Raw genomic sequence first — 43,339 nt, 5'->3', positions numbered from 1 at the left:
GGCATGCAGACCTCCAAGACCATCATCGCCATCAACAAGGACCCCGAAGCCCCCATCTTCGAACTCGTCGACTACGGCGTCGTCGGAGACCTCTTCACCGTCCTCCCCCAACTCACCACCGAGGTCAACACCCGCAAGGGCTGACCACAAAACGGACAACAGCGGAGCCCCGTCGGAAAACTCCGGCGGGGCTCCGCCGTGTCCGGCTATGCTGCCGTCCGTGTACCTCTCCGATCCACACTGACGGACCGTCAGCCCGCCCGCACCGCGTCCCCTGCTGAGCAGGGGCGGACGGTAGGGCCGGCCACGCCCCGTCGTGCCCGCGCGCGCCCGACTGAGCTTCGGCGCGCCAGTTCATCGGAGATCACCCCATGTCACGCCCCTCCCGGGGCAGCGCCTCCTATCGCGCTGTCCTCATGCTTCCGCACGCCCCGAGGCTCTTCACCGCCGCGATGCTCGCCCGGCTCAGCTACGGCGTGATCGGGCTGCCGCTGCTGCTCGCGCTGTACGAGGGCACCGGCTCGTACGCCGTGGCGGGCACCGTCACCGGCCTGTTCGGACTGGTCTCCGCCCTGCTCGGGCCCGCCCGGGCCCGGCTGGTGGAGCGTCGGCCCGCCGCGCTGACCTGTCTGTCCGTCAGTTACACCCTCCTGCTCGCCGCGTTGGCCACCGCCTGTGCCGTGCACGCACCCGCCCCGCTGATCGCCGTGCTCGCGGTGCTGACCGGTGTCTTCCCGCCGCCCGTCGGTCCGCTGATGCGCACCCTGTGGGGCAGGCTGGCCGCCGACGAGGCGCAGCGGCAGTCCGCGCTGAGCCTGGACACGGCCGCCGAGTCCACCGTCTTCGCGCTCGGACCGCTGGTCGGGGGCTTCCTGGTCGCGGTCCTGGGCGCCCCCGCCGCCGTCGGAGCCTGCACGGTGTTGGTGCTGGTCGGTTTCGGTCTGCTGGCGGCGGCCCTGCGAGGGGCGTCGATGAGCGTGAGCCCTGGGGTGAAGCGCTCCGGAAGTCCCTTGCGGGTGAAGGGATTCGCGCCGCTGCTGCTGCCCGTGCTGGGGATGGCCGCCGCGCTGACCGTGTTCGAGATCGCGATCGTGGCCGCGCGGGGCACCCTGACGGCCGGGGTGCTGACCACGCTGTTCGCGGTCGGCGGCGTGCTGGGCGGTCTGTTGTACGGCGGGTACCGGTGGCGCGGCGAGCTGCGGCGGCGGCCGGTGCTGCTCGTCGCGGCGGCCGCCTGCTGCTACGCCGTACCCGCCCTCGACGTGCTGCCCGCGACGGCGCTGGCGCTGCTGCTCGCGGGTGCCTGCGCGGACGTGCTGCTGATCACCGCCTACCAACTCGTCGAGGAGCTCGTCCCCGAGGGTTCCCGGACCGAGGCGGGCGCGTGGGTGAACACCGCCTACAACCTGGGGGCCGCGCTCGGTGCGGCGGCCGGGGGCGTGTTGGTCGACCGGGCCGGTCCGACCACGGCGTTCGGCGGTACGGCGGGGGCGCTGGCGTGCTGTGCGGCGTTCGGTGCGGTGGCGACCCTCGGCGTGGTCCGGCGGCGGCCGTCCCCGGCAGGCGTCTGACCCTCCGCTAGAGTCCCGCCCATGGGACTGCTGACGGCACTTGAGGGCGGCTTCGGCGACGCCGCCGACGCGCTGCGGATCGACGGACGGCCGCTCTCCAGGGAGCAACTGCTGGGCGCGGCAACGGCGGTGGCCGACCGGGTGGCGGGGGCACCGGCGCTCGCGGTGCTGGCCGGGCCGACCGTCGAGACCGTGGTGGCCACCGTCGGTGGGCTGCTGGCGGGCGTACCGGTGGTGCCGCTGCCGCCGGACTCCGGGCCCAAGGAGCGCGCCCACATCCTGCGCGACTCGGGCGCCACCCTGCTGGCTCTGCCGGTCGGAACGCCGGCGCCGGACGGGATCGAGGCGCTCCCGGTGGAGCTGACGGCCCGTTCGAGCGGTACGTACGCCGAGCCGGAGGTGGAGCGCACGGCCTTCGTGCTCTACACCTCCGGTACCACGGGGGCGCCGAAGGGTGCGGTGATCCGGCGCAGCGCGGTCGCGGCCGACCTGGACGCGCTGGCTGCCGCCTGGCAGTGGACGGCCGAGGACACCCTGGTGCACGGGCTGCCGCTGTTCCATGTGCACGGTCTGGTGCTGGGCGTGCTGGGTGCACTGCGTACCGGCAGCCGGTTGGTGCACACCGGCCGCCCCACGCCCGAGGCGTACGCCAAGGCGGGCGGCAGTCTGTACTTCGGAGTGCCGACGGTCTGGTCCCGGGTCGCGGCTGACGAACCGTCGGCGCGGGCGCTGGCCACCGCCCGGCKGCTGGTCTCCGGCAGCGCCCCGCTGCCGACGCCGGTCTTCGACCGGATCGCCGCGCTCACCGGGCGGGCGCCGATCGAGCGGTACGGCATGACCGAGTCGCTGATCACCGTCTCCACCCGGGCCGACGGCGAGCGCCGCCCCGGCAGCGTCGGGCTGCCACTGGACGGTGTCCGCACCCGGCTGGTGGCCGAGGACGGCTCCCCGGTGCCGCCGGACGGCGAGACGGTCGGCGAACTCCAGGTGGCCGGGCCGACGTTGTTCACCGGCTACCTCAACCGGCCGGACGCCGACGCCGAGGCGTGGACCGCCGACGGCTGGTTCCGTACCGGGGACGTGGCGACCATCGGTCCGGACGGCTTCCACCGGATCGTCGGCCGGGCCTCGGTGGATCTGATCAAGAGCGGCGGTTACCGGATCGGTGCGGGCGAGGTGGAGGCCGCGCTGCGAGACCACCCGGCGGTGGCCGACGCGGCGGTGATCGGCGCGCCTGACCACGACCTGGGCCAGGCCGTGGTGGCGTACGTGATCGCCGACGGGGTGGTGACGGGGGATCAGCTGACCGCCTTCGTGGCCGAGCGGCTCTCGGTGCACAAGCGGCCCCGGCGGGTGGTGCTGGTGGACGAGCTGCCCAGGAACGCGATGGGCAAGGTGCTCAAGAAGCAGCTGCTGGACCTGGGCTGACCGGGCGGGCGACTGCGGGCGACCAGTTGACCTGAGCAGGTCAGGCGATGCGAGAGTGCGGCTGACACATGCCGTACGGCCGGGAACCGACACCCGCACGGGCGGACAGGCATGGTCCTGGCCGTGGCGGGGGACCACCTCGATGGCGCCGGAGTGGGCTGGGCCATCGGGGCGGCGGAAGGCAGGGGCACTGTGATCGTCTGGGTCAACGGCACGTTCGGAGCGGGCAAGACGAGTGCCTGCCGGGAGTTGGTCGAGCTGCTGCCGGGCAGCGTGCTGTACGACCCCGAGCTGGTCGGCTACGGGCTGCGGCACATCCTGCCGGCCGACCGGATGGCCACCGTCTCCGACTTCCAGGACCTGGCCGCCTGGCGGCGGCTGGTGCCCGAGGTGGCGGCCGCCGTGCTGGCCGAGGTGCCGGGGCCGCTGGTGGTGCCGATGACGCTGCTCCGGGAGGACTACCGGGACGAGATCTTCGGCGGGCTGGCGGCCCGGGGGCTGGCGGTGCACCACTTCGTGCTGGACCCTGCGGAAACGATCCTGCAAGAGCGGATCGAGAACCGGGACGAGTGCCCCGGCGACCCCGAGGCCAGTGCCCGGGTCCGCACCTGGTGCCGGGAGCACCTGACCCCGTACCGGCGGGCTCGACGCTGGCTCAGCAGAGACGCCCAGCTGGTCGACACGGCGGGACTGACCCCGCGTCAGACCGCCGAACACCTCGCCGCCCTGGTCAAGGACGGTGTCGCGGTCTGCCCCATCGTGCAGAGCGCCGACACCACCGGGGACACCGTGGCGGCGGCCGTGCTGCTCTTCGACGACCAGGACCGGGTGCTGCTGGTGGACCCCGTCTACAAACCCGACTGGGAGTTCCCTGGCGGCGTGGTCGAACGCGGCGAGGCACCCACCGACGCCGCCCTGCGGGAGACCACCGAGGAGCTCGGCCTCCGGCTGGAGCCGGCCGCGCTGCGCCTGCTCGCGGTGGACTGGGAGCCGCGCACCGGCCCGCGCCGGGGCGGGCTGCGGCTGATGTACGACGGCGGACGGCTCGACGCGCGGGCCCGGAGCGCGCTCCGGCTTCCGGCCGAGGAACTGCGCGGCTGGCGTTTCGTCACCCTGGACGAGGCCGCCACCCTGCTCCCGCCGAACCGGCTGCGGCGCCTGGCCGCCGCCCTGGACGCCCGGGTCAGCGGCGAGCTGCGCTACCTGGAAGCCGGGCTCCCGGCCGCGGTCGGTGCCCCAACCCTTGGGTAGCGTCGCGGTCATGACGGAGAACGCGGGGGCGCACTGGCGCCAGGACCGGATCGGATCGGCGCTGCGCGGCGAGAACCCCACCGTGCTGCGGCGGCTCACCGCCGGATTCGCGGTGATCGGCGACGTGCAGTTCCTGCCGGGCTATGCGGTGCTGCTCACCGATCGGCCCGAGGTGCAGCGGCTCTCGGAGCTGACCCGTCCTCAGCGCACCGCCTTCCTGGCCGACATGGACCGCCTCGGCGAGGCCGTCGAACGCGCCTGCCGCCGGCTCGACCCGGCCTTCCGCCGGGTCAACCTGGAGATCCTCGGCAACACCGACGGCTTCCTGCACGCCCACATCTGGCCGCGCTACGGGTGGGAACCGGCCGAACTGGTCGGCGGCCCGGTCTGGCTCTACCCCCGGACGCACTGGACGGCGCCCGCGCCGGAGCACACGCTCGGCGCGCGCCACGACGGGCTCCGGCGCGCAATCGGCGATGAGCTGGACCTGCTCTGACAGGATGGCCGGGTGCCCTTCACGCTCAGTCACCCGGCCGCCGTGCTCCCGCTGTTGGAGGGCACCAGGGGGCGCGGCCCGCTGGTCGCCGCCGGGCTGGTGGCCGGGTCGATGGCGCCGGACGTCCCGTTCTTCGCCGACTCGCTGCTGCGCGGCTGCTACGACTTCGGCTCCGTCACCCACCGCTGGTGGGCCGTCCCGACCGTGGACGTGCTGATCGCGGGCGGGCTGACCTGGTGGTGGTACGGGCTGGTCCGCCCGTCGGCGGCCCGGCCGGTCGCGCGCGGGGAGTACGGCTGGTTCGCCGTCTCGGCCGCGATCGGCGCAGCCACCCACGTCTGCTGGGACTCCTTCACCCACGAGGGCCGAGCCGGGGTGCGGGCCTTCCCGGTCCTGAACACCGAGTCGGCCGGGATCCCGCTCTACACCGTGCTCCAGTACGGCAGTTCGGCCGTCGGCCTGGCCCTGATCGCCCGCCACCGGCAGCCGACCCCGACCCCGGTGGGGCACGCACATCGACACCGCTCCTTCACCCACCCCCTAATTACCGGTCGGTCCTAATGGCGGCGTAGTTGCGCAGGAAGAGGGCCTCGGTCAGGGCCATCCGCTCCAGCTCCGTCGGGTCGACGCTCTCGTTCACGGCGTGGATCTGGGTGGTGGGGTCCTCGACGCCGATCAGGATGATCTCGGCGGTGGGGTAGAGGGTGTGCAGGGTGTTGCAGAGCGGGATCGAGCCGCCCTCGCCGGAGGCGACCATGGGGGTGCCGAAGGCGTCCTGCATGGCGGCGCCCATCGCCTCGTAGGCCGGCCCGGTGGTGTCGGCGCTGAACGGGCTGCCGCCGCCGAGGCGTTCGACCTCGGCGTGGGCGCCGAGCGGGACGGCGGCCAGCAGATGGGCCTCCAGCGCCTCCTGGGCGGCCTTGAGCTCCATGCCCGGCGGGATGCGCAGGCTGACCCGGGCCCGGGCGGTGGAGTGGACCGAGGAGGTGGCGCCGACCACGGGCGGGGCGTCGATGCCGAGGACGGTCACGGCGGGGCGGGCCCAGAGCCGGTCGGCGACCGTACCGGTGCCGGTGAGGGCGGTCCCGTCGAGCACCTTGGCGTCGGCCCTGAACTGCTCCTCGGGGTACGCGACCCCGGGCCAGGTCTGGTCGGCCCGCAGGCCGTCCACGGCGACGTCGCCGTGTTCGTCGTGGAGCGAGGCGAGCACCTTGATCAGCGACTGCAGGGCGTCGGGGGCGGCGCCGCCGAACGCTCCGGAGTGCAGGTTGCCCGCCAGGGTGGAGACGGTGATCGCGGCCTCGGTGATGCCCCGCAGGGTGGCGGTGACGGTCGGCAGGCCGGGGGCGAAGTTGCCGGTGTCGCCGATCACCACGACGTCGGCGGTGAGCAGTTCGGGGTGGGCGTGGGCGTACTGCTCCAGGCCGCCGGTGCCCTGCTCCTCCGAACCCTCCACGATCACCTTGAGCCCGACCGGGTAGCCGCCGTCCACCTGGCGCAGTGCCCGAAGGGCCGTCAGGTGCATCAGGATGTTGCCCTTGCAGTCGGCGGCACCGCGCCCGTACCAGCGGCCGTCCCGCTCGGTCAGCTCGAAGGCGGGGGAGTGCCAGCCGGCCTCGTCCAGCGGCGGCTGCACGTCGTAGTGCGAGTACAGCAGCACGGTCGGCGCGCCGTCCGGGCCCGGCAGTTCGGCGTAGACCGACTGGGTGCCGTCCGGCGTGTCCAGCAGCCGAACGCCCGTCAGACCCTCGGCGGCGAAGGCGTCGGCGACCCAGCGGGCCGCCTTCTCGCACTCCTCGACCGGGAACTGCCGGGGGTCGGCGACGGACTGGAAGGACACCAGTTCGGCGAGCTCGGCCCTGGCCTGCGGCATCAGGGATCGGACGGCCTCGGCCAGGGGCTGCTGGGTCATCGGTGAACTCCGGTGGTGTGCGGATGAAGTGGCACTGCTGGGGATGGATCGATCATAGGCCCGCCACTTTGCCCGGGGCTGGCTTCGCACCTGCTCATCGGCACTAGGATTGCTGTCCGTGACTGACTCCGGTAGCTCCCACGGCCAGGACCGCATCGACCCGCCCGCCGCGCCCGGGCCGGACGCTGACGAAGTGTCGGACCAGCCAGACCCGTTGGCGGGCGTCTGGGACGTCGTGGTGGTCGGCGCCGGTCCGGCCGGATCCTCCGCCGCGTACGGCGCAGCCCTGCAGGGGCGTCGGGTACTGCTGCTCGACAAGGCCGAGCACCCCCGCTACAAGACCTGCGGCGGCGGCATCATCGGCCCGTCCCGGGACAGCCTGCCGGAGGACTTCAAGCTCCCGCTACAGGACCGGGTGTACGCCGTCACCTTCGCGCTCGGCGGCCGTTTCACCCGCACCCGGCGCTCCAAGCGGATGCTGTTCGGGCTGGTGAACCGGGACGAGTTCGACCTGCGCCTGGTGCAGTCGGCCGAGCAGGCCGGGGCGGTGCTGGTGACCGGTGTCACGGTGGCCGGGGTCGAGCAGCCGGCCGGCGCCGGACGCACCGTCACCGTCACCACCTCGGACGGCCGCCGGATCGAGGCCCGCGCGGTGGTCGGTGCGGACGGCAGCGCCGGCCGGATCGGTCGGCACGTCGGGGTGACCTTCGACCAGATCGACCTCGGCCTGGAGGCGGAGATCCCGGTGCCCGAGTCGGTGCTCCGCTACTGGCAGGGCCGGATCCACCTGGACTGGGGTCCGCTGCCCGGCTCGTACGGCTGGGTGTTCCCGAAGACCGAGTCCGGTTCGCTGACCGTCGGGGTGATCTCCGCGCGCGGCGACGGTGAGGCGACCAAGGGCTACCTCGCCGACTACATCCGGCAGTTGGGCCTGTCCGGCTTCACCCCGAGCATCGAGTCGGGCCACCTGACCCGGTGCCGGGCCGAGGACTCGCCGCTCTCCCGGGGCCGGGTGCTGGTCGCGGGCGACGCGGCCGGGCTGCTGGAGCCGTGGACCAGGGAGGGCATCTCGTACGCGCTGCGCTCCGGCCGGCTGGCGGGCGAGTGGGCGGTCAAGATCGCCGAGGCGGACGGTTCGGCGGACGTCCGGCGGCAGGCACTGAACTACGCCTTCGCGATCAAGGCGGGCCTCGGCGTGGAGATGCGCGCGGGCAAGGTCATGCTGGGCGCCTTCGAGCGCCGCCCGCACCTGTTCCACGCCGCCGTCTGCCTGGTCGGCCCGGCCTGGCGCGCGTTCGCCCGCACCACCCAGGGGCACACCACCTTCGCCCAGATCATGCGTGACTACCCTCCCGKMCGGGAGGAGGCCACCTTCGTCAGCGGTCGGGTTCAGTACCCGATCGCCTCGTACAGGCCGGTCTCGCGGTCGCGGAACAGCCTGCCCGCCTTGCGCAGCTGTTCGAGGTCGCGGCGGACCGTGCGCGGGTCCGGCTGCTCGTAGTACGTCTCGCGTGCGCGGGTCCAGTCCCAGTTGCCGCCACCCTTGCGCATGGCCTGGAACAGCTGCTCCCTGCGTTCGTTCGCGGACTTCGGTGCTTCGATGTGCTCGTCGGTCATGACGTCATTCTCTCGTGCCGGACGGGGTGCCCGCGCCCGCGGGGTCAGGCCAGCCGCAGATCGACGTACGGCACCGTGTCACCGGGCAGCAGATACCGCTCGATCTCGACGAACCCCTGCCCCTCGGCGAACCGCAACCCGTCCGGGTTGGACGCCAGGACGACAGTCTCGATCACCGTCGCGCCGAGCGACCGCGCGTACGCCAGGGAGTGCGCGTAGAGCTGCGCGCCGATCCCCTGCCGCCGGTACGCCGGGAGCACCCGGGCGATCACGGTGGCGGTCCCGTCCACCGGCGGCCGCACGGTCGAGCAGCCGACCAGCGTCTCGCCGAGGTGGGCCACCTCCAGCCGGTTGCGCCCGGCCCGCTCGCGGATCTCGTCCAGTGACAGCGGGTCGGTCGGGATGATCAGGTTGTGGACGAGCTGCCAGTCCCGGAGGCCGAGGTCACCACTCACCGGCTCGATGCGAAGATCGGTCATCGCAGTAGGAGACCGCGCCCGCCCCGAGGCGTCAACTGCCTTTCGAGAACGCGCAGAACCCGCACGCCGCACCGTGGTCAAGTCCGGTACGGCGTGCGGGTTCGGCCGGGGCCGGACCGATGGTCGCAGGGGGAGGGTCCGGCTACGGGCGGGTCGGGGCAGCGGGTCGGCCTCCCGGCCGGTCGGTGCGGCGGCGGGTCTCGGTGAGGGCGGCGCGGTCGTACGTGCGGTCCTCGTCCGGCTCCGCCACGGTGACGCTGTACAGGTCGAGCTCGCGGAACGGGTTGGGCTGGACCGTCCGCAGCCGCGTCGACCAGGCCGACAGCGTGCTCTGGTACCAGATCGGAACGGTCGGCATGTCCTCCAGGATCGCCCGCTCCGCCTGCTGGTAGAGGTCCCAGGCCTGCTCGCTGGTCGGTGCGGTGTCGGCGGCGGAGAGCAGGGCGTCGACGGCGGGGTTGCTGTACCTGCCGACGTTGTCGGAGGCGCCGGTCCGGAACATCGGGCTGAGGAAGTTCTCGATCGACGGGTAGTCGGCGATCCAGCCGGAGCGGAACACCGCGGTGATCTCCTGGGCGTTCAGCTTGCGCCGGAACTCCCCGAGGGTCGGGATCGACACGAAGCGGCAGGGCACGCCGAGCGTCTCGGTGACCGAGGCGCAGACCTCCTCCATCCAGGGCTGGTTCGGCGAGTCGATGTTGGACGTCAGCTCGATGTCGCCCTGGAACCCGGACGCTTCGAACAACTCCCTGGCCCGCACCGGGGAGTAGCTGCACAGCTCGCCGCCCTGGTTCTCGGCCCGGCCCGAGACGGCCGGCGGGACCAGGCCGTCGGAGGGCGCCTGGTGGCCCTGGAAGATCTTGTCGATCAGCTTGACCCGGTCGATCGCCATCGAGATCGCCTGCCGCACCCGCCGGTCGGCGTAGCGCGGGTCGTAGAGCGGGAAGGTGATGGTCTGGATGCCGAGATAGGTCCGGTCGTACGTGCGGTTCGGCAGGTCCCTCTGGTACCGGTTGCCTTCCAGCGCCCAGAACGGGGTGACGTCCAGGTAGTCGAGCCGGTCCGCCATCACGTCGTGGTAGGCGTCGCCCAGGTCTGCGTAGATCCGGAAGTCGACGCCGCCGATCTGCGGCTTGTCGTCCCCGGCGTAGTGGTCGTAGCGCTCGAGCAGGATGTTCTTCTCGGGCTCCCGGGAGACGAACCTGAACGCGCCGTTGCCGATCGGGTGGGCCTCGAACGCCGCCCGGTCCTCGAAGAAGGCCTTCGGCAGCGGAAAGAACGCGCTGCAGCCGAGGGTGACGAGGAATTCGGAGAACGGCGCCGACAGGGTCACCACGAACGTGTGGTCGTCGACCACCTTCAGACCGGACAGCTCCGTGACCGTCGAGTCGGCGGCGTTCACCTCGCCGAAGCCTTCGATGTGCGCCAGGAAGCTGGCCGCCTGCATCTTGTTCGGGCCGTGTGCGGTGTAGTTCCAGGCGTCGACGAAGCTGCTCGCGGTGACCGGCGTGCCGTCGTGGAAGGTCCAGCCGCGCTTCAGCTCGACGGTGAAGACCGTGGAGTCGGTGGTCCTGATGGATTCCGCGACCGCGTTCCGCGGGTGGGCGTCGATGGGGTCGTAGGAGATCAGCCCCCGGAACAGGGCCGCGATCACCTTGACCCCACCGGACTCCGTCGTATGACCGGGTATCAGCGCGTTCTCCGGCTCGGTGCCGTGGTAGCTGATGATCGTGGCCTTGCGGGCTTCGGTGGCCGCACCGTTCGCGGTCGCACCCGAAACACTCGTTCCGGGCAGAACCGCGGTCCGGGTCATAAAGGTTGATCGCATGATTCCTCCGGGAGATCTCGTCTGGTGGGTGAAGCCGGATTCGCGTACAGACCGCCGGGCATCCGCGCTGACTAGATTCCAACAGTCAGCCGAATTGGTCGCCAGCTTCGGGAATCGAAACAATCAACCGGGCCGGAGCTCAGCTGCGGAGCTGGTCGCCGAGGGGGCTGCGGGCGTAGAGGACCAGGCGGCCGCTGCGGGTGCGGGTGACCAGGCGGGTGGCGTGCAGGACGGCGAGGTGCTGGCTGACGGCGCCGGGGGTGACGCCGAGGCGGGCGGCGAGTTCGGTGGTGGAGGTGGGTTCGTCGAGGAGGGCGAGCAGGCGGGCCTTGGGGGCGCCGAGGAGGAGTTCGAGGGCTTCGCGGGCGGGCGGGGGCTGCGGCGACGGGGTCATGGTGGCCTGGCCGCGGGTGGGGTAGACGATCGACGGCGGGTACTCGTCGCTGATCGAGGTGACGGCACCGCGGACGAAGCAGCTGGGGGAGAAGACCAGGCCGCGCCGGGCCACCAGCACCTCGGCGTCGCCGGACGCCCAGTCCCGATGGATGGTCAGCACGCCGTCGGCCCACTGCAGTCGGCCGTCCAGGTCGGCGAAGAGCGCGGCCGCGCCGCGTTCGGCGAGCATCCGGGAGCGGTGCACGATGTCGGCCTGCAGGGCGGAGCGGGCCCGGGGCCACCAGGCGGGGGCGAGGCAGCGGTCCCAGTACGCGGCGAGGCCGTCGGCGATCTCGGCGAGCAGCCCGGCCGGGTCGGCTGCCAGCCCGGCCGCGAGCGGGGCGGGCAGCCGGCGGTCGTGCGGTAGGTGGGTGCGTTCCAGCTCGGTCGCGAGACGCTCCGGCGGCAGCGCCCTGACCAGGGCGAGTTCACTGCGGAAGTCCGGGAACGGGGTGGCCGGACGGGGCGTCAGGAAGTCCGGGACGTACCGGTTGGAGGCGACCAGCGAGCGGAGCAGTGCGGCCTGCGGGAGGCGCTCGAACTCCGGCCTGATCAGCTCGAACCAGGCGGTCTGGGCCGGGTGGTAGATGCCGGGGTGGGTCCACACCCGCAGGCTGAGCACGGCCTCCTGGAGCGGGGAGCAGGCGAAGGCGGCCGAGGCCAGGTCGTCCAGTTCGAGCTGGAACCGGTGCATTCGTCCTCCCCGGGGCCTGAGCACTCGTCAGGCATAGCCTAAATGAGTACCGGTGCCGGGCCGTCGGCGGTGGGATCTCCCCATGACCCCCACCACCGAGGCCACCGCGACCGCCCCTGCCCGGAACCGGCTGCTGCACCCCGACCCGACGGTGCGCCGGCTGGCCCGGATCACCCTGCTGAACTGCCTGGGCAACGGGCTGACCATGACCCTCGGCGTGCTGTTCTTCACCCGGGTGCTCGGCTTCGGCGCCGTCCAGGTCGGCACCGCGCTGACCGCCGCGGGCCTGTGCGGAGTGCTGGCGGGGGTGCCCGCCGGGCGGGCCGCCGACCGTTGGGGCAGCAAGCGGGTACTGGTGGTGCTGGTGACCGGCGAGGCGCTCGGCGTCGCCGCGTACACGCTGGTGCACTCCTTCGCGCTGTTCGTCCCGCTGGCCTGCCTGGTGGCCGCCCTCGACCGGGGCTCGGCCGCCGTCCGCAACGCGCTGTACGCCGAGGTGCTGCCCGCCGACAAGCGGGTGGCCGGCCGGGCCTACCTGCGGGTGGTCACCAACGTCGGGATCGGCGCGGGGACGGCCGTCGCTGCGCTCGCGCTGCACGTGGACACCCGGAACGCGTACGTGACGGCGCTGCTGGCCGACGCGGTCAGCTTCGCGGTGGTCGCGCTGATGTACGGCGCGCTCACGGTGCCGCCGCGCACCGTCGCCCCGAAGCTGCCGGGCGAGCGGACCGGGAACCCCGCGCTGCGCAACCGGCCGTTCCTGGCGGTGACCGTGCTGAACGGGCTGCTCTGCCTGCAGTTCCCGATGCTGGAGGTGGGCATCCCGCTCTGGGTGGTGGAGCACACCGAGGCGCCCCGGGTGCTGGTCGCGGTCTCACTGATCGTCAACACCGTGCTGGTGGTGCTGCTCCAGGTCCGTGCCACCCGGGGCACCGAGGAGCCGACCGCCGCCGCCCGGATCTTCCGCCGGGGCGGGCTGCTGATCGCCGCCTCCTGCCTGCTGATCGGCCTGGCCCACGGCCTGCCGGGCTGGCTGGCCGCCGTGCTGCTGATCGCCGGGGTGGCCTGCCAGACGTTCAGCGAGATCTTCTGCCAGGCGGCCGGCTGGGCGCTCAGCTACGACCTGGCGGGTGACGGCAATCACGGCTCGTACCAGGGGGTCTTCAACTCCGGCTCGGCCGCCGCGCTGATGCTCGGCCCGGTGCTGGTCACCACGGTGGTGATCACCAACGGCCTGTTCGGCTGGATCCTGCTCGGCGCCCTGATGCTGGCCGCCGCCGTCGCGATGCCGCCGACCGTCCGCTGGGCCCAGCGCACCAGGCCGCCGGCGCCCGTCACCCCGTGACGACCGGCAGCTCCCGGCAGTACGGCCGGTCCGCCGCGCGGAGCTCGCTCAGCGGACCGGCCGCCCGGAGCACCACGTCGAGCACCCCGTCCGGATCACAGGCGTAACCCCCGCTGGCCCAGGCCGGGTTGGCCTCCACCACGGCCCACCCACCGTCCGCCAGCAGGCCGACGTCGACCACCACCGCACTGGGCAGCCCGGCCGTACCCGCCGCCAGCAGTTCGGCGGCGAACGCGGCCACCTCCCGGTGCAACGGATCCTCGGCCAACGGCGCCACGTCCAGCTCACCGTCGACCGCGTACCGGCTACCGGTCCGCACCGCGCCGTCCAGCACGAACAGCCGGTACTCCCGACGGAACGTCACCACCTCGCTGACCAGCACCGGCTGGTCGTCCGGCAGGGCGTCGGGCCCCGGCAGGCCGGAGCCGTCCTGGTAGACCTGGGCCGCGAACAGCTTGTCGGACGGCGGCTTGCAGAACGCCCGTCGGCGCAGCGCCCTGGCCTCGACGAGGGGCAGCAGCTCGACCGAACGGCGGGTCAGTTCCCGGGGCAACTCCGCCAGCCAGCCCGGCAGTTCCTCCAGCGCGGCCACCCCCAGCTCCCGCCCGACCGCGTCGGCGTACAGCGGGCCGCCGTACAGGTGCACCAGCGGCGGTACGTCCTGCGGTGCCCGCCAGCCGGTCGCGGTGCGGGCGGGCAGGCCGCGGGCGTGGGCGGCGGTGAGCAGTTGCAGGCCGGTCTCGTTGATCCGGGGCGCGAGCAGCAGCAGTCGGTCGGTGAACATGGGCCCGATGCTGCCGCAGTCGCCCCGGCCGGACCAGCGGGTTTCTCCCGGTGGACCTGGTGGGGCCTCTGGCCCGGAGGCGGGTGGGCATGTCAGAGTCCTGTCCGGGCGGGCCCACCGGTCCGTTCCGCGCCACCCTCAGCCGGAAAGCAGGAGTTTCGCGATGACCCGCGAGGTACCTTTCGTCCGCGTCAGCACCGCCGATGCCGTGACCACCCTGGAGCTGGACTCCCCGCACAACCGCAACGCCCTGTCGAGCAGGCTGATGGCCGAGCTGACGCAGGGACTGGCCGAGGCGGCGGCGGATCCCGCCGTGCGGGCGGTGGTGCTCGGGCACACCGGGAAGGTGTTCTGCGCCGGGGCCGACCTGACCGAGGCGACCGGGGCGGACCCGACGGTCGGTCCGCGCGGACTGGTGGACCTGCAGCGGGCGATCGTGGACTGCCCGAAGCCGGTGGTCGCGCTGGTGAACGGGCACGTCCGGGCGGGCGGGCTCGGCCTGCTCGGCGCCGCCGACCTGGTGGTGGCCGGACCGCTGGCCACCTTCGCGTTCACCGAGGTCAGGCTCGGCCTGGCGCCCGCCGTGATCTCGCTCCCGCTGCGCCCCAAGCTGGACCCGCGCGCCGCCTCCCGCTACTACCTGACCGGTGAGACCTTCGATGCCGCCGAGGCGGCCCGGATCGGTCTGATCACCGAGGCGGCCGACGACCCGTCAGCGGCCGCGAAGGTGCTGCTGGACGCGTTCCGGCTGTGCTCCCCGCAGGGGCTGGCCGAGAGCAAGCGACTGGCCAACGCCGAGGTGGTGGCCTCGTTCGAGCGGGATGCGGACGAGCGGGTGACCCAGTCGGCCAGGCTGTTCGGCTCGGCCGAGGCGCAGCAGGGCATGCGGGCGTTCCTGGAGCGCCGCCCGGCCCCCTGGGCGGAGTAGTACCGTACGGAGCATGATCGACAAGGGGCTGGACGACCAGGGCTTCATCGCGCGCGAGGGCTCGCTCGACCGCGTGCAGCCGGAGTTCGGCCCCTTGGTCGAGGCAGCCCGGCGCGGCATCGCCGACGCCTTCGGTCCGGACCGGCTGCACAGTGGCTACCTGTACGGCAGCATCCCGCGCGGCACCGCCCGCCCGGGCCGGTCCGACCTGGACCTGCTGCTCGCCCTGCACCGGCCGCCGACCGAGGCGGACCGCGCCGACGCGGCGGCCCTGGGAGCCGCGCTGGACGCCGGGCACGGTGTGGTCGACGGCGTCGGCATCCTGCTCTTCGACACCGCCACCCTGCTCAGCGAGCTCGAACGGTACGACCTCGGCTGGTTCCTGGCCTGCCTGTGCACTCCGCTGCTCGGCCCGGACCTGGCCGCCGAGCTGCCGAGGTACCGGCCGACCTCGCTGCTGGCCAGGGAGACCAACGGTGACCTGGCGCTCGCGCTGCCGCGCTGGCGCGACAGCCGTACCGACCCGCGCACCCTGAACCGGGCCGTGGCCCGACGGCTCGTCAGGACCGCGTTCACCCTGGTGATGCCCCGATGGGAAGGGTGGACCAGCGATCTCACCCACTCCGCCGAGATCGCCGGCGGCTACTACCCGGAGCGGGCCGAGCAGTTGCGCACCGCCGCCGAGGTGGCGCTCGCGCCGACCGGGGACCGGGAGGTGCTGCGGATGTTCACCGAGGAGCTCGGCCCGTGGCTGGTGGCCGAGTACGCCGCCGTGCACGGGGTGAAGGCGGCCAGGCCCGACCCGGTGTGAGCTTGCTCCCTCCCGGTGTTACCGACCGGTCAGGACCGATAGCGTGGGAGTCATGCCGAACTCCAGTTCCCTGCTCGCCGCAGTCCGCGCCCGAGGCCGCCGGGCCGCCGGGCGGCTGGTGCACCGGGGGTGGGCCTGGGTCCAGGGGGTCGGCGCGGTCTCCAACCAGAGCCCCGGTCCGTACCGGTTCCGCGAGCTGGGGGACGGCACCAAGCTGGCCTTCCCGCTCGGGACGGTGTTCAACGAGCAGTGGATCACCATCGGCCCGTTCTCGATCATCGGCGAACGCGTCACCATCTCGGCCGGGTTCGTGCCCGGGCTCGACCTGGGGGACGAGCCGATCGTGCGGATCGGCGGCGGCTGCGTGATCGGCCGGGGCAGCCATCTGGTCGGCCACCAGTCGATCACCCTCGGGGACGATGTCTGGACGGGGCCTTTCGTCTACATCACCGACACCGCGCACTCGTACCACGACACCGAGCTGCCGATCGGCAAGCAGTGGCCGCGCAACGAGCCGGTGGAGATCGGCTCCGGCAGCTGGATCGGCACCGGTGCGGTGATCCTGCCCGGCGCGAAGCTGGGGCGGAACGTGGTGGTGGCGGCCGGTTCGGTGGTACGCGGCGAGGTGCCCGACTTCGCCGTGGTCGCGGGCGCCCCGGCGAAGGTGGTGCGCAGCTGGTCCGAGGCCGAGGGCTGGCAGCCGCCGTTCCGGCACGAGCCGCCGACCGCCCTGCCGGGGGACCTGACCGCAGATCAGCTCCGCGAACTGATCGGCTGGGACCTGCGGCTGCCCGGCGAGGGCTCCTGACGGTACGCCCGGTCAGCGGGGTCGGCGGGCCTCGACCAGGAAGCGGGCCGAGTGCGCCACGAACGGCCCCTCGGCCCGGATCTGCTCGTGCAGCTCGCGCAGCCGGTCGCGGTACTGCTCGACGGTGAAGCCGGGGACCATCCAGATGACCTTGCGCAGGAAGTAGACCACCGCGCCGATGTCGAGGAACTCCGTCCGCAGCCGTTCGGACCGGAGGTCGACGATCTCCAGCCCCGCCGCCTCCGCCTGCGCGCGCTCGTCATCGGGGTGCCGGCCCCGGTACGCCTCGGCGGGCAGCGGCCCGAGGAAGTACTCGACCAGCTCGAACACGCTGGCCGGGCCGACGTGTTGGGCCAGGTACGTGCCGCCGGGCCGGAGCACCCGGTGGATCTCCGACCAGTACGGCCGCACTGGGTGACGGCTGGTCACCAGGTCGAAGGCACCGTCCGCGAACGGCAGCGGCGGCTCGTCCGGGGCGGCCACCACCACTGCGCCGAGCGGGTGCAGCAGCGCGGTCGCCTTCGCCACGTTCGGCGGCCAGGACTCGGTGGCGGCCATCACCGGCGGGAACTTCCCGGCCCCGGCCAGGACTTCGCCGCCACCGGTCTGGATGTCCAGCGCGGCGGAGACCCCGGCCAGCCGGGCACCGACGGTGCGCTGGTAGCCCCAGGAGGGGCGCTGCTCGGTGGCCCGGCCGTCCAGCCAGGAGAAGTCCCAGCCGTCCACGGAGACGGATTCGGCCTCGGCGACGAGGTCCTCGAAGGTACGTGACATAACGTCATCATCACGGCATTGCGGGCGGCGGGCAACCAGTTTGCCCCGAGGGTCGGGTGGGCGCCCGGCTGGACGCCCGCCCGACCCGGTTCACTAGAGCCGGCGCCAGAGCGCGGGGACGTTCGGCGGCTCCCAGCCGGTCATCGAGGTGTGGGCCTGGAGGCACTGGTACGACGCGCCGCCGTAGGTGACCCGGTCGCCGGCCCGGTAGGCGGTGCCGGGGGCCCAACTGCCGCCGGTGGGCGTGGGGGTGGGGGTAGGAGTGGCGGTGGGTGTGGCGGTCGGGCTTCCGGTCGGGGAGGGGCTGGGGCTCGGGGTCTGCGGGACGTTCAGCACGAAGTCGAAGGTGCCCTCCTTGCCGGAGCCGATCTGCCGGACGGTCATCAGCAGCCGGGCGTCGAAGATGGAGTCGGTGCTGTTGCGGGGCTCGTCGGGAAAGTACAGCTGGGTGGTGAGCACCGGCCGGTTCGGGGCCTGGACCTTGACGTGGATGTGCCGGGTGCGGCCCGGGTAGAGGCCGGGCACGATCGTGCTCAGGCTGAACGCGCCCTGGGCGTCGGTGAACTGGTGGCCCCGGAAGGTGAACCCGGTGTTGTCGTAGGCGCCGTTGTTGTCGGCCTGCCAGAAGTCCAGCAGCACATTGGCGATCGGCAGGCAGGCGGAGCCGAAGACGTACCCGCTGACGGTGAGCCGGGTGCCCGGGGTGCTCGCCGTCACCAGCGAGGTGCGCAGCGGGGAGTTGGGCTTGAAGTACGGCCCCTCGGTCTGCGGGACGGTCGGGTCGTCACCGTCGTCGCAGTCGGGGGTGAGCTCGGGGGCCACGCCGGTGCCGCGCTGGTCGCGGGCGAGCGCCGTGCCCACCCCGAGCAGCAGCGGGGCGGCGCCGGCCATGGCGACCGCCTTCAGCAGCGTCTTGCGGCTCAACAGCCGCTCGGGCACCTGGGGTTCCTGCACCTGAGGTGCGTCCTGGTCGGACATGGGGGTCTCCTGGGGACGGGGAGGCATGGCCACCGTGGGGGTGTGGCCATGAGGGGCTCATGACAGCCGACGGTGCCGGGAACGGCGCGGCGGCCAGCTGTGAACCTACGGTCCTTCCAGGGGTGCGGCGATGGACTCCAGCCGGGGATCGTGGTGATTTCCTCCGGCGTTGCCCCGGAACTCCCCGGGCGTCATCCCGGTCTCCCGCCGGAAGAACCGGCAGAAGTACGCCGGGTCGCCGAAGCCGCACTCCTTCGCAATCTGGCGAACCGTCAGATCTGTTCGGGTCAGCAGGAGTTTGGCCGTCATGGTCTGCTGCTGGCGAATCAGCCGGCCCGGTGTCCGGCCGGTGGCCTGCTTGACCAGCGCGTGCAGATGGCCGGTCGAGACCCCCAGCTGTCGGGCACAGTCCGCCACCGACCGTCCCGGCTCGGCGATCAACTGGCGGAAAGCCGCGACCAGTTCGTCCGTACGGCCGGGTGTCACCGGCTCCGCGCCCGGCGCCGAGGCGCGCAGGGCCCGGACGATCAGGATGTGCAGGTACGAGCGGAGCACCCCGGGGTAGCCGTCCGCCAGGGTCCGGTACTCCCGCTCCAACTCGTGTATCAGGGCGGGGAGTTCGTGGTCGGATCCGGTCAGCCGTAGCCACGGGCGGGCGGCCAGCGTGCGGAGCGCCGCGATGTCCTCCGGGTGCGAGAGCAGGAAGTCCTCGTTGAAGATCAGCACCTGGCCGGTGAGGCCGTCCACCTCGTCCCAGTAGTGCACCTGCCCCGGCGCGATCACGCACAGGTGCGGCGGGTCGAGCGGCCAGTGCGCCAGGTCGACCACGTGGGTGCCGCGCCCGCCCGTGACGTGCACGATCTCGTAGAACGAGTGCCGGTGCGGGAACCCGGCCCGGGACAGCTCCCCGATGGTGTCGAACGACCCGATGGCGAACGGCAGCACATGCGGCTCGGGCACCATCAGCCCGTGGACGGGGAAGTCGATGCTCATCGCAGCAGTCTGCGGCCGCCACCCTCGACAGGTCCAGACCACATGCGTCAGGGCTCAGGCGGTCCGGCGGATCGTCACCACCGCCGTACGGCCGTCGACCCGGAGCTGCTGCTCGCCGGGGCCGTCGATCAGAGCGGCGTCGTAGCGGCCCAAGTGGACGTCCGCAGCGCCGAGTTCGGCCGTGCCGGAGAGGCAGACCAGCAGGACCGTCGCGTCCGGCGGGACGGTGACGGTGCGCTGCCCGTCCGCCACCTCGACCTCGGCGGCGGCCTGGCCCCGACGGGTCATCACGTTGAAGTCCACCACCGGGCCGCCGAGCAGCTCGCAGCCGGTCTCGGCGTCACCGGGGAAGGCGAACGGGCGGAACGGTTCGGCGAGCCGGTGCTCGGAGCCCGCCACGGTGAGGGCCATGCCCGTGCCCTCCACCACGGTGATCACCCGGTCGACGTCCTCGAAGCGGGAGAACGGGCCGCCCTGCGCGACGTCCGCCAGGCTGACCCGCCAGTGGAAGTCGGCCAGCCCGGCCCCGGCCGGGTGCCCCGCCACCTCGCGGGTGATGCCGCCGCCGTTCAGCCACGGGGTGGCCGGGCGCTGGTCGGCGCGGAGTACCTGAACCGTCGTCATCTGCACTGCCTCGCTGCTCACGCCGGGCCGGTCGGCCCGGGACCGGGTCTCCCAGGGTAAGCGCTGCTGCCCCGGCGAGGATCTGGCGCTGCCCGGACGAGGCGGAATTCCCGCGCACCGGCGCGGACCGATCCGGCAGCATGACGGTCAGTTGCCCAGGACTGGAGGACACCGTGTTCGAGACCGACCGGCTGAGCGTACGGCTGTGGGACGAGGCCGACCAGGAGCGTGCGTTCGACATCTACTCCCGCTGGGAGGTGGCGAAGTGGCTGGGCAGTGCGCCCCGCGCGCTCGAGACACCGGACGAGGCGGCGGCGCTGGTGGAGCGCTGCCGGGCGCGCTCGGCCGATCCCCGCTACGGGGTGTGGGCGGTGCAGCGGCGGGACATCGGGACGGTGGTGGGGTCCGTCCTGCTGCTGCCCCTGCCGGACGGGGACGGTGAGGTGGAGGTCGGCTGGCACCTGCACCCGGACAGTTGGGGCCACGGCTTCGCCACCGAGGCGGCCCGGGGTGCGCTGGCCAAGGGTTTCGCGGACGGCCTGGCGGAGATCCACGCGGTGGTCCGGCCCGGCAACGAGCCGTCGATGGCGGTGTGCCGGCGGCTGGGGATGATGGCCACGGGCCTCACCGACCGCTGGTACGGCCTCGAGATGGCGTCGTTCCGGATCGGGCGGGACGGCTGAGGAAGGGCCGGAGGCTGCAAGGGTCAGTGGGCGGCGGGCTTCGGCCGGACGAGCAGCGAGAGGGCGGCGGCCAGCGTGGCCGTGGCGGCGACGGTGGTGAGGGCGATCGGCAGGGTGGTGGCGTCCGCGAGGAAGCCGATCACCGGCGGTCCGACCAGCATGCCCGCGTAGCCGAGGGTGGAGGCGGTGGCGACGCCCTGCGGTCCGCCCGCCGCGCCGGCCGCGGCGATGGCGAGCGGGAAGATGTTGGCCAGGCCGAGGCCGACCAGGACGAAGCCGACCAGCACCAGCGGCACGGCGGGGGAGAGCGCGGCGACGAGCATGCCGGTGGCGGCGGTCAGTCCGCCGACCACCATCACCCGGGTCTGCCCGGCCCGGACGGAGAGCCAGGTGCCGCCGAGCCGCCCGGCGGTCATCGCGAAGGCGAACGCGCCGTAGCCGGTGGCGGCCAGACCGGCGCTCGCGTGCACGTCGTCGGTCAGGTGCAGGGTGGCCCAGTCGGCGAGCGCGCCCTCGCCGTAGGCGTCGCAGAGTGCCACCAGACCGAGCAGGACCACCAACAGGCGGGCGTTCCGGGCGGGTTGGCGTACGGGGGGCTTGGCGGTGGCGACGGGGGCGGGCTTGGTTACGGTGGCGGTCCTGAGCAGGGCGGTGCCGGCCACCGTGGTGACCAGCAGGCCGAGCCCGCCGCTGAGCGCGAGGGCCCAGGCGGTGCTGAGGGTGCCTGCGAGCAGTCCGCCGACGGCTGCGCCGAGCAGGCCGCCGAGGCTGTACCCGGCGTGGAAGCTGGGCATGACGGGGCGTCGGAGTTCGACCACCAGGTCGACGGCGGCGCTGTTCATGCTGACGTTGGCGGCGCCGTAGGCCGCACCGAAGAGCAGCAGGGCGGCGCCCAGGGTGAGCACCGAACCGGTGTGCGCGGGAAGCAGGACGGCGAGGCTGAGGGCGGCCAGCGAGGCGACGGTGACTGGGCGGCTGCCGTACCTGACGCAGAGTCGGCCGATCAGGGGCATGGTGGCCACGGCACCGGCCGAGAGGCAGAGCAGGGCCAGGCCGAGTGCGCTGTGCGAGGCGTCGACCTGGGCGCGGATGTCGGGGATCCGGACCACCCATGCGGCGAACAGGAAGCCGTCGACGGCGAAGAAGGCGGTCAGGGCGATCCGGGCGGTGGTCCAGACTGGGGCAGGCGCTGGGCCGACCGGGTGGTTGTGGGCTGCTGAACGGACGCGGGTTTTGTTTAGTAGCGGCACAAAAGCAGAATAGGGGAGTGCCGCACACACCTTCAAGTCCGCCGCCGTCCGGTGATGCCCGCCGCCGCGGGGAATCTGCCGAACCGTCAGCTCGCGCTCAGGGTCGGACCGCCGAGGAGCGCCCAGGGGCGCGGACGGGCGGCTCCGCGCTCTCGGCCGCTCTCCCGCGCCTGACCGCAGCCGAGGGCACCGGCGCCCACGCCCGGCGTGCCGCGCCCGACCGGGGGCGCACCCTGCTCGGCCCCGCGCTCGCGCTGGTGCACACCGGGCAGGCCCCGACCCGCTCCGCGCTGACCAACGCGCTCGAGGTGACCAGAGCCACCGCCGGGGCGGTCAGCGCCGAACTGGAGGCCCTCGGCCTGATCACCGTCGACTCCAGCCCGGCCGGTGGCGGGCGCGGGCGCCCCTCGCACCGACTGGCCGTCGACCCCGCCGGTCCGGTGGTGATCGCGGCCCAGATCCACGCGGACGGACTGAGCCTCGCGCTGGTCGGCCTCGGCGGTCAGCTCGAACCGCCCGTCCACCTGCCGCTGCCCCCGGCCACCGGTCCGGTCCGGATGCTGCGCGCCGTCGCCGAGGCCGGGGCCGAACTGGCCCGGGCGAGCAGCCGACGTTGCCTCGGCACCGCTCTCGCCCTGCCCAACCCCGTCACCGAACCGGACGGCACCGCGTTGGTGGCCCTGCACTTCGCCTGGCCGAGCGGTACGCCGGTGGCCGACCTGTTCGCCGAGCAGGTGCGCAAGGCCGACCAGGGCCCCCGGGCGCAGTACCCGTTCCCGAGCGCGGTCGCCAACGACGCCAACCTGGCCGCGCTGGCGGAACACCGGCACGGCGCCGGGCGGGGTGCCCAGCAGTTGCTGCTGGTGACCTCCGGCCACCGGGGCGTCGGCGGCGCGCTGGTGATCGACGGCCGGCTGCACACCGGCAGCGCCGGACTCGCCCTGGAGGTCGGCCACCTGACGGTCGATCCGCAGGGGCGGCCGTGCCTGTGCGGCAACCGGGGCTGCCTCAACTCGGAGACCGACCCCGACGCCCTGTTCGCCGCCGCAGGCCGTACCCCCGACCCGGACCGGCCGCTGCTCGCCCAGGCCCGCGAGCTGGCCCGCGCCGCCGCCGACGACCCGGCCGCCCGGGCCGCCGTCGACCACGTGGTGGACCGCCTCGGCCTCGGCCTGGCCGGGCTGGTCAACATCCTCAATCCCGACCGGATCGTGCTCAGCGGACTGCACCTCGACCTGCTGGCCGCCGCTCCCGACCGGCTGGCCTCGGTGGTCGCCGAGCGCTGTCTCTGGGGCCGCAGCGGCCGGGTGCCGATAGTGTCCGCCGAGGTCACCCACGCGGGCCTGGTCGGCGCGGCCGAACTCGCCTGGGCGCCGTACCTGAACGACCCTCAGTCGGTGCTGCCGCTGCCGGGCTGACGGGCGTCCGCCGGGTACCAGCGCAGCTCGATCACGTTGCCGTCCGGGTCCTGGACGTAGACCGACCGGGCGCTGCCGCGCGCGCCGTATCGGTCGACCGGGCCCTCCAGCACGGTGAGGGCGCCGGAGTCGAGCACCTCCTGCCAGTCCAGCGGCTCGACCACCAGACAGAAGTGGTCGACGTTGGACTCGCCGCGCTCATGGGCGACCAGGTCGATGATGGTGGTCGGGCTGACCCGGACCGATGGGAACGGCGCCTTTCCGGCCCGCCACTCCTCGACCCGGACCGGTGCCAGGCCGAGCGGCCCGCAGTAGAACTCCAGGGCCCGCTCGACGTCCTGGACGTTCAGCACCAGGTGATCGAAGTCCTTGACGCGCATGAGGTGTTCTCTCCCCGCTGTTGACGATCTTCGGTCAACGGGAGCCTAATGCGACGTCAGGAGTTCGGGAACGGTGAAGTCCCTGCACGGAACGTGCGGCCGGAATCCCCGTCCTTCAGGGCAGGGAGGAAGCCAAGTTGGGGTAGCCCTGGCCCACCAGGATCGAGGCGGACGCCTCGGCGGCGATCAGTTGGCCGGCGGAGGAGTGGGGCGGGCAGAACGAATCGGTGAACTGGCGCGGGACACCGGGGTGAGCGAGCGGTCGCTCCGCTACTACGAGACCCAGGGCCTGCTCCGGTCCGAACGCACCCCCGGCGGCCAACGCACCTACGGTGACTGGGCGGTGGACCGGGTGATCCGGTTCCAGGCGCTCTACGCGGCCGGGCTGAACAGCCGGAAGATCGCCCAACTGCTGCCCTGCATGCGGGACACGGACGGCGGCCCGAGCGAGCGCGCCACCCCGCAACTGGTCGACGAACTCGGCGTCGAACGCGACCGGATCAACCGTCTGATCACCGACCTGATCGGCTCCCGCGACGTGCTGGACGAAGTCATCGAGAGCGCCTCGGAGCTGCTCGATGTGGGTCTCGGCGTGGGGTGAGTCAGGCCTGCCGACGCGCGGTGAGGCGAGGGCGACGGGCGGCCCGGGGCGGGCGGTGTTCGTGGCGGGGGAGGGTGGCCAGGCGGTCGGCCTCGTGGCCGGACACGCGCTGCGGGGCGCCGGAGCCGTCGTCCGTCTCGGCGTAGAGACCGGCGAGGGTGCTGGCAAGGAAGGCGAAGTCGCTCATGGTGTGTCCTTCCGGGACGTTGTGGTGTGCTCAGCCTGACCGACCGTCATGACGCGGGATTTGCCGCCGGGTCTCATCCGGATGCCGAGCAGGGCTGGCGGGTTAAACCCCGGTGACCGAGGTGGGTTGAGTGTTACCGGGAATGGGCGGCCGGGCGGCGGTGTTGCCGACGGGCATGACCGACAACGCCCCTGAGGTGCTCCGATACGCCGCGTTCACCGCCGACCCGGCGGGTGGCAACCCCGCCGGCGTGGTACTCGACGCCACCGGGCTCGACGACGCCGCCCAGCTCGCGATCGCGGCCGAGCTCGGCTACTCCGAGACCGCCTTCCTCACCCCGGGTGCGTCCGAACGCAGCTTCGCGGTGCGCTACTTCAGCCCGCTGGCGGAGGTCCCGTTCTGCGGTCACGCCACCGTGGCCACCGCCGTCGCGCTGGCCGAGCGGATCGGGGCCGGCGAGCTGCTGTTCGAGACCGGAGCCGGGCCCGTCCCGGTCGCGGTCACGGCCGGTCCCGACGCGCTGGAGGCGACGCTGACCAGCGTCGAGCCGCATGTCCTGGAGGTTTCGGCGGCTGACGTCGCCGAGGCGCTCGCGCTGCTCGGCTGGTCCGCCACCGAGCTGGACGCCGCCCTGCCGCCCCGGATCGCGTACGCCGGTGCCCGGCACCTCGTTCTCGTCGCCGCCACCCGCGAGCGGCTGGCCGACCTCGCGTACGACTTCGACGGCCTGGCCCGCTTCATGACGGACCGTGACCTGACGACCCTTCAACTGGTCTGGCGCGAGTCGGACACGGTCTTCCACGTCCGCGACCCCTTCCCGGTCGGCGGCGTGGTCGAGGACCCGGCCACCGGCGCAGCAGCCGCCGCCCTCGGTGCCTACCTCCGCGACCTCGGCGCCACCACCCCGGACGCCGTCCTGGCCCTCCACCAGGGCCACGACCTCGGCCGCCCGGGTCGCCTCCGCGTCGAGCTCCGCTCCGGCGACCCGCGCATCCGCGTCAGCGGCAACGCCGTCCGGATCCCCGCCGCCGGGTAGCGACAGCTGGGGGGCGCGTTTGGATACCAGTGCCCAACTGAGGATCGCCCGCTTGGAAAGCGTGTTGAGGGCAACCCTCACGAGTCCGAATCGCGTATCGTCCGCCTGCTTGAAGGTCCGGACCGCTCATGGTCCGGGCGTTCGTTCCTCGATGCCCGCGATGCCGGGGCGGAGCAGTCGGCCTCGCGGCCATGCCGGATTCGGACGGTACAGGAGAGTAGCCTGGGCGTCACCGAAGGCACTTCGCATGCCGGACCCCTGATACTGGCGTCGTCTCCGGTGAACGGCTATCCCGGGCTCGGCCCTGGTCGGCGGGTTCGGAGACAGGTCTCTGATCATGGCTCAGATCCTCGATCGTGCGACGATGCCGACCACCCCCGAACCCACCCTGCGGCTGTCCCTTGCGCCCGACGGCGTACGGGCCGGCCGGTTGGACGGGGCCTGGTGGCCCCGGTCGCGTGATCTTCTTCTCGAACTCCCCTCCCTGGCCGCCGAACTCGACCGGCGGTGGGGCAGGGTCACCCGGATCACCGTGAACCCCGCACAGTGGCCGGTCATCCCTTCGCGGATCCCGGTTGCGGGCCACACCGTCCACGCGGGCTGGTTCACCACCGAGCAGGATGAGCACATGATCATGGTGTGCTCGTACGCCCCGCACCGGCTGAGCCTGCTGGTCGTCCCGCCGCAGACGGATGCCGTCGACGCCGCCGGGCTGATGTCCGCGGCGGCAGACCCCGCGAACACCAGGACCGCGAGCGCCCTGCTCGCTGCGAAGGCGGTCGGTGGTGCGGCTGAACCGGAGTGTTCCGACTCCGACTTCCTGCCGTCGGCCGTCCTGCCCTCCGACAGCCCTGGCGGGGCCGGTAGGCGCGCGGATCTCGCTCGGAGCCGAGCCGACTCCTGGCCGACGCCCGCGTAGCCGGCGGACGGGAGCCGCCCTGTTCGGTCGGGGCCGGGTGTGTCACTCGCGTGACCACTCCGTCTCGGCCTGGGGCTCGCCGACAGTGTCGGCCCCTTCCCAGAGGCGGATCCTGACCGCCCGGGGGCCGGGAGCGGGGATGGAGAGCGTGCGCACGAACACCTCCCGCAGGTGGTTGGCCGCTTGCTGGGGCGGCCCGTCGTAATCCACGGGATTCTGCATGGGGGCACCGTCCTGTCGGGACCAGTGGCCGTCGTCGTCCTGGGTCTCCAGAACCCATCGGTACTGCTGCATCCTGGCCTCCTGTGCCGACGATCCCACCCCGGAACACGACCGTATGGGCCGGACCGACCGACGGCGACCGTTGAGTGAGTGCGGGGTGATGGCAGATAAGCGGAAGCTGGGGGCATCAATAAAGTTACTTATCGTAATTACTTGTTACACTCGGTACTGCCCACGGGAGTTGACCGCAATACCGAGGAGACCAGCGCGATGGCCAGCGAGAGCACGGACGTGGACCGTACCGACCCGGTGTACCGGGCCTGGCTCAAGGAGGCGGTCCGGAAGGTCCAGGCCGACTCGAACCGGTCGGCCGACACGCACCTGCTGCGCTTCCCGCTGCCGGAGGAGTGGGGGATCGACCTCTATCTGAAGGACGAGTCGACGCATCCGACCGGGAGCCTGAAGCACCGGCTGGCCCGGTCGCTGTTCCTGTACGCGCTGTGCAACGGGTGGATCAGGCCGGGGAAGCCGGTGATCGAGGCGTCCAGTGGGTCGACGGCGGTGTCGGAGGCGTACTTCGCCAAGCTGATCGGGGTGCCGTTCGTTGCGGTGATGGCGAAGACGACCAGCCAGGCCAAGATCGACCTGATCGAGTTCCACGGCGGCGAGTGTCACCTTGTCGACAGTGCCTGTGAGGTCTACGAGGTCTCGGCGCAGCTGGCCGAGCAGACCGGCGGGCACTACATGGACCAGTTCACCTACGCGGAGCGGGCCACCGACTGGCGGGGGAACAACAACATCGCCGAGTCGATCTTCGCTCAGCTGAGCCTGGAGCCGCACCCGGAGCCGGCCTGGATCGTCGCCACCGCCGGGACGGGCGGTACCTCGGCCACCATCGCGCGGTACGTGCACTACCAGCAGCACGACACCCGGATCTGCGTCGCCGACCCGGAGAACTCCTGCTTCTTCGAGGGCTGGGTCGACCACAACCCGGACGCCACCTGTGACCGGGGGTCCCGGATCGAGGGGATCGGGCGTCCTCGGATGGAGCCGAGCTTCGTGCCCGGGGCGATCGACCGGATGATGAAGGTGCCGGACGCCGCGTCGATCGCCGCGATGCGGGTGCTGGAGCGGGTGCTCGGGAAGACGGCCGGGGCGTCGACCGGGACGGGGCTGTGGAGCGCGCTGCGGATCGTCGCCGAGATGCGGGCGGCCGGGCAGCGCGGCAGCGTGGTGACGCTGATCTGCGACCCGGGCGACCGCTACCTGGACAAGTACTACTCCGACGACTGGCTGGCCGGCCAGGGCATCGACATCGCCCCGCACGTGGACGAGTTGGAGCGGTTCCTCAAGGGTGAGGGCGGGCTGGGCTGAATAACCGCTGGCGTGCGGAAGCGGCCGGATGATAGTCAGTGCGCCATGGATGATCTTCTGACTGAACGCCTGACCCTGCACCCCTTCACCCCCGAGGAGGCAGGGCGGGTGGTGGCCGGCGAACCCGGGCCCACCGACCTCTGGGCGCCCGGCTACCCGGCCGAAGGGGAGAAGACGGGGGCCCGGATGTTCCTGAAGGGCTGTCAGGACGGCAACGACCCGCACCCGTTCGGCAACTTCGAGATCCGCCGCCGCGAGGACGGCGCCGCGATCGGCGGCATCGGCTTCCACGGCGGCCCGGACGAGAACGGCGGGGTCGAGGTCGGCTACGGCCTGGCCGAGGCCACCCGCGGCCAGGGGTACGCGACCGAGGCGGTGCTCGCGGTGCTGGCGCACGCCAGGTCGGCGGGCGCGCTGGTGTTCCGGGCGGAGACCACGACCGACAACCCGGCCTCCCAGGGCGTGCTCCGCAAGGCGGGCCTGGCGCTGGTCCGTACGGACGGCGACTCGCTGCACTACGAACTCCCGCTGGTGGACAGCGAGTAGCAGGCGGGCAGCAGCAGGCTCAGTCCGCGAGCAGCAGCTCGCGCAGCTGCGCGCGGGCCTCGGCGGCGGCCGGCGCCGGGAGGCCCGGGTCGGTGACCCAGCTGTCCACGGCGGTGAGCGGGGCGATGGTGGAGAGCGCGACCACGCCCCACTTGGTGTGGTCGGCGACCACCACGGTGCGGCGGGCGGAGTCGATCAGGGCGCGGTTGGTCTCGGCCTCGGCCAGGTTGGGGGTGCTCAGGCCGGCCTCGGTGGAGAGGCCGTGGGCGCCGAGGAAGAGCAGGTCGAAGCGGAGCGAGCGGATCGCCCGGTCGGCGACCGGGCCGACCAGGGCGTCGGAGGGGGTGCGGACGCCGCCGGTGAGGATCACGGTGGTGGCCGCGCCGACGCCCTTGCGGCGGGCCCGTTCGAAGACCTCGGAGACCGGCACCGAGTTGGTCACCACGGTCAGCCGGTCGATCTCCAGCAGCTGCTGGGCCAGTGCGTAGGTGGTGGTACCGCCGGAGAGGGCGATCGCGCTGCCGGGGGTGACCAGGGCGGCGGCGGCCTTGGCGATCTGCTCCTTGGCGGAGGGCTCCAGCGAGGACTTGGCCTCGAAGCCGGGCTCGTGGGCGAGCGGTGCGCCGGGTGCGACCGCGCCGCCGTGCACCTTCTCGACCGCGCCGGTCCTGGCCAGCGCGTCCAGGTCCCGACGGATCGTCATGTCGGACACGTTCAGGCGCTGGGTCAGTTCGTTGACCCGGACCCCGCCACGCCGCCGGACCTCGTCGAGGATCAGCGCCCTGCGCTGTTCGGCGAGCAGGTTGCTGGTGTCGGACATCTGATCGGCCTTTCGGTGGATTCCTCCGCCATCCTGTCAGATCGTCGCACCGGTACGGGGCGAGGGGACCGGCAGGTCGGCGGGCACCAGCAGCTGGAGCTCCTCGGTGGACGGGTCGGCCAGCTGGGCCACCCGCATCGCGTGCCGCTCCACCATGGTCTCGAAGACCTGCCGGGCGGTCCGGCCGTTGCCGAAGCCGGGGCCGCGCTCCAGCCCGGCGAAGTGCTCCAGCAGGGCGCCCTCGGTCGGCCCGGCGAGGGCGTACTCGTGCTCGGCGCACTGCGAGCGGGCGATCTCCAGCAGCTCGGCGGCGGAGTAGTCCGGGAAGGTGACGGTGCGGGAGAACCGCGAGGACACCCCGGGGTTGGCGCTCAGGAAGCGCTCCATCTCGACGGTGTACCCGGCGACGATCACCACCACCTCGTCCCGGTGATCCTCCATCAGCTTGACCAGGGTGTCGATCGCCTCCCGGCCGAAGTCCCTGGCACCGTCCTCGGGCGCCAGCGCGTACGCCTCGTCGATGAACAGCACGCCGCCCCTGGCCTTGTCGAAGGCGGCCTGAGTCCGGATCGCGGTGGAACCGATGTGCTCGCCGACCAGGTCCACCCGGGCCACCTCGACCAGGTGGCCCTGCTGGAGCACGCCGAGCGAGGCCAGGATCTCGCCGTAGAGCCGGGCCACCGTGGTCTTGCCGGTGCCGGGGGAGCCGGTGAAGACCAGGTGGCGGCGGAGCGAGGGTGCCTTGAGGCCGGCCTCCCGGCGGCGGCGGCCGACCGAGATCAGGTCGATCAGGGTGCGCACCTCCTGCTTCACGGTGGCCAGGCCGATCAGCGACTCCAGCTCGGCCAGCGCCTCGTCGGCCGGCCGATAGTCCGGGATCGGGGCGATCGCGGCGGCCACCGGGACGGCGGCGGTGGTGAGTTGGGCGGTCCGGGGGGCGGGCAGCTCCGGCGCGACCGGGGCCACGTCGTCGGAGATGCAGCCCTCGGTGACCGGCCCGGGCTCGGAGAACTCGAAGCCGGCCTGCTCGTTCTGCTCGGCCCGGCAGCGGGTCAGCGCGGTGCGGCAGCCGTCCAGCACGTAGAAGCCGAAGCCCTTGCCGTGCGAGACCCGGCAGTCGGTGAAGCTGCCCCGGCCCTGGGCGAAGACGTAGACGGCGGCCTCGGCCGCGCCGCGCACCGTGCAGTCGGAGAGCTCGGGGTCGGCGCCCTTGGTGACGATCACCCCGGTGCTCACCTCGGAGATCTCACAGCCCGTCAGCCGCCCGCCGCTGCCGTGGTCGCGGAACCAGAGCCCGGTGCCGGCCTCCTGGATCCGGCAGTCCGCCAGCGCGACCGTGGCGCCGCCGCTGACCGAGACCGCCGAGCTGCCGATCCGGCTGAACGAGCAGTCCTTGGCGGTCACCCGGGAGCCCTGGTCGAGCACCGAGAGGGCGTCCCGCAGGTCGTGCAGCGAGCAGTCGGTGAGGGTGAGTTCGGCTCCGGCGCAGACCCAGACGGCGGGGAAGTCGCTGCTGCTGGAGTGGATCTCGCTGGCCACCGCCTCGGCCCGGGTGCCGGGCTCCCAGACCGAGAGCGCGCCCCGGCCGAAGTCCTGCAGGATGGTCTGCTCCAGCCTGAGCCGGGAGCCCCGGCGCAGGTCGGCGGCGTTCTCCGGCAGGTCGTGCACCCGGCAGCCGGTCAGGGTCAGCTCGGCGCCGGTGTCCAGGGTGAGGCCGTTGCCGGTGACCCGGTGGATCTCGCAGTCGGTCAGCCGCCCGGTCGCCTGCGACTCGGCCTGGACGCCGCTGCCGCGGATCTCGTAGATCTCACACCCGGTCAGCTCGGCGGTGCTGCCCTGCTCGGCGAGCAGCACCCCGGCGCCGCCCGCGTGGTGCACCCGGCAGTTGGTCAGCCGGGCGCTCGCGCCGTCCAGCACGGCGAGCCCGGCCTGGGCGGAGGAGGCCAGTTCGGTGTCCTCGGCCAGCAGGACGGCGCCGGAGCGCAGCCGTACGCCGAGGCCGGTCGGGTTGAGCACAGTGCAGCCGCGGAGCACCGCCTCGGCGCGGTCGGTGAGTTCGATGCCGACGGCGGCCGCGGTCTCCACCCGGCAGCCGGTGAGCTCGGCGGTGGCCTCGGGGCCGGTGATCAGGACCGCAGGAGCGCTGGTCTCGCCGCCCTCGATCACCAGGCCGTGCACCTGGGCGGCGGCGGTGACGGTCAGCGGGATGCCGCCGGAGGGGCTGATCCGGACGCTGCCGGGGCCGTCGGCGGGGCGCAGCACGACGGCCTTGTCCAGCAGCACGTTCTCCCGGAAGGTTCCCGCCCGCAGGGTCAGGGTGTCGCCGGGCTCGGCGGCGGCGACCGCCTCGGCCAGGGTCTCGTACTCGCCCGCGCGGCGTCGCCAGCGCGAGGCGCTGTCCTGCGTGACCCGGACCCTGTGCTCAGCCATGACGACCTGCCATCCCACCTCAGTCAACGGTCTGCCCGGTTGCCACGCCAACTACAACGAGCGAGCAGGTTTTCGGTTCCGACGCGCCCGTTCCGAAGGGTCACTCCAGCACGGTCAGCTCGTCGCCCAGGTGCAGGGTGCCGATCAGGCCGGTGTGGCCCTCGGGCCGTTCGGGGATCAGGTTCTGACCGAAGACCAGCTTCTGGCCGATCTTGTGGTGGCGCCCGAGGGCGCGCAGCGGTTCGGGGCCGCGGCGGATGCCGGTCTCCTGGTCGGTGGTGGTGACCAGGCAGCGGCCGCAGGGCTTGGCCACCCGGAAGGTCAGCTCGCCGATCCGGACCCGGCGCCAGCCGTCCTCGGCCCAGGCGGCGGTGCCGTCGACCACCAGGTTGGGGCGGAACCGCTCCATCGGCAGGGCGGCCGCCTTGCGCTCGTCGTCGGGGTGGTCCTCGGCAATCCGGGCGTTCAGCTCCACGAGCGAGCCGGTGGTGGTGAGCAGCAGCGGGTAGCCGTCGGCCATCGTCACGGTGTCGCCGGGGCCCGCGTGCCCGGGGTCGACCGGCCGGCTCAGCGGGTCGTCCAGGTGCACCAGCCGGACGCCGGGGAAGTAGCCGGCGAACCAGTCGTTGACGTCGGGGGCGGCCAGCGCGGTGGTGAAGACGGTGCCGAACACCTCGGCCTTGACCTCGGGGTCGCCGTTCGCGGTGGCCGGTGCGGCCACCTCCAGCCGGTCGCCGTCGGGCGCGGTGACGGTCAGTGAGCCGTCCGGGGAGGGCAGCACCCGGAACTGGCCGAGGGCGGGCTCGTCCCGCTGGGTGACCGCCCGGCCGCTCTCGTCCACCAGCATCCAGCGCCGGTCGCCCAGCAGACCCCAGGGTTCGACCTGAGCGCTCTCCGGGCTCAGCCGGTAGGTCGACTTGATGGGGTAGATGTGCAGTCCCGTGAGCTGTGGCATGTGCCCATCCTGCCAGTTGTCGCGACTGCTCCGTACGAGGGCCACCGGCTCGCCCGGACCGTGGTGCTGAGTGGTCCGGGCGGCCCTCGGGACGACCGTGGTGCCCTGCTCCGTCCGGCTCCCCCCTGGGGCCGGGCAGGTGGTGCGGTGGCTGGGGTCAGTAGGCGTTCCCCTGGTGGCCGGGCTGCGGGTACTGGCCCTGCTCGGCGTACTGCGGGCGCTGCTGCTGGACCGGGCGGACCGGGGCCACCGGGGCGGCCGGGCGGAGCTGGTTACCGCCGAAGCTCTGGTCCTGGTAGCCCTGCGCGGCCTGGCCGTTGAAGCCCTGCGGCGCGCCCTGGTAGCCGGCCTGGGTGGCGAAGTTGGGCGCCGTGGCGTAGCCCTGCGCACCGAAGGCCTGGCCGGCCTGCTGGTACTGCTGGAAGCCGGGGCCGGGTGCGGCGGGGCGCTGCGGCGGAAGGTACGGCTGCTGCTGGCCGCCGTAGCCGGGGACCGGCGGCTGCGGGGCGGCGGCGTACTGCTGGGTGGGGATGTACTGGGTGGCCGGGGCGGCGCTGCTCGGTCCCGGGCCCAGGGCGAGCCGGGCCGGCGGCAGCGCGGGCAGGTTGCTCATGGGGCTGTCGAAGCCCGGAGTCCCGTACCCGGAACCGTAGTTGGTGCCGTAGCCGTATCCGGTGGAGGCCGGCGGGAGGGCGGCGGGCACATTGATGGGGGCGATCTGCGGGACACCGCGCTCTGCGACGAGGCTGTCGTAGATGGGCGTGCCGGAGCTGAAGGACGGAGAGGGGTAGCCGACTCCGTCGTAGGAGCGGGGCGAGGTCATGGGGCATACCGTAAGCCCACAATGTGCCTGCTGAGGAGAGTGGGAGGCGTAGGAGTTCCAGTGTTTACGTACTCTTCGCTAGAACAACTCACTCGAAAGTATGACGATCGGACATTTCGCCGACGTTTTCCGGCCACTCAGGGGTTGCGGCGGCGGGTGACGGGCGGTCGAACAGTCGGCGAACGGGCCGTGTCCGCGCGCACCCGTGAATCCGGTGACGAGCCGAGGGCGCGTGTCGGAACCGCGTGAGCCCCCGGGCCGGTCGGCGGACATGCCGCGGCCCGGCAGTACGGGACTGCCGGGCCGGGCGGGGCGCGGTGGGGCCTAGCGGGAGGCGAGCGCCTGGGCCGGGAAGCCGGGGCGGCCGGCCAGCTCCGAGGTGCAGTGCGAGCAGCGCACGGCGGCGGCCGGAATCGAGCTGAGGCAGTCCGGGCAGTCGGTCTTGGCCACCGGGACGTCCTTCACCGGCTCGAACCGGGCCTGCAGCCGGCCGACCGGGAGCACCACGGCGAAGTAGATCACCGCGCTGATCAGGACGAAGCTGATCAGGGCGTTCAGGAACGCGCCGTACGGGAAGCTGGTGCCGCCGATGTCGAAGGCGCGCTTGCTGTAGTCACCCACGGCGCCGGTCGCGACACCGAGCAGCGGGGTGAGGAAGGCCGTGACGAAGCCGGTGACGACGGCGGTGAAGGCCGCGCCGATCACGATACCGACCGCGAGGTCCACGACGTTTCCGCGCAGCAGGAAGCTGCGGAATCCCTTGAACACCGGGAACTCCAAACCATGAGTAGGCCGGGGGACCGGCCGGGGAGGGTGGGGCCAACGGGCCCGGCGGGTCATTCTGCCCACCCAACCCCCTTGTGGTCCAAGTGAGTTGTTCGGCCCCGCCCCGCCCCGCCAAGCCGCGGTCTCAGAGCCCTGCAGCGCGCAGGCGCTCCGCATACGGCTGGATCCGGGCCGCCGCCTCGGCGGTCCTGCGGACGGTCGCGGCGTCCATCTGGGTCCACAGCGGCACGGTCAGCACCGAGGCGGCCAGCCGGTCGGTGACCGGCAGCGCCTCGGCCTGGCCGAGGTGGGCGTACGCCTGCTGGCGCTGGACCGGCGGGTGGAAGTAGCGCCGGGTGTCGATGCCCTCGGCCTTCAGCGCCCGGCCCAGCTCGTCCGCGGTGAGGCCGAAGGCCTCGGCGTCCAGGATCAGGGTGAGGTCCTTGAAGGTCGACACGTCGCCCTCCTCCGGCAGCGCCAGCCGCAGTCCCGGCAGTCCGGCCGTGGCGCGGGCGAACTCGGCCACCAGCGCGCCCCGGTGGGCCACCCGCTCGGGCAGCTCGGCCAGCCAGCTCAGGCCGACCGCCGCGTGCAGCTCGCTCATCCGGGCGTTCAGGCCGGGGAAGAGCGTGTTGTAGTCACCGGGGTTGCCGTAGTCCCGGCCGTGCCGCAGGGTCTGCGCGAGCGCCGCGTCCCGGGTGGCGACCAGGCCGCCCTCGCCCGCCACCGCCACCTTGGTCGGGCTCATGCTGAACACCTCGGCCAGGCCGAAGTTGCCCACCGGCACGCCCTTGCGGCTGGAGCCGAAACCGTGCGCGGAGTCGTACACCAGCGGCAGCCCGGCCGCGTCGGCGATCCGCTGCAGCTCCTCGGTCTGGCAGGGGGTGCCGTAGACGTGCGTGGCCATCAGCGCGGCCGGCCGGTCGGCGGCCTTCAGCCTGGCCTCGGCGTCGGCCGGGTCCAGCGTGATGTCCACCTCCCTGGCCTCGGCGAACAGCGGGGTGCCGCCCGCCCAGTGCGCGGCGTGCGCGGTGGCCGAGAAGGTGAAGCCCGGCATCAGCACCGGCCGGCCCTCGCCCACCCCGGCGGCCTGCAGCACCAGCATCAGCCCGGCGGTGCAGTTGGAGACCGCCACCACGTGCGGTACGTCGAGGAGTTCGGCGGCCCGCTGCTCCAGCTCGGCCACCGTCCGGCCGTTGGTCAGCATGCCGCTGTCCAGCACGGCGCCGAGCCGCTCCAGCAGTCCGGCGCGGTCCGGCACCTGCACCCGGGTCAGCGGCAGTCCTTCGGGGAAGGCGGGTGCACCGCCGAGAAAGGCGGGTGAGGCGGTGTCAGCGAACGAAGCGTCAGTGGAAGTCATGGTCGGGTCGATCCCCCCTGGGACGAGGTGGTGGCTGGGACTGGCCGCCCAGGCCGCCCACGCGGGCCGGGCGGAGCACGGTGGTCGGCGGACGGGAACCCCACTGCCCGGGCTGCACCCGCCAGACCGGTGGCCGGGAGCGCCGACGGCCGGTCGGCCGGTCGTCCTCTCCCTCCGGGCGGGGCACCGCCAGCAGGACGAGGACCAGCGGCAGCACCTGGACCCGCTCGCGGGACAGGATGCCGAGGTTGTTGATGGTCGAGAAGGCCCAGCAGAACAGCAGCGTGTACACCAGCGCGAAGGCGATGTACGAGCGGCGTAGGAACAGTCGGGGCAGCTGACGCATCCTCGGCCAGCCCCGGATGAACATCACCAGCAGGGCGAAGCACTCCACCGACTGGAACAGGCTCTGGATGTTGGACGCCTCGAACGGGAACGGCCGGAACAGCACGCTGACCACGGCCATCGGCAGCCCGGCCGGGTTCAGGCTGAAGGCCGGCGCCGCGTCCTCGGCGGGTGCCTGGTTGATCACCGAATTGCCCTGCGAGGTACGGCGGGAGGTCTCCGAGAGCACGTGGTTGACCGAGTCGCCACCGCCGCCGGTGGTGCCGAAGAAGGTGTTGACCTGTTGCAGCATCAGCATCACCATCGCGCCCAGCACCACCACGGTCACCACCATCCGCAGCGGCCCCAGCGCACTGACCTGCTTGGGCCGCTTGCGCAGCACGTACGCCACGGTGAGCCCGGCCCCGGCCAGCACGGTGACGTGCGGGCGGACCATCGCGGTGCCCAGCGAGCCGAGCGCGATGAACAGGAAGGCGCCGAACCTGCGGTCCAGCAGCCGGGCCACCCCGTAGGTGGTGAGGCCCAGACAGAACATCATCCAGGCGTCCTTGCCGATGCTGGACGGCCAGAACAGCAGCGAGGGCAGGAAGAAGACCAGCTTGGCGTAGCGCCGGGTGTCCGCCTCCGGGAAGGCGATCTGCAGCGCCCGCCAGAACAGCAGCAGTCCCCAGAAGCCGAGCCAGGAGAACACCAGGAAGCCGCCGACCAGGGACGGTCCGGTGATCGCGTAGACCACCCCGGTGACGATGATGATGAAGCCGGTGCCCGCGACCTTCATCCCGAGGTCGTAGTGGATCCCCGAGGAGAAGTCCGCCTGGTCCAGGAAGAGCGCCAGCTCGCCGCCCTTCTGGTGGTACATCTTGGCGTCCGCCGCGCCGCCGTAGAGCACGAAGGCCATCAGGTAGCGGGGGAAGGCGCAGAGCAGTTTGAGCGCCATCGCCAGCATCAGCAGCTTGAAGATGTCCCGCTCGGGGTTGGCGGCGGCCACCCGGGCCAGGATCGGGGTGCCGATCGCCATCAGCACGGGCAGCACCAGCAGGGCGCCCCAGGTGTCGTAGCTGGTGTGCACCATGGCCAGCACGAACACGGTGACGTAACCGAGCACCAGCGCCCCGGCCACCACGGTCGGCCAGGGGACCGCCCGCAGCAGCGGGTGTCGGCCCATCAGAAGACCTCCAGGTCACCGAGGGTGAACCGGAACTCCGGTCGGCCGGGCGGCGGTTGGCCGCCCGGAGTCCTGGCCGCCAGCCGCATGCCGGTGCGCGGCGCGCGCAGGTAGCCGACCCGGAGCGCCGCTCGGGCGGCCTCGGTGCCCGGTGCCAGGTGGGTGGCCACGTGGTCGCCGCCGGCCCCGGCCGCCGTCCGGAGCAGCCGGGTGGCGGCCTCGCCGTCGCCGGGCCGGACGATCAGGTCGGCGAGGGTGAACTCGACCAGCGGCCCGCGCCGCCGGGGCCGCCCGAACGCCACCCCGGCCAGCTCGCCGCCCCGGTGACAGGTGATCACCCGGTAGTCCAGGCCGGGCGCGTCGCCGTACCGCCAGCGCAGGAACTCCTCGGTCCGCAGCACCGCGAGCCGGGCGTCCGGGGCGTCGGCGGTGGCCCGCTCGCGGAGCAGCTCGGTGACCGGCTCGGTGCCGAACCACTCGGCGGCGGTGGGCAGTTCGCACGCCACCGGGCCGACCGCCGCCCGGCGCCTGGTGAGCGCCGCGCGGGCGCCCCGGGCGAACGAGAGCGGCCGGGCCACCCGCAGTGTGACCGGGACCTGGCCGAGGTCGTGCCAGCCCATCCGCAGGTAGCCGGGCAGGCTGTTGCCGTTCGGCGTGTTGAAGACCAACTCCGCCTCGGGGGCGACCTGTTCGAGCAGTTGGGTGGTGAGGCGGCGGAAGATGCCGCGGCCCTGGAAGTCCGGGTGGGTGGCGGTGTCCACCGGGCGGACGGCCCGGACCGGCCGGCCGTCGCCCTGCCACTCCCAGCGCAGGAACAGCCGGACGCCGACGATCCGGCCCGCCGGGGTGACCGCGACCAGGCCGGGGCTGGCGCCGAACGGGTTGCGGCGGTGCTTCCAGTCGAAGAAGTCGGCGCTGCGGGTGCCGGTCGGGCCGCCCGCCAGTGAGGCGGTCAGCAGGTCCAGTACCGCGGGGGTGTCGGCCGGGCCGAGCGGACGGCAGGTCAGCTCGGCGGCGTCGTCCCGGACTTGGTCGGGGCTCGCGCTCACGGTGGTGGTCTTCCTCTCGGAGGGGCAGGGCGGGCGAGGGTCAGGCCCGCAGCACCTGCTCGTACACCTGCTCTACGGCCCGCTGGGCCCCGGCCACGTCGAAGCGCTCGGCGCGCAGCCGGGCGGCCGCCCCGAGCCGCTCGCGCAGCCCGGCGTCCCCGGCCAGTCGCCTGAAGGCGGCGGCCAGACCGGCCGGATCGCCCGGCTCGACCAGGAAGCCCTGGCCGCCGTCGTCCAGCACCTCGGGCATCCCGCCGACCCTGGTCACCACCGAGGGCAGGCCGCTGGTCATCGCCTCCATCAGGGCGACCGGCAGCCCCTCCTGACGGGAGCTCAGCGTGAACACGTCGAAGCCGGGCAGCAGTTCGGGCACGTCCGCCCGGGATCCGGCGAAGACCACGCCCTCGCCGGCCGCCGCCCGCAGCTCCGCCTCCAGCGGACCCGAGCCGACCAGCACCAGCCGGGCCCCGGGGTGCTGCTCGCGGAGCAGGCCGAACGCGGTCAGCAGGGTGGCCTGATCCTTCTTCGGGGTGAAGTTGGCGACCGTGCCGATCACCAACGCGTCCGGCGGCAGCGCGAGTTCGGCCCTGGCATGGGCCCGGGCGGCCGGGCCGCCGACCGCGCCGCCCAGGTCGGGGCCGTGGTGCACCACGTGCACGAAGTCACCGGCCCGGCGACGGGCCGCCGGGATCGCCGCGGCCACCGCGTGCGAGACCGCGATCACGGCCCGATTGCGCCGGTAGGTCAGCGAGTTGGCCCACCGGGTGGCGGTCCGGTAGCGCTCCCAGACGTTGTGCTCGGTGTGCACCAGTACCGGCTTCCGGCGGCCCAGGGTGAGCAGCCGGACCGCGGCGGCCGGGATCGGCATGTGCGAGTGCACCAGGTGGTAGCGCCGGCCGGCCAGCAGCCGGGCCAGCCGCCACGGCCAGAGCCGCCCGGGTGCCGCGCCCAGACAGTGCACCTTGACACCCGCCGCCTCCAGCGCGGGCACCAGCGCATCCTTCCAGGGCAGCACGTACGCGACCTCGATCTCGTACCGCTCGCGGTCCGCGTGCCGGGCGCAGTTGACCAGTAACTGCTCGGCCCCGCCCCGGCCCAGCCCCTTGGTCAGCCAGAGCACCCGGATCCGGCCGGCGGTCACCGGGTCTCGCCCTCGTGGCCGCCGGTGGCCGACTCGACGGCCGGGGACGGGTGTTGGGCGCGCCGGGCCCAGGTCGGCGAGGCGCGGTGCCTGGGTTCCTCGCGGTGTGCCGGGGACGGGGGCTGGGTGGGCACCCCGGGCTGGCCGCCATGCAGAGTGTCGCGCTTGCGCCGGCCGGACGGGCCGAGCGTACCGAGCAGCGCCACTCCGGCCACCGGGACACCGGTCCTGGACAGCAACTCGCTGACCCGGTCGGCCTGTTCGGGTGTGACGTTGCCGGCCCGGACGGTGACCAGCACCGCGTCGGCGTGCCGGACCAGGTCGTACGCGTCGTTGGCGTGCAGCAGCGGGGAGCTGTCGATCAGCACCACGTCCGCGTGCCGCCGGGCCCGGCGGAGCACCTCGCCCGCGCGCAGCACCAGGGCGGCCGGGTAGGCGGTGGTGTTGCCGCCGGTGATCAGGTGGACGCCGTCCACGTTGGTCCGCCGGATCAGGTCGTCCAGCTCGGGCAGCTGCTCACCGCTGAGCAGCTCGGCCATCCCCGGGCCCTCGCCCACCCCGAACTGCTCATGTGCCTGGGGGTGGCGGAAGTCGCAGTCCAGCACCAGGACTTCGCGGCCGGTCTCGGCCAGCGCGGCGGCCAGGTTGGCCACCGTGGTGGTCCGCCCGTCGCCGCTGCAGCCGGACATCACCAGGATCACCGGCGCGGGCTGGGCCAGCCGCCGGGAGACCAGCTCGGCCGGGTTGAGATTGCCCTCGCCCAGCTGCGCGGCGAGCGCGGGCGGGCCGGTCAGCAGCAGGGTGGAGCGCAGCGAGCGGAACGCCTCGGCACCCGGGTCGGACGGCCGGGCCACCACCAGCGGGTCGCGCAACCGCCGGAGCCGCCGGGAGAGTTGCGGGATCTCACCGATCACCGGGAGGTTGAACGCCTCCTCCGCGCCGTTGCGGGTGCGCAGCCGGGTGTCCATCCGACTGAGCATCAGCGCGGCCACCACCCCCAGCGCCAGCCCGAGCCCCACCGCGAGGCCCAGCCTGACCCCACGGTTCGGCGAGCTGAGCAGATTGCCGCCCGCCTCCTTGGCGTCGATCGAGCCCCACTGCTGGATGGCGTCGGTCTGACTCACGTTCTGCAGGTCGCTGATCGCGGTCAGGGTCTTGGTCAGCGAGGCCAGCGCGGCGGTCAACTGCGGCTGCAGTTTGGGCTGGTCGACCGGCTTGGCGGAGCTGAACTGCTGCTGGAACTTGTTGACCTGCTCCTGCTGGGTGGCCGCCTGGGTCTCCAGCCGCTTGATCGACTCGCTCGCGCTCTTCGCCGACTCCTGGCTGTAGCCGTTGATGATCGCCTCGGCGAAGGCGGCGGCGGTGTCCGCGCAGCTGTGCTGGGTCGGACCGATGGCGGTGACGGCCAGCATCTGGGTGCTCGCGGCGGACACCGTGCGCCGGGCCGCCAGCGCCGCCACGTCCGTGACACCGAGCTTCTTGGCGGCCGCGGTGGTGACGTCCGAGCCGGCGGCGTAGGAGAGCACCTGGTCGGCCCGGACCGCCTCGCCCGCGCCCGCCACCGGGGTGATCGCCACCTTGCACTGCCACTTGCCGTTGTCGACGGTGTCGCCGGTCGGGGTGAGCAGCAGACCGATGATCAGGGCTGCCACCGTGCAGCCCGCCAGCAGACGCCAGTAGCGGCGCAAAACCAAGCCGTGATCATTGAAAAGAAGCCGGTTAGCCGGTTCCACCGGTTGGTTCCCCTCGCGTTCGTGGTGCATACGCCGTACGGACCGGCCAGGCCGGTTGCAGGGTCTGTTCGGTACGGTCCGGTGACGGCCGGCAGCCGCGCGACACCCCCCGACGTCGCCGACTCTCCCCTGGACCCCCGGGCCTGATGCTTGCGGCACCTGACGTGCGGCGCAAGCACTTTGGCCAATCTCATCCCCGCCGCAGTGATCTTTCGTAGAAGTCGACCATCTGACCGGAGACATGGTGCAGGGTGAAACGGGTCAGGAACCTGGCCCGGGCCGCCTTCACCCGCAGCGCGGCCGCCGAGGGATCACCGAGCGTCTCGAGCAGCGCGGCCGCCAGCTCGCCCGGCCGCTCCGGCGGTACCAGCCGGGCGTAGTCCTCCGAGCCGACCGTCTCGCGCAGCGCCGCCACGTCGGCACAGACCAGTGGGACACCGACCCCCATCGCCTCCATCGCCGCGCTGCCCAGGCCCTCCCACCGGGACGGCACGGCGAACGCGTCGGAGGCCGCCATCAGGTCGAACACGTCCGAACGCGGCCCCAGGAAGCGGACGTTGCCCGCCAGCTCGGCCAGCTTCCGCAGCCCGGGGGTCTCCGTACCGGGGCTGCCCGCCAGCAGCAGCACCGCGTCCGGCAGCTCCGCCCGTACCTTGGGCCAGGCCTCCAGCAGGACGTCGAGACCCTTCTGGTACTGCTGCCGGGCGGCCGCCAGCACCACGGGCGTGTCAGCGGCCAGCTCCAGGCTGGCCCGGACGGCGGCCCGCCGCTCGGGGGTCACCGAGCCGAGCAGCTCGGGGTCGCGGCCGCGCGGCACGACGTCGATCCGGTCCGGCGAGATGTGCAGCCGACGGGCCATCACCTGGGCCACGTGCCTGGTCAGAGCGTGGAACCGCCGGGTGCCCTGCGCGGTCGCCGCGTCCACCGCCTGGGCGGCCCGGACCTTCCACGGGTTCAGGCCACGGGCGTGCAGATGCTCCGGCCCGTACGCGGAGTTGACCAGGCTGGAGACCACCGGCACCCCGCTGGCCAGCGCGGCCGAGCGGCCGAGCACGTCCGACTCGTAGAGCGTGGTGTGCACCAGATCGGGGCGGCGGCGGCGGACCAGCCGACGGAGCGCCGCCAACTCGCCGACCCGGCTTGCCGCGTGCACGCCGAAGACGGTGGCACCGGCCTGGGTCAGCTCGGCCTGGAAGCCGTCCGGCGAGTGCCGCAGGTACGCCACGTCCAGCTGGACACCCGAGCGGACCAGCTGCGGCGCCATCGACACCAAACCCTGCTCGGCGCCGCCGATTCTGCTCACGCTGTCGATCACATAGAGCACGTGCACAGCGGCTACCCCCAGCGAGACCCCCGGCGCCGACCCCCCGGCCCAGCGCGCTCTGACAGACGATCAGCATCCCAGGCCGGACAGGGGCACCGCCAGCGAATGGTCATACTGTGGCCTGCCGCTGCGCCGCGGGGATTCCCGATCCCGTCGGAAGCGCCTGCGCGGAGGCTGCCGGGTGTGGAAGGTTGGCCGCATGGCTGACGGACCTCGCGTGCTGCACCTGATCACCGATCCCCGGGGCCGGGGCGCGCAGAATCTCGCCCGCGACCTGCACGCCGAGTTGCTGCGCCGGGGCGCGCCGTCCGTGCCCGCCCGGCAGGCTGACGTGGTGGTGGCGCACGGCTCCAGCACCCTGCAGGCCTGCGCCGTCGGACTGTTGGGCACCGGGGTGCCCTTCGTGTACGTCAACATCGGCGACCCCAGGCACTGGACGGCGAGCCTGTCCCGGCGGCTCCGGGTGGGCGCGTTCCTGCACCGGGCGGCCGCCGTCTCGGCGATCTCGGACGGAGCCAGGACGGTGCTGCTGGAGCGCTTCCGGCTGCCTGCCAGGAAGGTCCGCACGATCCCGAACGGCCGGTCCGCCGACCGCTACCGGCCCGCCGTCGACCCGGCCGAACGCCGGGCCGCCCGCGCGGAGTTGGGCCTGCCCCCGCAGGGCCCGGTGGTCGCCTGGATCGGTGCGCTGGCACCCGAGAAGCGGCTCGACCTGGCCCTGGCCGCGCTCGACCGGCTGCCCGGAGTGCACCTCGCGGTCGCGGGCGACGGCCCGCTCGGCGGCAGCTTCCCGCTCACCGACCGGGTCCACTTCCTCGGCCGGCTGGCCGACCCCGGCGTGCTCTACCGGGCCGCCGACGCCCTGCTGCTGACCAGCGACAGCGAGGGCGTACCCGGCGTGCTGATCGAGGCCGCGCTGGCCGAACTCCCCGCCGTCGCCACCGATGTGGGCTGGGTCGGCGACGTCGTACTGGACGGCCGGACCGGCGCGCTGGYCCGCCCCGGCGACCCGGCCGCGCTGGCCGAGGCGCTCGGCCGGGTGCTGGCCGGGGACGAC

Annotated in this window: 43 protein-coding genes and 1 pseudogene; 19 read left to right on the top strand and 25 right to left on the bottom strand. The window is 73.1% G+C overall.

Going from position 1 to position 43,339, the window contains the following annotated elements; genetic code table 11:
* The 6 genes and pseudogenes from ACXJMZ_RS28785 to ACXJMZ_RS28760 all read left to right on the top strand — a co-directional run.
* Window positions 1–144, top strand: a pseudogene (locus ACXJMZ_RS28785) (electron transfer flavoprotein subunit alpha/FixB family protein); the annotation flags it as partial.
* A 227-nt stretch (window positions 145–371) separates the two neighbouring features.
* The gene (locus ACXJMZ_RS28780) at window positions 372–1,571 is read left to right on the top strand and encodes an MFS transporter (RefSeq protein WP_457032964.1); all 1,200 of its coding nucleotides are present in this window, start codon (window positions 372–374) and stop codon (window positions 1,569–1,571) included.
* A 21-nt stretch (window positions 1,572–1,592) separates the two neighbouring features.
* On the top strand, window positions 1,593–2,999 hold the full coding sequence (locus ACXJMZ_RS28775) for an acyl-CoA synthetase (RefSeq protein WP_457032963.1): 1,407 nt from the start codon (window positions 1,593–1,595) through the stop codon (window positions 2,997–2,999).
* 192 nt (window positions 3,000–3,191) lie between these two features.
* Window positions 3,192–4,250 carry an NUDIX hydrolase gene (locus tag ACXJMZ_RS28770; protein WP_457032962.1) on the top strand — a complete coding sequence of 353 codons (1,059 nt, stop codon included), beginning with the start codon at window positions 3,192–3,194 and terminating at the stop codon, window positions 4,248–4,250.
* A 10-nt stretch (window positions 4,251–4,260) separates the two neighbouring features.
* Window positions 4,261–4,746: an HIT family protein gene (locus ACXJMZ_RS28765; RefSeq protein ID WP_457032961.1), complete on the top strand. Its 486-nt coding sequence runs from the start codon at window positions 4,261–4,263 to the stop codon at window positions 4,744–4,746.
* A 12-nt stretch (window positions 4,747–4,758) separates the two neighbouring features.
* A complete protein-coding gene (locus ACXJMZ_RS28760; RefSeq protein WP_457032960.1) occupies window positions 4,759–5,307 on the top strand; it encodes a DUF4184 family protein in 549 nt (182 codons plus the stop codon).
* Here the strand turns inward: ACXJMZ_RS28760 and ACXJMZ_RS28755 are convergent.
* Window positions 5,291–6,658 carry a M20/M25/M40 family metallo-hydrolase gene (locus ACXJMZ_RS28755; protein ID WP_457032959.1) on the bottom strand — a complete coding sequence of 456 codons (1,368 nt, stop codon included), beginning with the start codon at window positions 6,656–6,658 and terminating at the stop codon, window positions 5,291–5,293. The two genes, ACXJMZ_RS28760 and ACXJMZ_RS28755, sit on opposite strands and share 17 nt — an antisense overlap.
* Before the next feature lie 154 nt (window positions 6,659–6,812).
* Between ACXJMZ_RS28755 and ACXJMZ_RS28750 the strand changes: the two genes are divergently transcribed.
* Window positions 6,813–8,159 carry a geranylgeranyl reductase family protein gene (locus ACXJMZ_RS28750; RefSeq protein WP_457032966.1) on the top strand — a complete coding sequence of 449 codons (1,347 nt, stop codon included), beginning with the start codon at window positions 6,813–6,815 and terminating at the stop codon, window positions 8,157–8,159.
* Here ACXJMZ_RS28750 and ACXJMZ_RS28745 read toward each other — a convergent pair.
* From ACXJMZ_RS28745 to ACXJMZ_RS28730, 4 genes are all read right to left on the bottom strand, one after another.
* Window positions 8,048–8,275 carry a hypothetical protein gene (locus tag ACXJMZ_RS28745; RefSeq protein ID WP_057233150.1) on the bottom strand — a complete coding sequence of 76 codons (228 nt, stop codon included), beginning with the start codon at window positions 8,273–8,275 and terminating at the stop codon, window positions 8,048–8,050. The two genes, ACXJMZ_RS28750 and ACXJMZ_RS28745, sit on opposite strands and share 112 nt — an antisense overlap.
* Window positions 8,276–8,319: 44 nt before the next feature.
* A complete protein-coding gene (locus tag ACXJMZ_RS28740) occupies window positions 8,320–8,754 on the bottom strand; it encodes an N-acetyltransferase family protein (RefSeq protein WP_457032958.1) in 435 nt (144 codons plus the stop codon).
* Between the two features lie 142 nt (window positions 8,755–8,896).
* On the bottom strand, window positions 8,897–10,582 hold the full coding sequence (locus ACXJMZ_RS28735) for a peptide ABC transporter substrate-binding protein (RefSeq protein ID WP_457032957.1): 1,686 nt from the start codon (window positions 10,580–10,582) through the stop codon (window positions 8,897–8,899).
* A gap of 139 nt (window positions 10,583–10,721) precedes the next feature.
* A complete protein-coding gene (locus tag ACXJMZ_RS28730) occupies window positions 10,722–11,711 on the bottom strand; it encodes an ArsR/SmtB family transcription factor (RefSeq protein ID WP_457032956.1) in 990 nt (329 codons plus the stop codon).
* An 82-nt stretch (window positions 11,712–11,793) separates the two neighbouring features.
* Here ACXJMZ_RS28730 and ACXJMZ_RS28725 point away from each other — a divergent pair, with 82 nt between their 5' ends.
* Window positions 11,794–13,056: an MFS transporter gene (locus ACXJMZ_RS28725; RefSeq protein WP_457032955.1), complete on the top strand. Its 1,263-nt coding sequence runs from the start codon at window positions 11,794–11,796 to the stop codon at window positions 13,054–13,056.
* Here the strand turns inward: ACXJMZ_RS28725 and ACXJMZ_RS28720 are convergent.
* Window positions 13,046–13,840, bottom strand: coding sequence for an ATP-grasp domain-containing protein (locus ACXJMZ_RS28720; RefSeq protein WP_457032954.1), 795 nt, complete (start codon window positions 13,838–13,840; stop codon window positions 13,046–13,048). The genes ACXJMZ_RS28725 and ACXJMZ_RS28720 overlap by 11 nt on opposite strands.
* 163 nt (window positions 13,841–14,003) lie before the next feature.
* Between ACXJMZ_RS28720 and ACXJMZ_RS28715 the strand changes: the two genes are divergently transcribed.
* Genes ACXJMZ_RS28715 through ACXJMZ_RS28705 form a run of 3 tightly spaced genes read left to right on the top strand, consistent with a single transcriptional unit; the run spans window position 14,004 to window position 16,387 of the window.
* Complete coding sequence (locus tag ACXJMZ_RS28715; RefSeq protein WP_457032953.1) at window positions 14,004–14,768, top strand: enoyl-CoA hydratase family protein; 765 nt, start codon at window positions 14,004–14,006, stop codon at window positions 14,766–14,768.
* Window positions 14,769–14,781: 13 nt separating this feature from the next.
* Window positions 14,782–15,579, top strand: coding sequence for a nucleotidyltransferase (locus ACXJMZ_RS28710; protein ID WP_457032952.1), 798 nt, complete (start codon window positions 14,782–14,784; stop codon window positions 15,577–15,579).
* A 52-nt stretch (window positions 15,580–15,631) separates the two neighbouring features.
* A complete protein-coding gene (locus ACXJMZ_RS28705) occupies window positions 15,632–16,387 on the top strand; it encodes an acyltransferase (protein ID WP_457032951.1) in 756 nt (251 codons plus the stop codon).
* A gap of 12 nt (window positions 16,388–16,399) precedes the next feature.
* Here ACXJMZ_RS28705 and ACXJMZ_RS28700 read toward each other — a convergent pair whose 3' ends face one another.
* The 4 genes from ACXJMZ_RS28700 to ACXJMZ_RS28685 all read right to left on the bottom strand — a co-directional run bounded on the left by ACXJMZ_RS28700 (window position 16,400) and on the right by ACXJMZ_RS28685 (window position 19,756).
* Window positions 16,400–17,161 (bottom strand): class I SAM-dependent methyltransferase, encoded by a 762-nt coding sequence (locus ACXJMZ_RS28700; protein ID WP_457032950.1) that lies wholly within the window; start codon window positions 17,159–17,161, stop codon window positions 16,400–16,402.
* A gap of 93 nt (window positions 17,162–17,254) precedes the next feature.
* Window positions 17,255–18,139, bottom strand: a complete 885-nt coding sequence (locus ACXJMZ_RS28695) for a dioxygenase family protein (protein WP_457032949.1) — start codon at window positions 18,137–18,139, stop codon at window positions 17,255–17,257.
* A gap of 105 nt (window positions 18,140–18,244) precedes the next feature.
* The gene (locus tag ACXJMZ_RS28690; protein ID WP_457032948.1) at window positions 18,245–19,132 is read right to left on the bottom strand and encodes an AraC family transcriptional regulator; all 888 of its coding nucleotides are present in this window, start codon (window positions 19,130–19,132) and stop codon (window positions 18,245–18,247) included.
* A gap of 54 nt (window positions 19,133–19,186) precedes the next feature.
* Entirely contained in the window at window positions 19,187–19,756 is a 570-nt protein-coding gene (locus tag ACXJMZ_RS28685) for a HutD/Ves family protein (RefSeq protein WP_457032947.1), read from the bottom strand.
* Between the two features lie 173 nt (window positions 19,757–19,929).
* On the opposite strand from ACXJMZ_RS28685, the gene ACXJMZ_RS28680 reads away from it, so the two are divergent.
* Window positions 19,930–20,439, top strand: a complete 510-nt coding sequence (locus ACXJMZ_RS28680; RefSeq protein ID WP_457032946.1) for a GNAT family N-acetyltransferase — start codon at window positions 19,930–19,932, stop codon at window positions 20,437–20,439.
* Between the two features lie 23 nt (window positions 20,440–20,462).
* On the opposite strand, the gene ACXJMZ_RS28675 is transcribed toward ACXJMZ_RS28680, so the two are convergent.
* Window positions 20,463–21,689 carry an MFS transporter gene (locus tag ACXJMZ_RS28675; protein WP_457032945.1) on the bottom strand — a complete coding sequence of 409 codons (1,227 nt, stop codon included), beginning with the start codon at window positions 21,687–21,689 and terminating at the stop codon, window positions 20,463–20,465.
* 170 nt (window positions 21,690–21,859) lie between these two features.
* Between ACXJMZ_RS28675 and ACXJMZ_RS28670 the strand changes: the two genes are divergently transcribed.
* Entirely contained in the window at window positions 21,860–23,107 is a 1,248-nt protein-coding gene (locus ACXJMZ_RS28670) for an ROK family protein (RefSeq protein ID WP_457032965.1), read from the top strand.
* On the opposite strand, the gene ACXJMZ_RS28665 is transcribed toward ACXJMZ_RS28670, so the two are convergent.
* Window positions 23,080–23,487 carry a VOC family protein gene (locus ACXJMZ_RS28665; protein WP_457032944.1) on the bottom strand — a complete coding sequence of 136 codons (408 nt, stop codon included), beginning with the start codon at window positions 23,485–23,487 and terminating at the stop codon, window positions 23,080–23,082. The two genes, ACXJMZ_RS28670 and ACXJMZ_RS28665, sit on opposite strands and share 28 nt — an antisense overlap.
* Before the next feature lie 205 nt (window positions 23,488–23,692).
* Between ACXJMZ_RS28665 and ACXJMZ_RS28660 the strand changes: the two genes are divergently transcribed.
* Window positions 23,693–24,088, top strand: a complete 396-nt coding sequence (locus ACXJMZ_RS28660) for a MerR family transcriptional regulator (RefSeq protein ID WP_457032943.1) — start codon at window positions 23,693–23,695, stop codon at window positions 24,086–24,088.
* Window position 24,089: 1 nt separating this feature from the next.
* On the opposite strand, the gene ACXJMZ_RS28655 is transcribed toward ACXJMZ_RS28660, so the two are convergent.
* Complete coding sequence (locus ACXJMZ_RS28655) at window positions 24,090–24,275, bottom strand: hypothetical protein (RefSeq protein WP_457032942.1); 186 nt, start codon at window positions 24,273–24,275, stop codon at window positions 24,090–24,092.
* Window positions 24,276–24,450: 175 nt separating this feature from the next.
* On the opposite strand from ACXJMZ_RS28655, the gene ACXJMZ_RS28650 reads away from it, so the two are divergent.
* Both ACXJMZ_RS28650 and ACXJMZ_RS28645 read left to right on the top strand, forming a co-directional pair.
* Window positions 24,451–25,311 carry a PhzF family phenazine biosynthesis protein gene (locus ACXJMZ_RS28650; RefSeq protein WP_457032941.1) on the top strand — a complete coding sequence of 287 codons (861 nt, stop codon included), beginning with the start codon at window positions 24,451–24,453 and terminating at the stop codon, window positions 25,309–25,311.
* 337 nt (window positions 25,312–25,648) lie between these two features.
* Window positions 25,649–26,230, top strand: coding sequence for a DUF5994 family protein (locus ACXJMZ_RS28645; RefSeq protein ID WP_457032940.1), 582 nt, complete (start codon window positions 25,649–25,651; stop codon window positions 26,228–26,230).
* Between the two features lie 42 nt (window positions 26,231–26,272).
* Here ACXJMZ_RS28645 and ACXJMZ_RS28640 read toward each other — a convergent pair whose 3' ends face one another.
* Window positions 26,273–26,524 (bottom strand): hypothetical protein, encoded by a 252-nt coding sequence (locus ACXJMZ_RS28640; protein ID WP_457032939.1) that lies wholly within the window; start codon window positions 26,522–26,524, stop codon window positions 26,273–26,275.
* A 198-nt stretch (window positions 26,525–26,722) separates the two neighbouring features.
* On the opposite strand from ACXJMZ_RS28640, the gene ACXJMZ_RS28635 reads away from it, so the two are divergent.
* Window positions 26,723–27,826, top strand: coding sequence for a PLP-dependent cysteine synthase family protein (locus ACXJMZ_RS28635; RefSeq protein ID WP_457032938.1), 1,104 nt, complete (start codon window positions 26,723–26,725; stop codon window positions 27,824–27,826).
* Between the two features lie 45 nt (window positions 27,827–27,871).
* Complete coding sequence (locus tag ACXJMZ_RS28630) at window positions 27,872–28,372, top strand: GNAT family N-acetyltransferase (protein WP_457032937.1); 501 nt, start codon at window positions 27,872–27,874, stop codon at window positions 28,370–28,372.
* A gap of 19 nt (window positions 28,373–28,391) precedes the next feature.
* Here ACXJMZ_RS28630 and ACXJMZ_RS28625 read toward each other — a convergent pair whose 3' ends face one another.
* From ACXJMZ_RS28625 to ACXJMZ_RS28575, 11 genes are all read right to left on the bottom strand, one after another.
* Window positions 28,392–29,192 carry a DeoR/GlpR family DNA-binding transcription regulator gene (locus ACXJMZ_RS28625; protein WP_457032936.1) on the bottom strand — a complete coding sequence of 267 codons (801 nt, stop codon included), beginning with the start codon at window positions 29,190–29,192 and terminating at the stop codon, window positions 28,392–28,394.
* A gap of 36 nt (window positions 29,193–29,228) precedes the next feature.
* Complete coding sequence (locus ACXJMZ_RS28620; RefSeq protein WP_457032935.1) at window positions 29,229–31,622, bottom strand: right-handed parallel beta-helix repeat-containing protein; 2,394 nt, start codon at window positions 31,620–31,622, stop codon at window positions 29,229–29,231.
* 100 nt (window positions 31,623–31,722) lie between these two features.
* Window positions 31,723–32,577: an MOSC domain-containing protein gene (locus tag ACXJMZ_RS28615; protein ID WP_457032934.1), complete on the bottom strand. Its 855-nt coding sequence runs from the start codon at window positions 32,575–32,577 to the stop codon at window positions 31,723–31,725.
* 157 nt (window positions 32,578–32,734) lie between these two features.
* On the bottom strand, window positions 32,735–33,400 hold the full coding sequence (locus ACXJMZ_RS28610) for a DUF6643 family protein (protein WP_457032933.1): 666 nt from the start codon (window positions 33,398–33,400) through the stop codon (window positions 32,735–32,737).
* 324 nt (window positions 33,401–33,724) lie between these two features.
* The gene (gene mscL, locus ACXJMZ_RS28605) at window positions 33,725–34,168 is read right to left on the bottom strand and encodes a large conductance mechanosensitive channel protein MscL (RefSeq protein ID WP_057233217.1); all 444 of its coding nucleotides are present in this window, start codon (window positions 34,166–34,168) and stop codon (window positions 33,725–33,727) included.
* Window positions 34,169–34,310: 142 nt separating this feature from the next.
* A complete protein-coding gene (locus ACXJMZ_RS28600; protein WP_457032932.1) occupies window positions 34,311–35,525 on the bottom strand; it encodes a DegT/DnrJ/EryC1/StrS family aminotransferase in 1,215 nt (404 codons plus the stop codon).
* Window positions 35,512–37,035, bottom strand: a complete 1,524-nt coding sequence (locus tag ACXJMZ_RS28595; protein WP_457032931.1) for a hypothetical protein — start codon at window positions 37,033–37,035, stop codon at window positions 35,512–35,514. The genes ACXJMZ_RS28600 and ACXJMZ_RS28595 overlap by 14 nt, the downstream gene beginning before the upstream one ends.
* Window positions 37,035–38,084, bottom strand: a complete 1,050-nt coding sequence (locus tag ACXJMZ_RS28590; RefSeq protein ID WP_457032930.1) for a GNAT family N-acetyltransferase — start codon at window positions 38,082–38,084, stop codon at window positions 37,035–37,037. The genes ACXJMZ_RS28595 and ACXJMZ_RS28590 overlap by 1 nt, the downstream gene beginning before the upstream one ends.
* 40 nt (window positions 38,085–38,124) lie before the next feature.
* Window positions 38,125–39,225 (bottom strand): glycosyltransferase, encoded by a 1,101-nt coding sequence (locus ACXJMZ_RS28585; protein ID WP_457032929.1) that lies wholly within the window; start codon window positions 39,223–39,225, stop codon window positions 38,125–38,127.
* Window positions 39,222–40,919, bottom strand: a complete 1,698-nt coding sequence (locus ACXJMZ_RS28580) for a tyrosine-protein kinase family protein (protein ID WP_457032928.1) — start codon at window positions 40,917–40,919, stop codon at window positions 39,222–39,224. The genes ACXJMZ_RS28585 and ACXJMZ_RS28580 overlap by 4 nt, the downstream gene beginning before the upstream one ends.
* Window positions 40,920–41,148: 229 nt before the next feature.
* Window positions 41,149–42,261, bottom strand: coding sequence for a glycosyltransferase family 4 protein (locus tag ACXJMZ_RS28575; protein ID WP_457032927.1), 1,113 nt, complete (start codon window positions 42,259–42,261; stop codon window positions 41,149–41,151).
* Between the two features lie 220 nt (window positions 42,262–42,481).
* On the opposite strand from ACXJMZ_RS28575, the gene ACXJMZ_RS28570 reads away from it, so the two are divergent.
* A partial coding sequence (locus ACXJMZ_RS28570) for a glycosyltransferase (RefSeq protein ID WP_457032926.1) occupies window positions 42,482–43,339 on the top strand: 858 nt, incomplete at its 3' end.

This window comes from Kitasatospora sp. P5_F3, assembly GCF_054049135.1.
This window is presented reverse-complemented; position numbering and strand designations above follow the sequence as displayed.

Coding starts and splice junctions, on each gene's coding strand:
- ACXJMZ_RS28780 (WP_457032964.1), top strand. CDS start 372: ATGTCACGCCCCTCCCGGGGCAGCGCCTCCTATCGCGCTGTCCTCATG.
- ACXJMZ_RS28765 (WP_457032961.1), top strand. CDS start 4,261: ATGACGGAGAACGCGGGGGCGCACTGGCGCCAGGACCGGATCGGATCG.
- ACXJMZ_RS28755 (WP_457032959.1), bottom strand. CDS start 6,658: ATGACCCAGCAGCCCCTGGCCGAGGCCGTCCGATCCCTGATGCCGCAG.
- ACXJMZ_RS28745 (WP_057233150.1), bottom strand. CDS start 8,275: ATGACCGACGAGCACATCGAAGCACCGAAGTCCGCGAACGAACGCAGG.
- ACXJMZ_RS28740 (WP_457032958.1), bottom strand. CDS start 8,754: ATGACCGATCTTCGCATCGAGCCGGTGAGTGGTGACCTCGGCCTCCGG.
- ACXJMZ_RS28735 (WP_457032957.1), bottom strand. CDS start 10,582: ATGCGATCAACCTTTATGACCCGGACCGCGGTTCTGCCCGGAACGAGT.
- ACXJMZ_RS28730 (WP_457032956.1), bottom strand. CDS start 11,711: ATGCACCGGTTCCAGCTCGAACTGGACGACCTGGCCTCGGCCGCCTTC.
- ACXJMZ_RS28725 (WP_457032955.1), top strand. CDS start 11,794: ATGACCCCCACCACCGAGGCCACCGCGACCGCCCCTGCCCGGAACCGG.
- ACXJMZ_RS28720 (WP_457032954.1), bottom strand. CDS start 13,840: ATGTTCACCGACCGACTGCTGCTGCTCGCGCCCCGGATCAACGAGACC.
- ACXJMZ_RS28715 (WP_457032953.1), top strand. CDS start 14,004: ATGACCCGCGAGGTACCTTTCGTCCGCGTCAGCACCGCCGATGCCGTG.
- ACXJMZ_RS28710 (WP_457032952.1), top strand. CDS start 14,782: ATGATCGACAAGGGGCTGGACGACCAGGGCTTCATCGCGCGCGAGGGC.
- ACXJMZ_RS28705 (WP_457032951.1), top strand. CDS start 15,632: ATGCCGAACTCCAGTTCCCTGCTCGCCGCAGTCCGCGCCCGAGGCCGC.
- ACXJMZ_RS28700 (WP_457032950.1), bottom strand. CDS start 17,161: ATGTCACGTACCTTCGAGGACCTCGTCGCCGAGGCCGAATCCGTCTCC.
- ACXJMZ_RS28695 (WP_457032949.1), bottom strand. CDS start 18,139: ATGTCCGACCAGGACGCACCTCAGGTGCAGGAACCCCAGGTGCCCGAG.
- ACXJMZ_RS28690 (WP_457032948.1), bottom strand. CDS start 19,132: ATGAGCATCGACTTCCCCGTCCACGGGCTGATGGTGCCCGAGCCGCAT.
- ACXJMZ_RS28685 (WP_457032947.1), bottom strand. CDS start 19,756: ATGACGACGGTTCAGGTACTCCGCGCCGACCAGCGCCCGGCCACCCCG.
- ACXJMZ_RS28665 (WP_457032944.1), bottom strand. CDS start 23,487: ATGCGCGTCAAGGACTTCGATCACCTGGTGCTGAACGTCCAGGACGTC.
- ACXJMZ_RS28655 (WP_457032942.1), bottom strand. CDS start 24,275: ATGAGCGACTTCGCCTTCCTTGCCAGCACCCTCGCCGGTCTCTACGCC.
- ACXJMZ_RS28650 (WP_457032941.1), top strand. CDS start 24,451: ATGACCGACAACGCCCCTGAGGTGCTCCGATACGCCGCGTTCACCGCC.
- ACXJMZ_RS28645 (WP_457032940.1), top strand. CDS start 25,649: ATGGCTCAGATCCTCGATCGTGCGACGATGCCGACCACCCCCGAACCC.
- ACXJMZ_RS28640 (WP_457032939.1), bottom strand. CDS start 26,524: ATGCAGCAGTACCGATGGGTTCTGGAGACCCAGGACGACGACGGCCAC.
- ACXJMZ_RS28635 (WP_457032938.1), top strand. CDS start 26,723: ATGGCCAGCGAGAGCACGGACGTGGACCGTACCGACCCGGTGTACCGG.
- ACXJMZ_RS28630 (WP_457032937.1), top strand. CDS start 27,872: ATGGATGATCTTCTGACTGAACGCCTGACCCTGCACCCCTTCACCCCC.
- ACXJMZ_RS28625 (WP_457032936.1), bottom strand. CDS start 29,192: ATGTCCGACACCAGCAACCTGCTCGCCGAACAGCGCAGGGCGCTGATC.
- ACXJMZ_RS28620 (WP_457032935.1), bottom strand. CDS start 31,622: ATGGCTGAGCACAGGGTCCGGGTCACGCAGGACAGCGCCTCGCGCTGG.
- ACXJMZ_RS28615 (WP_457032934.1), bottom strand. CDS start 32,577: ATGCCACAGCTCACGGGACTGCACATCTACCCCATCAAGTCGACCTAC.
- ACXJMZ_RS28610 (WP_457032933.1), bottom strand. CDS start 33,400: ATGACCTCGCCCCGCTCCTACGACGGAGTCGGCTACCCCTCTCCGTCC.
- ACXJMZ_RS28600 (WP_457032932.1), bottom strand. CDS start 35,525: ATGACTTCCACTGACGCTTCGTTCGCTGACACCGCCTCACCCGCCTTT.
- ACXJMZ_RS28595 (WP_457032931.1), bottom strand. CDS start 37,035: ATGGGCCGACACCCGCTGCTGCGGGCGGTCCCCTGGCCGACCGTGGTG.